Genomic DNA, 57,671 nt, shown 5'->3' on the forward strand with positions numbered 1-57,671 from the left:
AGGAGCTTATCGGTCGAGTAATGAAGGAAGAGGAGGATAGCTTCCTCCGTACATTGGAGAAGGGTATCAACCTCCTCAATGGTGATTTGGACGAATTGAAGGCTCACAAGAAGACACAACTTGATGGTGTCTCTGCATTCCGCCTCTTCGATACTTATGGTTTCCCTCTCGACCTGACAGAGTTGATCTGTGCAGAGAATGGCTATACCGTAGATGAGAACGGATTCAACGAGGAGATGGCAAAGCAGAAAGCTCGCGCCAGAAATGCAGCTGCTGTCGAGAATGGTGACTGGGAAGTTATTCAGGAGGGCGAACAGGAGTTCGTTGGATATGATTATACAGAATACAGCTGTCATATCCTCCGCTATCGCAAGGTAACTCAGAAGAAGAACACTTTCTTTGAGGTTGTTCTCGACCATACACCTTTCTATGGAGAGATGGGTGGTCAGGTTGGTGACACCGGTGTACTCGTTAACGATGATGAGAACATTGAGGTTATCGACACCAAACGCGAAAACAATCAAAGCATCCATATCATCAAACAATTGCCAAAGGATCCTCGTGCCGAGTTCATGGCATGTGTAGATATCGAGAAGCGTAATGGTTCTGCTGCTAACCATACAGCAACTCACCTCCTCGACTATGCTTTAAAACAGGTTCTTGGTGATCATGTTGAGCAGAAGGGTTCATACGTTGATGCAAACACCCTTCGCTTCGACTTCTCCCACTTCCAGAAGGTAACCGATGAGGAGCTCCGTCAGGTTGAGCGCATCGTCAACGATATGATCCGTCAGGATTTACCTCTTGACGAACATCGTGACACACCTCTCGAAGAAGCTAAGGAGCTCGGTGCCATCGCCCTCTTCGGAGAGAAATATGGAGATAAGGTACGTGTCGTTCGCTTTGGACCAAGTTGTGAGTTCTGTGGCGGTATCCACGCTCAGAGCACAGGCCGCATCGGTTTCTTCAAGATTATATCAGAAAGTAGTGTTGCTGCCGGAGTACGTCGTATCGAAGCTCTTACCGGTAAGGCATGCGAAGATGCTATTTATGCAGTACAGGATACTTTGGTATCTATCAAGACTCTGTTCAATAACGCAAAGGATCTAGAGTCTGTTATCAAGAAGTATATCGAGGACAACGATAACATGAAGAAACAAATCGAGATCTTCCGTGCTCAGAAGGTTGAACAGCTGAAGAAAGGCCTTATCGAGAAGGCTCAGAACGTAAATGGTATCAAGGTTGTCAAGGCCGTACTTCCTATCGATGCGGCCTCAGCCAAAGATTTGGTATTCAAGGTTCGCGAAGCAATTCCTGAGAATTTGGTATGCGTCATCGGTTCTGTTGAAAACAACAAACCTTTGTTGAGTGTTATGTTCAGCGACAATATGGTTAAAGAGCATGAACTTAATGCAGGAAAGATTATCCGCGAAGCAGCCAAACTTATCAAAGGTGGTGGCGGTGGTCAACCTCACTATGCGCAAGCTGGTGGTAAAGATGCTGACGGTTTGAATGCCGCTGTTGATAAAGTCATTGAATTAGCAGAATTATAATCAGTTATATATATATTCACTAAATCAACGAACCGGGTTCCAAGTGATTGGGGTCCGGTTTTTTATTTCTTCTTATAAACAGTCATTTCCTTAGTCATACGCTTGTACATTTCTTCAGAAACCTTTCTACCTCTCAAAGTCCTGCAAATAGGCATACCCTTAAAATAACTATCTTGTGTCGTATACCAACCATATTGTAGAATTTCTTTTCTATGCAGATATTCTTTTTCAAGTTTGGCATAAGCCTTAGGACTGATATTGCAAAAATAATATTTACCACTATTCACCTTGAGTGCAAGAACCAAATATTGACGAGGAGATTTCTGTTCCTCCTTTTTTCTATAATATTCTGCTACCTTCCAATCCTTGGCTACTTCAATAGCCTTTATCTCCCAACCATACTTTCTGTTCAAGTCAGAAGCCATCTTTTGAAATTTGACGCCATGCGGTCTCGAATCTCTAATTCTAAAATATGCGATATAATAATGTATCATCTCATGAATTAATATATTCTGAGCCTGACGTTCCGTCATATCATAATAAGTAGACAACTTAATCGTATAATCAAAACACCTTATACGACGCCCCAAAAGCCATTCATTCTTATAAGCAAGAGCACCCAGTTGGGTACGAGCATGCGATAACTTGATAATTGGCATAGGTAACTTCCCGTCGAAATATAGGGAATTAAACTTTATAAATTCTTTTTTTATCCAAGATTCTGTTACTACCATCACTATCCTCTCACAAGAAGTATAAATTCATGCTACAAAATTTCCGAACACAAGATTCATACTTATGATTTAAAACAGGTCTGCGTCTTTGGCCAATTCACCAGATACAATTTTTCAGTAGCTCTGGTAAAAGCTGTATACAACCAGTGAATATAGTCAGGTGTCAGCATATCATCCGTCATATATCCCTGATCTAGATAAACATGGGCCCACTGTCCACCTTGGGCCTTATGGCATGTTATGGCATAAGCATATTTTATCTGCAATCCATTAAAATAGGTATCTTCTCTCATTTTTTTCATGCGGTCACCTTTCAATGGAATATCTTCATAATCCTTCATCACATTGACAAAGAGTTGTTCGGTTTGTTCATTGGTAAGCGATGGCGCCTCGGTCATCAAACTGTCCATGATGACAGTAGACTTTAACTCATAATTATCATAATCAGGAAAGTCTAACCATACATCCGCGAAATGGAAACCGTAAAGTTCACGAACATTTCTAACTCGTCTCACCTCTGCTCTGTCACCATTTGCTAAGAACGAAGGCACATTTTCTCCCTTCTCCTGTGCAGTCCAGTAATAATTATTTTTCACAACCATCACCATATCACCACTCGATAGTTGTTCTTCTCTGCCCAAAACCATTCCCCGGATTCCCTGATTATAAATATTAGCACGCTTATTACTCCTCGTGATACAGATTGTCTCATCTATTCCCACTTCACTGTAACTGGAAGCCAGTGACTCTATCAACTCGTCACCGGGAACCATGACGATATCAGCAAAACCATCAAACTGAATTTTCGGCAATTGCGTAACCTCATCATGAGTGATCATATTTCTGATCATGGTAGCATTATATAATATACCACTATTCGTACTTTGTCGCAAAACTTCATTCAAATCACAACAATAGACTTTAAGTCCATATCCTTCCATTACCATAGGACTTAATGCCGGTGATTCTTCCTCTCCTATCGGAGGCAGCTGTGCCTTGTCACCAATGAGTATCATCTTGTCATTACGCCCCTGATAGACAAAATATACCAAGTCATCCAATAACCTTCCCGAACCAAAACTCGTCTCCGACATTCCATAATTAGAGATCATAGAACTCTCATCCACCAGGAACAAAGTATCCTGATGCATATTGTTATTCAAATTGAATTGGCCACCGACACCAGTATAAACTTTTTCCCGATATATTCGTCGATGAATGGTAAAGGCCGGATGATTACTATGGAGGGCAAACACCTTAGCGGCTCTTCCTGTAGGAGCCAGGAGCATAACTTTCTGTTTCAGCTTCTTCATCGTTCTGACGATGGCACTAGCCAACACCGTTTTTCCGGTTCCGGCACTACCCCGCAAAATCATTACCGAATGAGGATCTCTATCGGTAAGGAATTCTGCGAACTCAGAGATTGCATGCTCTTGCTCAATTGTCGGAGGAAAGCCAAATTCTTTTAATATCTGATATTTTAGTTCGTCGATTATCATTTTTTTATTAACTTTGCAAAGTTACAAAAATGTTTGTACATGAAACCGAAAATAAACATTAATTATATATTGGCCGGATGCGTCGTTGTTTTGTCTCTGTTATGCATCCTCAGCGTGCTCAAGCCTCTCAATTTCCAGAAAGAGCAGGCTCAACGCGAAATCATAGTCAAGAAACGACTGCTGAAGATTCGCACTGCAGAGGAGAGATACCGACAGATATATAAGACGTATACGGGGAGTTTCTCTACTCTCATCCGTCAAGGATTCCTCGCAGACAGTTTGCAATATATACCTTTTGCGGGAAAGAAAAGATTTGATCTGCAAGCTACCGTACAAATAGGGAAAAGTGGCCGACAGATTCCACTTATGGAATGTGGCGCCGGGTATCACGACTATCTCAGTGGTATGGACAGCGACGAAATAGAACAACTTATTGAAAAAGCAAATACAGCAGGACAATATCCTGGACTTAAATTCGGAGACATCGAAACTGATAACAATAACGAAGTAAACTGGTAAACATGGAAACAACCAATACAAACGTTAAGACAGCCCGGCTTACGATAAGAATCAGTCGGCATACTCTATCCTTTTCGGCTATCGATAAAAGTACCGAAAAGCAGGTACGTTACGAACCTTATGTCGTAAAGAGTGGTATTTCTATGGCTGCCAACTTACGCGAAGCTTTCAAAGACAGTGAAATGCTGAATGCCGGATATGTAAAGGCTCAGGTTTTGCTCGACACTCCGATTCTACTGATTCCTATTGACGAATTCAAAGAGGAAGATTTAGAAATACTCTATCATCATGCCTTCATGGGCCATGATAACGATGTCATCCTGAATTCTGTATTGCCGGACCTGAATGCTGTTGCCGTATTCAGCATCAATAAGGACCTGAAACTTGTCATCGACGATCATTTCGGTGACGTACGCTTCCAACCTACGGTTTTTTCTGTATGGAACCATATGCACCATCGCAGTTTTACGGGCATACATCATAAATTATATGGCTATTTCCATGACAAGAAACTGGATATTTTCTGTTTCGACAAGAATAGAATCAAATATGCCAACACTTTCGATGTCACCCATTCCAAGGATGCTGCTTATTTCTTACTCTATGTATGGAAACAACTTCATCTCGATGTGCATCAGGATGAACTATACATTTCAGGCAACCTTATCGAACGCGACGAACTGGTCAGTATGTTAAAGATTTATGTTCAGAAAGTGTTCTTTATCAATGCGACCGCTGAGTTCAATCGTGCGCCGATAACAGAAATCAAGGGTATTCCTTTCGATTTGATCACATTATACATCAAAAAACAGATATGAGAATTATTACTGGAAAATATAAAGGACGGCATTTTGATATACCTCGTTCATTCAAGGCACGTCCTACCACCGATTTTGCCAAAGAGAACATCTTCAATGTCATGATGGGATATATCGATTTCGAGGACGCTTCCGCTCTCGACTTATTTTCAGGAACGGGAAGTATATCCTTGGAGTTAGTAAGTCGTGGCTGCAAGAGTGTCGTCAGCGTAGAGGGCGACCGCGACCACGCACGTTTTATCAAGGAATGTTTCACGAAACTCCATGACGACACCGACATCCTCATTCGAGGTGACGTGTTCAAATTCCTAAAGTCATGCCATCAGAAGTTTGATTTCATCTTTGCAGACCCTCCTTATGCACTTGAACAATTACCACAAATACCAGATTTGGTATTGAACAGTGATATACTCCAGGAGGATGGTGTTTTCGTATTCGAACATGGCAAACAATATGATTTTTCCGACCATCCCCGTTTTGTAGAGCATAGGGCCTATGGCAGTGTTAACTTCTCGATTTTTAAATAAATCGAGATTTTTTCGTTTTATAGGTTATCATCATCACATCAGCGGAGACAACAACCTGATCAGGCTCTCCCACAACCGTTCTCCAAATGGACGATGATTTATATTTTTCAGTTTTTTCAATGGAACACACAGTTTTTCATCTTCCAGATATACGTTTTTCATCCTCAGAGCCATATCCTCATCATAGAAGAAAGCATTCGATTCGAAATTATTCTCAAAGCTACGGAAATCAACATTCGTACTTCCACAAGTACAAATACTGTCGTCACTCACCAACAACTTACTATGATTGAACTCACCTTTATAATAATAGACGCTTACACCAGCCTCAGCAACTTCAAAGACATAACTCCTTGAAGCCCATTCCACCAGTTTCGCATCCCCATGCTCCGGTATCATCAACCTCACGTCCACTCCTGCCAAAGCCGCTGTACGCAAAGCAAACAATATCGGTTCGGTAGGTAAGAAATAAGGGGTTTCCATATATACATATTTTTTTGCCTGAAGCAAAATCCTGACATATCCTTGCATGATATCAGGCCATTGGGTGATCGGACTACTCGTTACCACCTGCATAATACAGTCGTTGCAGATGTCCTTGTTGATTTCCGGATAATATTTCCTACTTGTTATTAATGTGCGGTCTACAAAATACCAGTCTATCAGGAATGCTCGCTGAATGGCATACACACCACTACCTTCCACCCTGAGATGTGTATCTCTCCATCCTTGATGACGCATCCCTTTCACATAACGCAAAGCGATGTTCATGCCACCTATGAAACCGATCTTTCCATCTACCACACACAGTTTGCGATGATTCCGATAGTTTACCTTACTCGTGAAGGCAGGAAACTTCACAGGCATAAAGGAGTGAACATCGATACCGCCATCACGCATTCGCTCAAAGAATTTGCTCTTTACATTCCAGCACCCTACATTATCATATATCAGTCTCACCTCAACACCGGCACGGGCTTTATCTATCAAGGCATCGGCTATCAGTCGTCCAAGTGCATCGTCTTCTATAATATAGGTTTCAAGATGAATATGGTCTTGGGCAGAACCTATTGCGGCTAACAGACCACTAACGAACTGATAACCATCCGTATATATATCAACACGATTATCCTTGAAAGGTAACGACAAACTCTGATTGGCAAACAAGCGCATCAACGGGCGCTGACCTTCCGGTAAACGGAGATTCTCCTGAACGGTATATTCCAACATACTCCGTTTGGTTAGTTGGTCCAATGACCGTTGACTTATCAACCGTTCCTTACGCGTATTCTGTCCGAAAAAGAAATAGAGTATAATACCTAATACAGGTAGAAACCAGAGCACCAATAACCAGGCAATAGTCTTCACGGGCTGACGGTTATCCATCAGTACAGCAACCATCGTTCCGATAACGATTAGGAAGTATAGGGCTAACAGTGTCCAGTGTATGTATATCATTATTTAAATCCTATCAATTTATGAGTTTGTAAACTCAGCATCCATTTTGGATTTTTCTTAATTTCCTCAATGCATTGTCCTATGATTTCCGCATTTTTCCCGGCATCACCTACATCACAAGGTTGAAGATAATAATAATCAGCCTCTATGCCATGATCCTCTACCTTCTCTTTGCCATCGTAGATGCACTTCAGTTCCTGACATTTCCTCACCATCACATTCTTTTTAGGTGAAACCGTAAGCCAATCGAGATTAACAGGAGGATTCTTCGTGCCGTTCGACTCCATCGCTACCAAGCAAAAGCCAGCCTCGTGCAACAGGTCGATCAGTCTTTCATCTACCTGCAGCGTCGGTTCTCCACCCGTAAGCACGATCATCGGATATACCCCGTCCTTATCAGGGACCATCTCCAGAACCTCTTCTACAATCTGCTCATCCGTCATCTCACGATAGCCGGAGAAATCTGTATCACAGAACGGACAAGCCAGATTGCAGCCACTGAAACGAATAAAGATCGCAGCCCTTCCCGTATGCCGCCCCTCTCCTTGAAGAGAGTAGAAGATATCATTAATCCGCTTCATAACTTGCTATATTGTTTTCACTTTCCTGCACATCAGCCTTATAACATGTCGGAATCTGATCGACAATCCATTTGGCCAAGTTCTCTGCAGTAGGATTAAAAGTAAAAATCTTATTCAGATCTTGATGATCCAGACGACCGTGGATTTCCTGCTTGATACGTGTAAAATCTTCGAGCATTCCGTCCCTATTCAACTCCTTCGACTTACAATATACGGTAATCTTCCAGTTATGTCCATGCACATTCGTACATTTACTGCTGTAAGAAAGGGTCAGATGATGACTTGCCGATATTTCAAAGGTTTTCTTTATATAATACATATAACTATACTTTACATGAATACTATTTAATAATATTACTTCCTAAGCTCTGGGCTAACAGATTTCTGATTTTCTGCATCTTCATATATTCTTCCATGAGACTCCTCTGCTGCTCTGCATCAATACCAGGTTGCTTCAACTGAAATTTCAAATCTTTCAGATGATTCTCCACATAATCCAGTCGGAAACCTACAACAAGACGAATGGTCGTATTCTTGAGTTTCATGGCATCTATATTCACCTTCAAGCTCTCCGACAACTGGAATCTTACACACAGTTTTCCTGCCACCCTACTGACTTCCGGATCATAGTGTTGTGTAAAATAGGTCTCTGCCTTGAAATCCTCATCATCAAGATGCGCCACACACTCTTCCAAGATACGATTGTATATCTCATTGGTAAACCTAAGATTGTCTGCGCCCAAATCCATTGCCACATACTGAGCCAACGGAAGTTCGATGTCGTTACCTTCATTATCTTGAACGGTAATCATCCTTTCACCATATAGCACGACCATCCGGATAAGCATCTTCTCGACCTTCTTTTCCAGACCGTTCCCCTTCACCTGCTGCTCTCCCCCTTGCACAGGAGCTTTTTGTTGCACACTTTCAGCACGGGCTGCATCTTTCTCCATTTCATCCTTACCACTCCGGATAAAACGATTCATCTGCGAAATCAAAGTTTCTTCTCTGATACCAAGGCGCTGTGCACAATCATGAATATAGGTGGCACGAATGATCTGATCTGTGATTACCGAAATAGACTGTACGATCGAGTTGATTGCCTCCGAACGTTTGATCGGGTCGGTAACTCCCTTCAACATCAAGTTCATCTTAAACTCGATGAAATCCGTTTGATGCGTTTTGATATATTCCTTAACTTCTTCCGAAGAATGATTACGGGCGAAACTGTCGGGGTCATCACCATCAGGCAACAACAGCATCTTCAGATTCATACCCTCCCGCAAGGCGATATCGGTACCGCGCAAGGCAGCATGGATACCCGCAGCATCACCATCATAGATAAAAGTGATATTACGGGTGAAACGTCGAAGCATCCTTATCTGATAGACACTAAGAGCCGTTCCCGAGTTGGCTACCACATTCTCTATTCCGCATTGATGCATAGAGATCACATCCGTATAGCCCTCCACCATATAGACACAATCCTCACGGGATATAGCCTTCTTGGCTTGGAAGATACCATAGAGTTCCCGTTCCTTGTGATAAATCTCACTATCCGGAGAATTGACATATTTCTGGTTTACGCCCTTTGTCCTACTATCGAGTACACGGCCACCAAAGGCAACGACCTTACCACTCACACCGAACCATGGGAATATGGCACGACCCGAGAAGCGGTCAAAAATCTTACCATCTTCTCTTTGCACACACAATCCCGTCTTCACCAGATATTCCGCCTTGTACCCTTTCTTCGTAGCCGCATCAACCAGAGAAGAGCGCTCATTCAAGGCAAACCCCAATTTGAACTTCCTGATAATATCGTCCCTAAAGCCTCTACTTCTGAAGTAAGGCATACCGACAGCCAATCCATCAACATCCTTATGAAGGATATCTTGGAAATAATCCGCAGCCCATTCGTTGACGATAAACATGGATTCCCGTTCATTCTCCTTCTGCTTTTCCTCATCAGAAAGTTCCCGTTCCTGAATCTCGATATGATATTTGCGGGCCAACCATCTCAAGGCATCAGGATACGACATCTGTTCCAGTTCCATCAAGAAATTTACCGCATTACCACCTTTTCCACAAGTGAAACAATGGCAGATGCCACGACTCGGCGAAACCGAAAAAGAAGGATGACTATCATTATGAAAAGGACAGAGTCCAACATAGTTGACTCCCCTTTTCTTCAAAGACACGAATTCAGAAACCACATCTACGATATTTGTGGCCTCCATGATTTTATCTATAGTCGAACGATCTATCATAAGTAATTGCAAAGATAAAAAAATAATTCCACAATATCAAAAAGTCCACACCTTATTTTAATAAAGATACAAGGAAAAGACCGAACGAAAAAGCATACTTTTGTGCACAGCAAATCAAAGAATGTGCATTTTTAGCCAGAATTATTTGCTTAAAAGGTAAAAAATCCGTATTTTTGCGTCCGGCTTTGTTTCATCATGTAAGCCAATAAGATTTGCAAATTATATATCATAACAACTTTAAATATGAAACTAAGAATCGTTGTACTTGCCAAGCAGGTACCTGACACAAGAAATGTAGGCAAAGACGCCATGACAGCCGAAGGTACTGTCAACCGTGCTGCATTGCCTGCTATCTTCAATCCAGAAGATCTAAACGCTCTGGAGCAGGCCCTTCGTATCAAGGACCAGAATCCAGGTTCTACAGTAGGAATTCTCACCATGGGTCCTCCACGTGCGGGTGAAATCATCCGTCAGGGTCTTTATCGCGGTGCCGACGAAGGTTGGTTGCTTACCGACCGCAAGAGTGCTGGTGCCGATACATTGGCCACTTCTTATTTCTTGGCAAAGGGAATCGAGAAAATCGGTAATGTAGATATCGTTCTCGGTGGTCGTCAGGCTATCGATGGTGATACCGCACAGGTAGGTCCTCAGGTAGCTCAGAAACTTGGTTTGAATCAGGTTACTTATGCCGAGGAAGTACTGAAGGTTGAGGATGGCAAAGCTACTATCCGCCGTCACATCGACGGAGGTGTAGAGACTGTTGTAGCACCTCTTCCTGTATTAATCACAGTAAACGGTAGCGCAGCTCCGGCCCGTCCTTGCAATGTAAAGCGCGTGATGAAGTACAAATACGCTACATGCCCTATGGAGCGCAAGGGTGACGAACCTTGGAGCGACCTCTACGAGACACGTCCTTATCTGACACTCGGTCAGTGGAGCATCGCCGATTGTGGTGCCGACTACGACCAGTGCGGTTTGGCAGGTTCTCCTACCAAAGTAAAGGCCGTACAGAACATTGTATTCCAGGCTAAGGAAAGCAAGACTCTTACAGGTAGCGACGCTGATGTAGAGAGCCTCGTAAAGGAATTGTTGGACGAAAAGATTATTGGCTAATTATGAATAACGTATTTGTATATTGCGAAATAGAAGGAACCACCGTTCAGGAAGTTTCTCAGGAATTGCTTACAAAGGGTCGTAAACTGGCCAATAAACTTGGTGTAGACCTCAATGCAATTGTTGCCGGTAGCGGCATTAAAGGTAAGGTAGAAGATCAGATTTTGCCTTATGGTGTAGATAAATTGTTCGTTTTCGATGCAGAGGGTTTGTTCCCTTACACATCGGCTCCTCATACCGACATTCTCGTCAACTTGTTCAAGGAAGAGAAGCCTCAGGTTTGTCTCTTGGGTGCTACCGTTATCGGTCGCGACCTTGGTCCTCGTGTGTCTTCATCTCTTACTTCCGGTCTTACAGCCGACTGTACCCAACTGGAGATTGGCGACTATGATGACAAGAAGACCGGCAAGCACTACGACAACCTACTTTATCAGATTCGTCCTGCATTTGGTGGCAACATCGTTGCAACCATCGTTAACCCAGAGCATCGTCCACAGATGGCAACAGTTCGTTCCGGCGTTATGCAGAAGGCAATCTACGAAGGTCAAGCTAAAGGTGAGGTCGTATATCCTGAAGTTGCAAAATATGTACCTACCACCGACTATGTCGTTAAAGTTATCGACCGCCATGTAGAGGCAGCCAAGAACAATCTGAAGTCAGCTCCTATCGTTGTAGCCGGTGGCTATGGTGTCGGCAGCAAGGAAGGCTTCGAGCAATTGGCATTGTTGGCTAAAGAACTTCACGGTGAAGTTGGAGCAAGTCGTGCAGCCGTAGATGCAGGTTGGGTAGACCACGACCGTCAGATTGGTCAGACCGGTGTCACCGTTCATCCTAAGGTATATATCGCATGTGGTATCTCTGGTCAGATTCAGCACATTGCAGGTATGCAAGACTCAGGTATCATCATCAGTATCAACAACGATCCGGATGCACCTATCAACAAGATTGCAGACTACGTCATCAACGGCAATGTAGAAGAAGTAGTTCCAAAGCTCATTAAGTATTACAAGCAGAATTCTAAGTAAATTATGGCAAACTATTATACAGATCATCCAGAGATTGAGTTCCACCTGAACCATCCTCTGATGAAGCGTATCGTTGACCTCAAGGAGCGCAACTACGCAGACAAAGATAATTTCGACGATGCACCGGTAAACTACGAGGACGCTATCGAAAACTACAAGCGCCTGCTCGACATCACCGGTGATGTTGCAGCAAATATCATAGAACCAAACTCAGAGAGTGTAGACCAGGAAGGTCCACATCTAGAGAATGGTCGCATGATCTATGCTAGCAAAACTTTCGAGAATCTCGATGCTACACGCAAGGCCGGTCTTTGGGGTATCTCTATGCCTCGTCGCTACAACGGTCTCAACATTCCTAATGTAGTATTCTCCATGGCATCAGAGATTATCTCTGCTGCCGATGCCGGTTTCCAGAACGTATGGTCACTACAGTCATGTATCGATACTCTTTATGAGTTCGGTTCTGAGGAGCAGCGCCAGAAGTACATTCCTCGCATCGCAGCCGGTGAGACCATGTCAATGGACTTGACCGAGCCAGATGCAGGTTCCGACTTGCAGCGTGTCATGCTGAAGGCCACACAGGATGAGGACGGCACATGGCGCCTGAATGGTGTAAAGCGTTTCATCACCAATGGCGACTCTGATATTCACTTGGTATTGGCTCGTTCTGAGGAAGGCACCCACGATGGTCGTGGTCTTTCTATGTTCATCTACGACAAGCAGGACGGTGGCGTAACAGTACGTCATATCGAGAACAAGTTGGGTATTCATGGTTCACCTACCTGTGAGCTTGTATTCAAGAATGCCAAAGCAGAACTTTGTGGCGACCGCAAGCTCGGTCTTATCAAATACGTCATGGCATTGATGAACGGTGCCCGTCTGGGTATCGCAGCACAGAGTGTCGGTGTAGAGCAGGAAGCCTACAACGAGGGTCTTGCCTATGCCAAGGAGCGTGCACAGTTCGGTAAGAAGATCATCACCTTCCCAGCTGTTTACGATATGCTTTCTCGCATGAAGGCTAAGTTGGATGCCGGCCGTTCACTCCTTTACATGACAGCACGCTATGTAGACATCTACAAAGCCCTTGAAGACATCGCTCGTGAGCGCAAGCTTACACCTGAAGAGCGCAAGGAAATGAAGCAGTACAGTCGTTTGGCTGACGCCTTCACTCCACTGTCTAAGGGTATGAACTCAGAATATGCTAATCAGAACGCATACGACGCCATCTCTATCCATGGTGGCTCTGGTTTCATCATGGAGTATAAGAGTCAGCGTTTGTTCCGTGATGCACGTATCTTCTCTATCTATGAGGGTACAACCCAGTTGCAGGTAGTAGCAGCTGTACGTTACATCACTAACGGAACCTATCTGAACATCATGAAGGAGATGCTCGAAGAGGAAGTATGCGACTGCATGAAACCTCTGAAGGAGCGTATTGCCAAACTCGTTGCCACTTACGAAGAGGCTATCGAGAAGGTTAAGGCAGACGCTAACCAGGACGAGCACGACTTCCTTGCACGTCGTCTCTACGATATGACAGCAGACATCATCATGTCACTGCTCATCATCGCCGATGCAAGCAAGGCTCCGGAGCTCTTCAAGAAGAGTGCCAACGTTTATGTTCGCATGGCAGAGGAAGAAGTTATCGGTCACGCAGCCTATGTTAAGGCTTTCAATGCCGATGACCTTTCAAGTTTCGTAGCTGAGGAAGCTGCAGAAACCGAAGTTGCAGAGTAATTCACATCATAGCAATCATAGAGACAGGACGTAACATTTAATTACGCCCTGTCTTTTTTAATTATCGATATTGGAACATGAGACAAGATTTAGAACAACGTGTACAGCGTGCCGTTGACAACTTCATGCAAGGATACGGTTGCTGTCAGAGTGTCGTTGCAGCCTTTGCCGACCTATATGGCTTAGACGACACGATGGCCAAGAAGATTGGTGCCGGCTTCGGTGGAGGTGTAGGCAGAATGAGAATGATGTGTGGTGCCGTATCGGGCATTGTCGTCCTTGTAGGACTTGACTGTGGACAGACTGAAGGTGCCGACAGAGAAGGTAAGTCGGCCTGCTACAAAGTGGTACAGGAGTTGTTAGCAAAATCTAAGCAACAGAATGGCTCTATCATCTGTGCAGAGATTCTGGGCCTTAAGGGGCACGAGAAGGCAACAAGCAACTATATAGCTTCTGAGCGCACCGCAGAATATTACAAGACACGTCCATGTGCCGCAAAGGTAGAGAGCGCAGCCCGTATCTTCGCAGAATATCTGGAACAAAAAAATAGGAAGTAATCTCACCGAGATTCTTCCTATCCAACTGTCAACATACAGTCTGAACTAACATTTTCAATCATTTAATATGGCTAAGTTGGTTTCTATACCAACTAATTGCAAAGATAACACAAACTATAGATACTATAAATCACTATATCATGGTATTTATATGCCATATTTGTGGTATTTCAGTTGTCATCATATCTTTTATTCTTTTCTAACGATGTAGGCACATCCTCATACCTTCTTTCTTATACCAATAGGTAGGAAGGGAGACGTCGTTTTAGTCACTTTGACTAATAGTAACAAGTTTATAACCAATTCCTCTTACATTTACGATTTCAACATTTTTGTCATCAGAAAGCATATGTCTCAACTTAGTAATGAATACGTGCAAACTTCTTAAATTATAATAGCTATCATCCCCCCACAATTCCATTAATAAAGTATTTGTCTTTATTACAGTAAATTGCTTTTTAGATAAGAAATATAAGATTTGACTTTCTCTATAAGATAAGGTTTTGATTTTCCCGTTAAGAACTAGTTGCTGTGTAGAAGGATTAAAAGTATATTTTCCAATATTAATCCAATTGTCATCTATAACATCATTGTCCACCAACTTCTTATGATCATAATAAGTTCTAGAAACTAAGGCTTTTATCCTTACTATTAATTCCTGTATTCCAAAAGGTTTTCTTAAATAGTCATTAGCCCCAAGTTCGAAACCATTAACAACATCGTTTACCCCAGATTTCGCAGTTAGAAATAAGACGGGAGTTATCTTGTCAAATGTTCGCAACTTTCTTATCATCTCGAAGCCATCCATTTGAGGCATCATAATATCAGATACGATGATATTCGGTTTAAAAGTATCATATAATTTTAAACCAGATAAACCATTCCCTGCTACTACTATTTTGAATCCTAATGGTTCAAGTGTATCCTTAATGATAGAAGACAACATTTGTTCATCTTCTACGAGTAAAACTTTAATATTATTATCCATTAGCTTTTGTTCTTAAAAAACAAAGTAAAAGTGGTTCCTTTTCCTAATTCACTTTCAACGACAATATCTCCTTTCATTTTATTCATAATCTGCTTAACATAATATAATCCGAGTCCATATCCTTTTACATCATGTCTGTTATTGTTGGGGACTCTATAAAATTTATCATATATATATGGAATATTGCTTGATGAAATGCCTATTCCATTATCAGAAATAGACATTTCATTATTCTTTGCCTTAATATATATATGCAAGTCATTTCTTGAGTATTTTATAGCATTGTCTATTAAATTACTTATAATATGTTGCAAGTGTTGTTTGTCAGCATATACAACAGCATCTTCCGGTAAAACTTCAATGGTATATTTAAAATGCTTCTTATTTATACAGAAAGGTTGAATTGTAGACTCTATAATAGGCTTTATTTTAATATTATCCATGGAAAGGCTCATATTTTTTCTACGCTCCATGCTCATCGATAATATTTGTTCAGTCAATTCACTTAATTGTGATAGTCCCTGACGTGTTATTTTATAAAGTTGAATTTTCTTTTGTTCGTCGAAAACATCTGAATAATTTATCAATGAATCAATTGCAGCATACGAAATGGCTATAGGAGTTTTTAATTCATGAGTCATGTTATTCGTAAAGTCGGATTTCATCTCATCCAGTTCCTTCATGCTATTTATCGTTCTTATAAGATACCAGAGAATAGCTGATAGCATAATGATAATTAAGACAGAGATGATTACAATACCTACAATTCTATTATATACTATTGTAACAAGTGATGGTATAACAATTCTGTATCTTAATCCATTATTACAACATTCCAGTAAGAATAATGAATTACTATCTGATTTCTTGATTTTATCTCCATTAATTTCGGATAATATATGTCCATCATGAGATAACAATGTTATCCTAATCTCTTGTTGGATTCCCTGTTTAGATAATTCTCTTGTCAATAGATCATAAAAGATTTTAAGATCTGGCAACTTCATGCGATCTAAGGTCTGATGCAAACTAGCCCGTAAACTATGTGATAAATCATTAAATGGATTCTTTATGCTATCTATTTCAAATCTTTTGTTCGTGCTGTTATTACGTGTTAGATCATTACTTACTTCATAGATATATTTTCTTGTTTCTATTTCATATTCTTTCTTATGTTGAATATAATGTTCGCTCTTTATTAACTTTTTATTTTCATAATCATCTCCTAAATAAATGTAAGATGATAAACTATGATCTATTTTCTTTGCTCTAATTACCATTTCTCCATAATCGCTATTTTCTATAGCTCTTTGTACCTTTTGGCGTATTTCGCTATCTTGTTCTTCGTAGAAACGAAATAGCCAGAAAAGCTGATAGCCTATTAGTAATAACAGGCAAATGATAACAGAAACAACAATATATCTAGTTTTCATAAATGCAAAGTTAAAAAAGAAAACTCAAAAAAAGGAATATAAAACAAGGATGTTGAGTGGTTTAATCAAAATTTGTTACTTACTTAACATTAAATAACAGACACTTTAAGTCTAGATAACTCGCAGCTTTCTAGATGATTGGATAATAATAAATACTTTTGCACCAGAACTAAATTAATGAATATCATGAGATTTTCCGTATTATTGTTCATTTGTGCGTCCATGTATAATAAATGCATCGCACAAACAAATGATTCTATAAGAATGGATAGTATAATACATCATTTACCAGAAGTAATGATTCGCGGTGAGCATCCTATCGTAAAGATAAATAAAGGGAAGCTCACATACGACATGAATAAACTCATTGAAAGCAAGGGTGTTGATAATGTGTATGATGCATTGAAAATTATACCTACAGTAGAAGAATTAAATAATGGTCTAACATTAGCCGGAAAGAGCGTCACAATATTAATTGATGGGCGTAAAACTTCTATGTCTTCAGAACAACTCTATTCATATTTAAGAGCTCTTCCTGCTGATAGGTTAAAGTCATCAGAAGTTCTGTATACGGCTCCTGCCAAATATCAGGTTAGAGGTTCTGTGATCAATATCGTATTGGACCAAGAAATAAAGAAAGAAAATACTTTTCAGGGAAACTTAATTTCAAAATATATTCAAGAGCATGATGCAAGTTTTGTAGAGGGTAGCAATATAATATATAAAGATAAAGGATTCTCGCTAGATCTTTTATATAATTACAGTCATAATGATAATTATGGGACAACGTATGAAACATCAATCCATACACTTAACGACAATAGTGTCCATAATATCTCAACACTAGAAACCCTAGAAAAAATAAACAATTCTCATCTTTGGAGATTTGATTTAAATTATCAATGGAAAGATAAAAATAATATAGCATTTACTTATAATGGAAATTATAATAATAACAATTCTCGCGAATACCTAGTGGGTAATATTAATTCAAATAATATACCGACTTCAACGAATTTCCTGCATGATATGAGTTTATCATTTTCTTCACCTATAGGTATTACCGCTAATCTGGAATATACTTATTACAAGACGCCTTCATCGCAGAATCTTACAAGTGTACTCCCAACAGGTGTTCTTAATTTCAAATCAAACGAACAACAACGAATAAGGAGATGGACTGCTGATTTCAGTCATGACTTCAAGGTTTCAGAATCTCTTGATATGAATTATGGATTATCTTATATACATAGTGTTGATAATAGTTGGCAGGAATATCAAGAAACAGGAGAAAATACTGTATCTCATTTCTCTGATATTAATAGTCGACATGAAGAGCATATATTGGATATCTTTGCTGGAACTGAAATGAATCTTAATAAGAATATCGAATTAGAGTTGTCTTTAGCTGCCGGATATTATCATAATTTTTCTTGGCATAAGTGGAGATTATATCCAACCGCAATACTTACGTATTCTCCTAATAGTACCCACTATTTACAGTTCGGCTTTAGCAGTGACAGGACCTTTCCTGAATACTGGAAATGTGGGAATTTCTCAGATTACTCAAATGGTGGATACAATGAAATTGTTGGCAATCCGATGTTAAAGCCGTCTGATGAATATAGCTTACAGATAGAATACCTTTTACATCGTAAATATAATTTTCTACTGTGGTATAATTATAATAATGATTATTTTATTCAGACTCAATATCAGCAGCCAGATAGACTGACAATAACCTATAAGTGCTTGAATCTTGATTATCAAAGACAAATAGGGTCTAGTTTCTCATTTTCGTCGGATATTAAAAGGTTCTGGAATTTTAGAACTTCAATGATGGTTGTATGGCAGAATGAAAAATGCAGTCAATACTATGACATTTCATTTAATAGAAGTATATTATGGAGTATGTTGAATATAAGGAATACATTTAAATTGATCACTGATAGACTATTTCTTAGTTTAGATGGTAAATTCCGCACTAAAGCAATACAAGCTATATATGACCTACCATCTTCTGGTAATGTAGATATTAATATTGTGTATAAATTCCTTAAGAAAAAGGCAAGCATAAAATTGTATTGTAATGATTTGTTTGAAACTTCTTCTATAAATCCTATCATAAATTATTGTGGACAAAACTTGAATATGAAGTTTTCATGTTACCGCCAGATGGGTATTACTTTCTCTTATAACTTTGGGAATTACGAAAAGAAAGAAAGAAAAAAGATAGATACTACTAGATTTAAAAATTAGAATGAATCAACCAAAGAAGGCGAAGCATGATTACTTCGCCTTTATAGTTTGCGGTCCTTAGATTCCGCATTAGCATCTCCATGGCAACCCTACTGTTGTCGAGTCGCCCCTTCTCCAAGTTCCACCCTACAAGGATGCAGCCCCTCGTATCCTTCACCGTGTTGCCCGGATGGATACGGATGCCCTCATAGCCCGGAACATTCATCAGCTGAGGCAATATTCTGTGAAAACGCGACGACATCGTGAGATGTACGGCATAAGTGCCACGGGGAATACAAGGTTTGCCCAAAGCGATATTCTCAGGTAGCTCCAGCGTGTCACAGAGATACACACCATTGATATACATTCTGCCAATGGTATAATCCGAGCGCAGCGCAATACGAAAGATATCTATGTTCATGATTCCCTACCCCATTATATCGCCTTGCATGAAGCTACGCCCCATGAACCGATTATCGCTGATAACACCGTGATGACAAAGCGGATGATCTCCGCCCAAGTTTGTCTCTTCGACTCTAAACTCATAATATTTTTTTTTGTTGAGCACCCTCCGAGAGGGCGGATACCCATGTTCGACATTTCGTTGATAAGGAAAGACCGGCAGTGCCGATAGTTCCTCAAGACCGTGTGTATTGTTTCCGATGACATCATCTTCGTCATCCCCGTGTGGTCCTGTCGCTACCCTGTCCGCTACCGGCCGATAAAGGAGAAAGTTCTCCCGGAGAGGCGATTAGACCTCAGAGCCACCCTTCTCTCCGGACTCCTCGGAACCGCCACCCTGGGTGGTACCGCCTGCTGGCTCACCACCATGTTCAGAGCCACCATTTTCCTTCTTGCCCTTGGCTTTCGCCTTAGCCTTAGCTTCGGCCAAGTCGACGGTATTCTTGCCATCCTTCTCAGCCTTGGCAGCAGCTTTCTGAGCAACACGACTGGCCACCTGCTCAAATTCCATATTCGTGAAGATACCCTTCAGATCATCACCCGGAACAAACTGGATGTTAACTCCCTTGATATTAGAAGCAGCGTTAAACTTATCCGCACTATCCGCACCGACGCTGTTAATCTGCAAACGGAACTTACCCAAGTCGCCAAGGCATATCTGATTGCCTCGTTTCAGTTCTCTTATCAGATTCTCCACCGTAGAGATCAACACCGCAGTGACATCAGCACGACTCAGAGTGGTCTGACTGGAGATACTCTCAGCGAAAGCTTTGATGTCGATGTTGTCTCTCACTTGGGCACGAGCATAAAACTTAGGAACCTTGTTGGTGCTCAAAGTTGGAACAAGTTTAGTAACACTGTAATCTACTGGCATACGCTAAAAATTTAGATAAACTATAGCCACGTGTTAGGGCTTACGCCCACATGGCACATCCGTTTTTCGAATGCGATGGCAAAGATACAACATCCCCAAATCCCAATGCTGCGATTTGTTGCGATTTGCTGCGATTCGCAACGAAATGATGCGAAATGATGCGAAAAAGCATTAAGGTTCGCCCAAATATTCCTCGATGAGCTTCACCTCCTTAGGGGTGAAGTAATTGCCATACTTCTTATATCCATTCTTCAACAGTTCCGAGTTTAGATCAGAACATCTCTTGATGACGCGCATCAGATCCGTACGTGCAATACTTGGAGTTGATGCATTTGGAAAGTAGCACTGAGCTAACTCTGATTTTAAAATCATACCCTTTTTTACTTCCATAAAAAAATGTTTTTACGTCTATCTTAGTGTAATATCTTAATACTATCTACACTAAGTAATATCTTAGGTACCGGCAACATACTAGTACTCAATAAGTTACAACGCTGTAAATGTACACTTTGGTAATAAGCTACCGGCCTTTATGTACAGATTGGTAACTCTGTGTGTACAGATTGGTAACTTTTTTACCCCTTCATGTACAGATTGGTAAGTGGGGGCTAAATCCAATGCCCGAGGATATCACTGAATGCCTTTCTGAGATAAGCATACGCCATGAAAACCTTGTGCTGAGATCTATTCTCGGCCATCCTCCTCTCACCATTCTGGATCGCATGCACTATCGCCTCTTTATCCTGATAGTGGACAGTAGCCAAGAGGCGAGCAGTCTGCTCTCCGGTCAAGTCAAAGATCCTTTGCAACTCATTGAAGAGTTTTTTGCGCAGAATGCCATCGACAAACTTGTTTTCCGCTACCTCCTCTTTAGATTCTTCAAACTTCAACAAGAATTCCAGTCCCTTAATCTTTTGTTTTCCGGTAGTAGGATTTATCTCCATGCACTTTTTGTAATTGAAAGAGAATCTGAGATAGTGCTCCCTGAAGAGTTCATCCATCTCCCCTTTAGCCCGATCGATGTATTTCATTCGGATAGAATTCGAGGCTGCTATCTTCGTGTTTGGACACAACAGTTGAATCAGTTTATTCCAAGTGACCCTACAGTTACCCATAGACACCCAACAAGCGAGATAGAGATACAGTCGGACGGTATGTAGACTTTTCATTTTCTGTATGGCCTCTAGACTGATGTTATGGACACCGAAATCGAGACGGAGCATCAAGAATATCACGTCGCGAGGGAAACGGAAGCTCACCATGTGTTCTTCCGGCAAATCGATGACCTCAGCCAGACGAGGGAACTCCCGATAGCACGTTTTCCTTGTCTGGGGATTGATGTACGGGTAACAGAACGGCGTAGACGAGATCTTCATAGCCTCATTACCAATACGGCAATAGTGAGATTGTACAGGATCGATTTCTCTGTAATGAATTTTCACCTCATAACACTCATCAGGTTTCATGTAATATAATTTTACAAGAGATTTCGGAACAAGCCTTGTCCTGTGATATTCCATTACATTATCAAAGATGGGTTTCATCTTACTCAGTGCGCAACAGCACATATATTCGCCAAGTTTTGTATAGTTGGCTTTAGCACGTCCCATGCCTCCTGGTATAGTCATATACTTCAATATTTTTCTCGCCATTATGTTATTTTATTATAACGCGGCTAAACGTAGTAACTTGGCGATGTGCCAGGCGAGTTTGCAACGCTTTGCGTTTGTCACGTATGATTTATTTTGTACCTACAAAGGTACAAAAATTTGATGAGATATACAAGAAAATCGAGTAAAAAAAATACTTTCGTTTTGTATATTTTTTTAGTCCTATTTTATTCTCATTTTCTACTTCTTCTATCAGATATAAAAAACGCAATTAACTTCGTAAGCTGATGCAGTTAACTTCGTAAGCTGACGCAGTTAACTTCGTAAGCCGATGAAGTTAACTGCGTAAAATGATGCTATTGACGATGCGAAAAGGGAGACACACCTCAAGTCGGGTACCACCCTTAAAATCATAACCTACACCTATGAAAAACTTACAGTTTGTTATTATTGACATACATAAATAACAATACTTATTATTTATACACCTGTTTAGTTACAAATTGAAAAGGTCGAGGTTCATATTTTAATGATACTTCCGAGATTTGTCTCATGATAACACATAAAATAATTTGTACTGAACACAATAACTCGCAAGAAAAACCAGAGCCAAGTCAAAAACAAGTAAGCAAGAGTTGAATATCTTCGCTTTCTTAAGTTTAGCCTTCATTTCGGGAGTACCACTTTGGCTGTGGACTTCGGCAAAAATTTCAATGTATCTCCTATTACGGTAAAATACGATGTATTCAAAAGAAACCGGAGAAATTCATGATTAATTAGCTTAATTGTTGAGCGCAAAGTTATCTCAAATTATCAAGAAAGAGAAATTTTAGTTGAATAATGTTACACCTTTATTCAAAGAAGGTATAAAAGTCTGCATATTAGTCATTTACAAGATATATTAAGAATACGTTTTTGAGAACAAATATCTACAATTATAAAACGGGATGAAACACTTTGAAACAAAATTCTGTCTTTCCCGGATGTAGTTGACTGTCATTTTTCTTAAAAAGTTGACACTTTAACTAGAATCGTTTACACTCTTTCTGATTTGAGAGATACCATAAAAGGACAGCATCAACCGAGGTTGACAACTGTCCATCGAAGAAATAGTTCTTATTTGTAATATTTAGTTATCCTTTGTTGATACAACTATCAATTTCTGCTAGCTAACAAATCATTGCAATACATACCATATATGATAAGTGCAATGATCAAGAGCAAGACCGCAAGGATCGTTGTCCCATTTCGTATAAAGAAAGGCGGTCTTCCACTAATGATCTTACGAACTTTATCACTACGAATCTCTATTTTCTCCAATTCATTACTCTTATCCATATACCGTTTAATTTCCTAATTCTAATTGATTCTTAACAAGATTATAGTATGCTCCACGTTTTTGAGTTAGTTCCTGATGATTTCCTGTTTCTATCACCTTACCATTGTTTAGCACAATGATTTGGTCGGCATTCTTCACCGTACTAAGTCTATGCGCCACAATAATCACAGTTTTTCCCTTGTAGAATTCGCCAAGGTTTTCAACAATCATTCGCTCATTGTTGGCATCCAAAGAGTTCGTCGCCTCGTCCAAGAAGATATATTCGGGATTCTTGTATACTGCTCTCGCTATCAGTATACGCTGCTTCTGTCCTTGGCTCAATCCCACACCATCACGTCCGATCTTGGTGTTGTATTTTAAAGGCAACCCCATCACATAATCGTTGATGCAGGCTATTTCGGCAGCCTTGAGCAGTCGTTCCTGATCTATATCTCCATCATCAACAGCTATATTGCGTGCAATAGATTCAGAAAAGATAACTCCATCCTGCATAACAACTCCACATTGCCTGCGCCACCATTTCTTGTTAAGCGAATTGATATTGGTATCTCCGATTTTTAATTCTCCAGCCAATACAGGATAATACCCCAGCATAAGTTTGATGAGCGTAGTCTTTCCACTGCCCGAAGCTCCCACGATGGCCGTTACCTTACCTTTAGGAATATGGATGCTCACATCGTCGATGATCGTTTTCAGCGCATGGGAATCATATTTAAAGTTCACATGCTCTATATCAATTCCTTTATCATCGTCTTTTATCGCTTTCTGTAATCCGGTCTTTCCGTTCTCATCATCCACATTGTGTATCTCATTGATACGTTCCAAACTGATTTTCACATCCTGTACGGAATAGAAAAAGTTCATGAGTTGTTCCACAGGAGAGTTGAGCTGCCCTATGATATACTGCACGGCAAGCATCATACCAAGCGTCAGCTGTCCATGAATGACGGAAGTTGCAGCGACCACAGTGATGATGATATTCTTCAGCTCATTGATAAAGATACTTCCGGCCTCCTGTGTCTGCTGGAGTTTCAGCGATTTCATCTGTACCCCGAAGAGGTCAGCCTGCGTATCTTCCCATTCCCATCGACGACGTTGTTCGCAGTCTTGTAGTTTTATCTCCTGCATGGAAGTAATAAACTCATAGGTCTTGTTGTTGTTGATGGCTTGCTGTTCAAAAAGTTCATAATCCAGAACTTTCCTCCTTCTGAGGAATATCGTCAGCCATCCACCATAGAGGAGACTTCCCAGGATAAAGATAGAGAATATCAGCCAATTATACGACAACAACACGATACTGAAAACGATGAATGTAAATATCGAGAACGTAACATTCAGAGTCTGTTGGGTAAGAAAGTTGTTCACACGACTATGGTCATTCATGCGCTGCATGAGATCACCCATCAGTTTTGTGTCAAAGAACGCCATAGGGAGTTTGAGCAACTTGATGAAGAAGTCGCTCACCAGTGAGATATTTATCCGCATGGAGATGTGCAGCAACAGCCATCGCCGTATAAAGTCGAAGGCCGTACGGCTAACGGTAAGCATGAGTTGTCCGAGGAGTATCAGCCATATCAAGCCGATATCTTGATTTTTGATGCCCACATCGACGATAGACTGTGTGAGAAAAGGCAAGATAAGTTGCAACAAACTTCCTACAAGCAATCCCAAGATAATCTGTCCGAAATAGCGGCGATATTTCTTGATATATTTAAAGAGAAATTTGAAAGAGCGTTGTTCCTTCATATTCTCATCTTCCAGCTGTATCTTATAGAATTCGGGTGTAGGCTCCAGAAACATGGAAATCCCTTTTTCCTCACCATCTGATTTCGTACTTATCCAATGTGCCTTGAACTCGTCAAGGCTATACTTCACAAGTCCCTTGCCAGGATCGGCGATATAGAACTTCTTTCCTTTCTTTACTTTGTATAACACAACAAAGTGGTTTTGGTTCCAGTGGAGGATACAAGGAGAATTGATTTCTGATATCTGTGATATACTTATTCTTCCACAAAGAGTTTCCAACCCAAGTTCCTCTCCTAATTTCTTTAGACTTAATAATGACACCCCTTCTGTTGTTGCAGTACATAGATGGGAAAGAGTTTCAAAGGAATACCCTTTCCCATAGTACTTGCAAATCATCGCCATACATGCTATGCCGCATTGCATGGAATCATACTGTTTATAGAGTGTAATTCTTGTCATTATAATCTTTCTTTCTCCGCATTACCGGCACCTTTTCCAATATATTTCGACTTTGTCGTATTGAAATTATAGCGCACAGTACATTCGATACATCTGGATGTTATACGCTTCATGATTTTCACGTCACTGACACCACTATATATCGTGAAATCATTTTTCATCGAAGTATTGAACAAATCGTTTACAGACAGTTTCACATTCCAGCATTTGCCAAACTGTTTGGTAACACCGGTATTCAAAGACCATACTTTCTTCATTCTAATATTCTCGGAATCTCCGGAACTGCGCCAGTTCATATCTATATTTGCAAGATATCCTTGCTTGAAATGAAACAGATTATTCCATCTGACCATGAACATCGGCTTGTTGAAGGCTTTCTCTGTGCCGAGATAGTTCATGTGAAAATCTTGGCCGATAACTCCCATCATCAAATTAGGATAATAGATTCCAAAATGTGGCGCAAATACTGCTATAACTTGATATTTGTGCAGAGCTGAAGTTGAGTTTCCTTTACGCAGCAATGTGATGGTTCCGTCATTGCCATATTGCTGACACTCATCAATGATCTTCCCGTCTGTATATGTGTAGTTGCCCATCAATATCAACCATCGATAACGGAATGTCAGAGACAGGTTGTCATCATATTGTGACTTCAAGAATGGGTTTCCACTCTGATACAGATAGCGATTGACATACGAAACGGTTCCACTTAATTGGGAATATAAAGGACGCTCATATTTCTTAGCATAACTCAACATCAAGATGGATTTCTTGATGGGAAACATTAACGATGCCGTAGGAAAAAGATTATCATAGATATGAGACTGTTCGCCCATCTTTACTCCTCCATCATAATAGCGACTGTCAATATGTTCATAGCGCATTCCCAACTGGAGATTTAAACGGCCTAAGCGTTGAGAGGTTTCTACATACGCAGCCATATTGTCTTCACGTACTTCATCATCGGTGTTCCCTATGACATGCTCCGCATTTATAGATTCCTCACTTCTTTGACTGCGAGAATATCCTATACCCATATTGATGTTACCTTTCCAAAGGGGACGAGAAGCATTCAGCTCGCCCGTTACAAGGCGACCTTTGGAATTGTCATCGATGGTGACGGTACGGTTGGTGGAATTACTGAAATTCTCCGATGAACGTTCTCTGTTTTCATTGTTCTTCCAGAGTAAGTCGAAGGCTGCATCGAGTGACCACTCTCCGAACATACCAGAATAATATCCGTCAATGAGGTGTTCCGTAGTCTTGTTTTCAGTCTCCTTAGTAACGTCACTTGTCTCGTTCAACACCTTATCAATCCACGATTCCGAATGAAATCGGGATTTCACCTTTATCGGTTTATGGGATGCTTGATAGTAAGTTCCGAAGGTGTGGTTGGGCGTGATACTGTAATTGAACCCTACCTTACCCTCGTAAAGTTGCTGACGTGCGGATGAACTCATACCAATATCTTGCATATAATGTTGCGTGAGCCAAGTATTCTGTATGTTGGCAGAAGTTCCTTTTGTTTTACTGCGATCATACTCCAGCATGGCAAATACATCCAGATTGTTGTAACGATAATTTAAGTCAACCTGCTCTGAGAAAGATGGATAGTTGCGATAGCCAACGGAGGTTTTGCTGTCGAAAGAGAAGCCTTCACCGGGATTGCGCTCGGCTGAGATGCGGATAACGGAGGATACGGTTGCATCATATCGGGCTCCCGGATTCGTAATGAGTTCTACCTTCTTGATTTTGATAGATTGCAACTGTTCCAACATATGATTGTCTCTCACCAATTGACCATTGATATAGATTGCCGGTGCTCCTTTCCCCAACACGGAAACAGTTCCCTCTTCGACAATAATGCCTGGCAAGCGACCAAGAACATCCTTTGCTGTACCAATTCTTTCCAAGATGGAACCCTTGATGTTGGTAACCAATGCATTTCCTTCTATTCGTGTAACGGGCAAAGAAGACTTTACCACCACTTCGTTGAGTAACTGACTGCTTGTGGCTAATGTGATGAGAACGGAATCCTTCTTAAAATGGTTAATGAAGGTATCCTTGTATCCTACACAACTTACCTTAATGATACGATTTGGCTCTGTCAGAATGGAGAATCTACCTTTTTCATCGGCTATAGTACCAGAGATATATGCAGAGTCTGATTGATTTAAGAGGATAACATTAGCATAAGGGATTGGAGTGCCATTCTCTGAAACAATCTTTCCACATAATATTGATTGGGCAGACATACTTAGTGCCCCAAGGATTAATGCTATTACTGTAGTTAATGTATTACGCATAATATAAGGTTTAGTATATTATCATATTCATTTCCACATTACTGAACATTAGTCATATATGGGCATTTTACATCTGGGTAGTACCATTTTGCTGATCCATATTTCTTTATAATCTCACGATAACATACTTGTCTTAATTCTCGACATCTTCTGAAATCGCTACATCTACTGCACCTCGAATCTGATGGAATGTCCTTCTGTTTTATATAAAATAGAGATTTTGCTTTGGTAGAATTCCATACTTCTAGTATGCTGTTTCTTATTATGTTTCCCACAATAAAATTTTTGTTCCAATATAGCTGTTCACACATTGTAACTTGACCATCTGGAAGTATATATAAAGACGAAAATAGACCACTACAAAATGAACGATTAAAGAAGTCTTTTTTCACCTCAATATTAGTATTTTCTTTCGTTCGTTTAGATTCAATAATACCTTGAGGATATATAATTTTAATTTTACTCCCTTCTTTTATTTTTTTAAGATAATTAATAATATTGGCAAGAGCTATTCCTTCAATCTCAATTTTTTTGTACTCTATTCTTGGATATAAAGTTTCATCTCCTTTAACTATATGCCAACTTGCTAAATGTTTAATTCCTTTTAATACATCATAGAGAGATTTCATATCATCAATGCTACTATTGTATTTAGTTAAAACAGAATGAACCATAATTGAGATACCATAGTGGTCAAGCATTTGTAAAGTGTTGATAATTCTCTTTGTATAGCCTTTTTTTACACCTATAGAACTTATTAAATGTTCTTCTATTAAGGAGTCTAAGGAAACCTGAATATCGCAAACTTTCAGTTCTGCAAGATATTGAATATCGGACTCTCCCAATGGCATTTTTGTTGAAAGATATGGGTTATAGCCATATTTCCTTAATTCCGTAAGAACTTCCCTCCAATGTTTGTACAAGAAGAATTCACCTCCGATTACATCAAATGTGTTCACATGCAATTTATATGCTTCCTGTATTATATCTTTTATTCGTTGAAGTGGAATTTTGCAATTCACTGTACGAGATTTGTCTTGATAACAATATATACAATTAGTTACGCAAACATTATTAAACATCAATGTGATAGTTGATGGCGTAAGATGCCTTTTCATTCGCAAATCAATTTTTTCGTAATCGAACAATTCAGGCGTATACCTTCTAAAAAAAACTGGTTCTTTTTGAGTCACAATTGTATATGGTGGAAATGTAGATATTCCGTCATCCCCTTTTGCAATAACTTGACTAGGATTATCCATTAATTTTTCTACGAACCCTTCTACTAAGTCTTGAGAAATATCAAGAGATTTTGCAGCATCCTCAATACATTCCTGAGCATCTCGTCCATCGACAAAACTTAATATCATGGCATAAATTGGATGTATAATATTGGTAAAGGAATCTTCAATACCTTCTAGTTGATTTCTACCAACCAATGATGCTAAAATAAGAGTACTACCAGAATCAGGCTTTAAGACATACCTAGGATTAAGAGAAATATAATGCATTTTTTATTTTATTTTAATTTATAGGATATAGGGTAATGGATTTTTTTTAATCACATTACCCCTCTTTGCTCTAAATTAAAGCACAATCACATCCATAGCCGTTGAAGTGCAAGCCGTGCATGATGTAGTACATCCTACACAAGTTGTACAAATAGAACATGATCCACCTGTCATGTTTTTTGTACCATTACCACCAGCTTTAATTTCATACATTTCTGCTTTGCTAAGCAAATTCTTTGCTTCTAAAGAATGTTTCTTCATTTTTAGTTAATTAATTTTTTTATTAATACTGTTAATTTATAAATTATATGCAAGTTATACTCTTTATTAACTATCTTAAGATCACAATATACAACTATCAAGGATTAGTGATAAAAGCCATTATTGAGAGTCTATACTTTATAAGTCCATCCTATCATCAGAGAGTGAACTTAAAATCTTTAACTAGACTATAATGATTCCGCATACAACAAAACCTTGTACTTGTTCAAGTACTGCTTCTAATATTAATTTTTGTTTGCATAATCATGAATTTAAATAAATAACGTTTACTCTTTTAAAGATTTTCTACAGACATTAGCTTATTTATTGAGCACAAATGTATCTCAAATTATCAAGAAAGAGAAATTTTAGTTGTTTCAATGTGTTTCACCATATGTTAAATAATGTTACATCTTTATTCAAAGACGGTATAAAAGTCTGCATATTAGTCATTTACAAAATATGTTAAAAATACGTTTTTTGAGAACAAATATCTACAATTATAAAACGGGATGAAACACTTTGAAACAAAATTCTGTCTTTATTTGGTAATTTGAAATATTATTATTACCTTTACACCTACAATTAAAATGCCACATGAAAATAAAAAAACACATCATATTTCTACTGTGCATGCTTTGTGTATGCTTGTCGTTTTCCTGTTCCAGGAATCCTATGTTGGATGAATTGGAGAGAATAAAAGGTGTAGGTGATAAGAACCCTGACATGGCTTTGTCTATGCTCGACTCGCTTGAACTAGAAATCAGAGGGGAAAATGAATATGTTAAGAATAAGTATGACTTGCTACGCATCAGACTGAATGATAAGGCTGAACACATGCCTAACTCTGATATCATGATAAAAAACCTTATAGCATATTTCAAGAATAATGGCTCTAATGAGGATAAACAGGAGGTTTTCTATTATGCCGGTAGCGTTTATCGTGACTTACATGATACACCACGGGCTTTGACAAACTTCTTGAAGTCGATAGATTACGCCAATAGGGGAAAATGTGATTCTATTATGCTGCGTAACACATACTCGGATATTAACTATCTTCAATATCTTGTGCAGAATTACAAGGAGGCTGTTAAGATGGCAAAGAAAGAATATGAGATGTGCAAAAGTTTAGGGACTGATGAGGTGTTGCCTAATTTGCACATCGGCTCTTCTTATCTCGCCTTACATCGTACGAAGCAGGCTAAAGCTGCATTCGATGCTGCGTTAGCTCTTATCGTTAGGGCTAAGAATATCTCTAAATACCAGAGTCTACTGATCGATATGTTGGAAGATTATTCGGATATGAAAGATATAGCGAAGGCTAAGAAATGTATGTCTCTGATTGACAAAAGTGCATTAGCAGACTCTTCGGCTGCCTCTTGTATGGCCTTTGCACAGTATTATGATGCCATGGGGAATCATGATTCCGCGATTATATATTGTAAACGGATTGTTGATAACGTAAAGGATATCACGTATATATATGATGCTTCCAGACTTTTGTTTCGTATATATGAGAAGAACGGAAATGCAGGTGATGCTTGTAAATATGCGGATATCACTATGAGAATGAGCGATTCTATTGATTTCGGAAAGCGACAGGAAATGGCTGCAACGGTAAACAATGAGTTTCAATATCATTTAGATGAAAAAAAAGAACATGCTCTAAATTGTAAGATAAACAGATATAGGAATTTGCTTGTCGGTGGTTCTTTCTTCATGATTCTGATGGTATGTATCGCCTATGTCTTATATGTGAAGAAAAAAAATAAGGACCTGCAGAACATACTTGCTCTTTCTTCTGAACTGCAACGTGTCTCTGAGGACGATCGGAAACTACATGAGGAGATAGAGCAAAAGGAGATAGAACTGAGGAATTCAAAGGAAGGGCTTGACAAAAACTCCATAGAACTGGATAAGGCAAAAGAGGAACTGCAATGTGTAAATGAGGAGTTGGTTATTTATAGTAAAAGGCTCAACGAGAAAGAGCAGGAACTGTCGGATAAGAAAAAACAGAATAAGGAAATCACAAGACTGCTACACTTGTCTAAATTGGAAGATAATGCTGAGGAGATAGTACGCGCAATAAAGAAATCGGCCGAGGACAAGAGAAGTTTGGAGACTGCTGATTGGAAACTTCTCTATAAGGCTGTAGATAAGTTATATCCTTCGTTCAAGGATAGTCTTTTCAAGGAATTGGGCTCTTGCAATGAGCAACAGATGCAAGTGTGCTATCTTATTCATATCGGTGTATCCAGAAATTTAATTCCTCTGTTGACGGGATTGTCACGCGCTACCGTATGGCGATGGAGCAAGAAATATGACCGAGTGATGAATTACGAATAATGGATACAAAAAACTTCATTTATATAGTATTCGTTTTTTTAACAGTATTTTGACGACCTGTAACTTGATTATTTCATATATTTGCAACGAATCATCTTGATAATATATCGCGATTCGAAAGTTATTATTAATCATTAAAAACGTTTTAATATATGAAAGACAATAGAATAATATCTGCAGCTCTGATAGCACTGGGAATTATTATATTAGGTGTCTGCATGAAATGGGGAATAGATGATTTCGCCAACAAAGACAGAAAGGTTGAGGTAAAAGGACTTGCTGAGCAAGAGGTTGAAGCGGATAAGGTGACATGGCCTGTCGCTTTCACTGAACTGGGCAATGACCTTCCTGAATTATACTCTCGTATCGCTGCCAAGCAAAAGAAAATCAAGGCGTTCTTGAAGGCTCATGGTATCAAGGATAGTGAGATGAGTATCAACGCGCCTAAGGTGGTTGATATGAATGCTGACACTTACTCCAATAATCATCATGATGAGCGATACAACATCACGTCTATTATCACTGTTACGTCTAATAACGTGAAACTCGTGAGAAAAATCATTTCACGACAAGGAGAATTGCTCAATCAGGGTATCGCTATCGTTTCCGGTGGCTATGAGAATCCTACTACGTATGAGTTTGTGGCTTTCAAAAAGATGAAACCTAAGATGATGCAGGAGGCTATAGAGAATGCGGAAAAGACGGCTCAACAGTTTGCTGCTAACAGTCATTCTAAACTTAGCAAGATCATCAATGCTGATCAAGGACAGTTCTCTATCGATGACAGAGATTCTAATACGCCTTGGATTAAGAAGATTAGAGTAGTGACAACGGTTACTTACTCTCTGAAGGATTAAGATGGATATGCAGAAACTTGAATTAAAGTTTCTGCATATGGTATCCCATAGCATTCAACTGTATGGCCATTCCCATAAGATACAGTTGATGCAGACAGGCGACATAACCTCGGAATGCTTCCGGGGTTCCTGGTTCGAACCTCTGATGCTGCAGGATATTATATACTCTCGAGGCGCATTCTCCAACAAGATTCTCTGTAGATTTATATTCTTCGCCTTCGAGCAACAATACTTCCTGACGGATAAATTCATCCATGTTGTCGTATCCTCGCTTATCACGAAGGTAATGATACGGGGCTTCTATCTTGTCATAGATTTCCCACTCGGTATCCCAGTATTTGGCCATTGCCATTCCTATATACATCATCCAACCTAACGAGGCTGTGGGATAATGGGCAAACTCGCGGGCACCGTCAGGGATGTAGCTGCGGGCAATCTGTTCCCACTTTGCTTCTACATCAGGACACTCGGGCATGTGTGCATCGCACTTGCCTAACTGTTGTAGATACTGGTGCAAATCGTTATGTAGTCGTTCTTCAAAATTTTCCATTATTGTTCTGGATATTGTTCGTAAATCTTTAATCCGTATGTTGGGGCTAGGGCATAGATGTGTTCCATGATTTCTGCCAAATGCATCTCATATTGTTTCCATTCTTTCTGCTTCAGGAAGAAATAGAACTCCATAGGGATGCCGCACTGGGTGGCTTCGATCTGGCGAACCATGATCAACATATCTGCATTGACGTCTTTACGTTGGCGTAGGTATTCTTCTACGTCTTTGCGGAAACGCCCTATATTGGTTTCGGTATGTTTGCTATCGGTGAAAGCTATGCTCCTCACGTCGAAATATACTTTTCGTTGTACTCGGCGTCCTAATGACTGTTGCATGCCTATCCAATTCTGAAAAGATCCGTTGACAAGCATCTTTGGGGACACGGTAATTATGGTATTATCAAAATTCTGTACCTTAACGGTGGTAAGGGATATATTTTTCACGATGCCGTTCACATCGGTTCCGGGTACGGTAATCCAATCTCCACGATGAAGCATATCGTTACTGGTAAGACGAATTCCTGCCGCAAATCCTTCGATGGTGTCCTTGAACACTAACATCAACACTGCTGATGTAGCACCCAAACCTGCAAAAAGGGTCATCGGATTCTTGCCCAAAGCTAGGGCTATGATGATGACGATAGAAACGCAGATGATAAGGATGCGCAACACGCCACAGAAGCTCTTGAGGTATTGATGTGCCGCGGAGCGTTGCTTGTCGGTGTCGATCTGGTCAAAACCTGCGATAAAGGTGACTGCCGTGCGGGTAGACATCACGGTGATATAGATGGCGGTGATACGGGCTAGTATTTCTTGAACGACACTGTGCTGATAGAATATCATCGGCATCAACTTCCAAATCACTATCGCCGGAATGATATGACATGCTGACCGAAGGACTTTCTCATTGAATAGGATGTCGTCCCATTGGGCTTCGGTGTATTTGGTAAGTCGACGTGCTATGGGAATGAATAGTCGGCGACTGGCCCAATCACAAAACCATGCGACAAGAAAAGATATGATGATCAGAAGGACATGGTACATCAAAGGGACCATATTCCCTGAAAGACCAATAAACCGGAGCAGATGCTCTACATTGATTCTTACTATTTCCATATCACGTGAGATCATAAATTATTGTGGCTGACAAAGTGCATTGCATACACGATCTTGGAATGCGCGGGCATTACTTCCGTGCATGATGCCTTGATTGATAATCGCAAAACATAGCATATGATTGTTGCTGGCCTTGCAATAGCCTGCCAAAGAGATGATGCCGGTCACTGTGCCTGTCTTCGCATGTACGTTGTCTTGGGCAAAAGTTCCTCTCATACGTTTCTTCAGGGTTCCATCTACACCTGCTATTGGTAGAGCCGAGCGCAGATGGTTATAGATGTTCTCATTCTGATAGGCATAACGCAGTAAACGAACTAGGAGCTCGGGACTTACATAGTTATATAGGGATAGTCCGGAACCGTCCGCTAGTTTATATCGTCCGTCGTCGAGACCGATCTTACTGATCAACTGACGTTCCACGGAACGGGCACTTCGGGCTGATGCCGGTCGGTTACCCGTGGATGCGGCTATCTGATAGTACATCGACTCGGCATAAAGGTTATCGCTTTCCTTCATCATCCTTGTCAATATCTGATCAATGGAATGGGTACGGGTGGTTATCAGGAAGGCGTCGCTCGGACATCTCTTTTCGCTGGAACCGTATCCTGCATAATAGATTCCTACCTCACGCAGTTTACTGATAAAGCGGCTCATAAACTGATCTTTTCGTCCTAACAGCAACGGGGTGAGTGTGTAGTTCTTGTCGTCCCAGCACCATCCTTCACCATAAGGGTTGGCATCTTTCATGCTGTTGTCGGCATAGATGTTCCCACGAATCGTATCTACACCCAATTCTTTCAAACTTGATACGAAGGCTGACAAGTCGTCATTATTGAATCGGGGATCCATGCCACCGACGCAATACACATCGCCATCAATGACATTCTCATGAATTGCACCTGTATATTTCAACTGGGTCTTAAACTGATAGCTACCACCAAGTTTATCGAGGGCTGTTATCGCCGTAACGAGTTTCATACAAGAGGCGGGACGCATCAACCATCTGGCATTATGTGCATAGATACAGGAGTCGGAACTCAAATCCCATACCATCATACCAACTTGTGATGTTTCAAACATCTTGCTCTCCAGCAATCGGTCGATACGATACTTTACTGATTCTGGCCAAGGAAGATTCGGTATCGAGTCGGCTTGTAGACTATCTACCATCGCAGAATCAGAAACTTCAGTCTGCAGGGAGTCGTCATCAAGAATCTCTTCTTTGGTGTTTTGAGCATTCATAGGCGCCAACAAGCCTAGGAATGCACCTAAAAGGATATATTTAAAATTAATCATTTTGTTCGTCTTCTTTTCAATTCTTCGATAAAAGCCTGCTCATTCTCAGGCATTACCGTAGTCAGATTTCCTGCGCCATACTCTAGCAGCAGATAATGACTCAAACCGAAATTGGATTTCATCGGGGTAACCTTGATAATCTCTTCAACGGGAATGTTCTTATTGAAAGAGAATCGCCCTTTGTCTATAATCAAGAATTCATGCTCTTCATCACGGTCAATGGGTTTCACGCGACGAAAAATATAGGATGTATGAATAACACGCTCTACCATTCCCACAACAATAATTATGAGAAACAACCCTACGATGGCCTTCTTTGCCCAAAAGAAATAAAAGGCCAAAAGCACAAAAAGGGCAATTCCGCTCTTTGCTGCAACAGTAAAGCGCTGATGAAATCTTCGATCCATAATGTTACTAAATTCGTTTGCAAAATTACAAAAAAAATATCTTTTCTGCCGTATTATGCTAATAAATTATTACTTTTGCACACGTTATAACAATAATTGTATGACTTACAAATACGACTTTTTGATTATCGGCGCAGGTATCGCCGGTATGAGCTATGCCTTGAAAGTAGCTAAATCGCACAAAGGTAAAGTCTGCCTCATCTGCAAGACTAGCCTTGACGAGGCTAACACATCTTTCGCTCAGGGCGGAGTGGCTTCGGTCACTAATCTCGAGGTCGATAATTTCGACAAACACATTCAAGACACTATGATCGCCGGCGATTATATCAGCGATTATAATGCAGTAAAGCAAGTAGTTACTAAAGCTCCTTCTCAGATTAAGGAACTCGTGGAATGGGGAACCAACTTCGATAAATTACAGAATGGTAACTTTGACCTTCATCGTGAGGGTGGCCACTCTGAATTTCGAATCCTTCACCATGCTGATGATACCGGTGCGGAAATTCAACGCGCCTTGATGGTTGCGGTACGCTCGAACCCTAACATCGACATCAAGGAGAATCATTTTGCTGTGGAATTGATTACTCAGCATCATCTGGGAGCTCGCGTTACTCGACGCACACCTTATATATATTGTTATGGTGCTTATGTGTTGAATCCTGATACTGAAAAGGTGGATACTTATCTCAGCAAGGTTACCGTAATGTGTACGGGCGGTTGTGGGGCTGTGTACAACAATACAACCAATCCTGCCATTGCTACGGGTGACGGCGAGGCTATGGTATATCGTGCAAAGGGTACTGTGAAAGATATGGAATTCGTACAGTTCCACCCTACTTCTCTTTATCATCAGGGGGAAACGCACCCTGCCTTCTTGATCACTGAGGCTATGCGTGGCTATGGCGGTATACTGAAGTTGCCAAACGGTGAAACCTTCATGGAGAAATATGATAAACGTGGTTCTTTGGCTCCGCGTGATATCGTGGCCCGCGCTATCGACCATGAAATGAAGATTCATGGATTGGATCATGTTTACCTTGATGTGACTGACAAGGATGCCGAAGAAACGAAACGTCATTTCCCTAATATTTATGCTAAGTGTTTGACCATTGGTATTGATATTACAAAACAGATGATACCTGTTCGCCCTGCAGCTCATTATATGTGTGGTGGCATCAAGGTTGACCTGAATGGTTGTTCTAGTATTGAACGACTATATGCTCTTGGAGAGTGTTCTTGCACCGGTCTGCACGGTGGTAACCGTCTGGCCAGCAACTCACTTATCGAGGCTGTCGTTTATGCTGACGCTGCTGCCAAGCACAGTATCGAACACGTGGATGACTATGACTTCAATGATCAGGTTCCTGCATGGAATGATGAGGGTACTCTCACCAACGAGGAGAAGGTTCTTATCACCCAAAGTGTAAAAGAGGTGGGAGAAATTATGAGCAACTATGTAGGTATTGTGCGTAGTGACTTACGACTGAAACGTGCATGGGATCGTCTTGATTTGCTTTACGAGGAGACTGAGAATCTCTTTAAGCGCGTTAAGGTAAGCAAGGAACTTTGCGAACTCCGAAACATGATCAATACCGGATATCTCATCACTCGTATGGCTATTGAGAGAAAGGAAAGTCGCGGTCTGCATTATACTGTGGATTATCCTGTTCATGCCTACGATAAGAAGAAAGACTGATCATTCGTTTTCTTGGTAATCCAAGATTATATAACAGGCATCTGTAACGCCCGTCTGAGTCGCTTACAACGACATGGATGATGCGTTACAGATGTCTTTTTTTTATCGGGTAAGACTAAACTTGATGCTCAACCCGAAATCTTGCGTCGTCGTAGGATAACTGCTACTTGACAGTAATGGGTTGTTGGTCTGACGGTCGTAATAGAAACTCATTGTGAGCAAACGGTTCAATGTGTAATCTGCCAAGAAACTCAATTTGATAGCTGTATTACCACTACTTGCCATACTGGTAATCGTGGCGATATCTCGTGTAAGAGAGGCTTGTCGACGGAAACTGAAGTCAAGACGGAGATTCAAATCTCTGTTCACTCCGGAGCGTCGGTTGTTGAAAGTTGAACGATTGTCTGATGAGGTGTCGGCTTGGTTTGACTGATTTCGCTTAACCTTTACAGGACGACGACGTGGTTCTAAGAATCCGAACAGATTGAAGTCATTCACTTTATATCCCAATCCGACAACCCAGTCTTTACTCTGCATTTCATTCAACTGAACACTTGTCATGCTCAACGACAGATTACGAGTCTGACGGTATTCTACCCTCGCGGTCATGTTGTTATTAAAGGTGGCATCAACGCCCAGCAGTGGGGAGAATGACTCCTGGATACTTACCTGTGAAATATCGAACATACTGTGCGGAACGGGGGTATTGGCTGAGTCGAAGATATAACCTAACCCATTCATATATGCCATGAAGTTGCTATAACTGTTATAGGTACCCACAGAGTAGATGCTACGATAGGCATGATTGATATTAAAACTCTTGAACTTCTCACGGAACCAAGGTAGTTTGCTCAGGCCACTATATCGAACGGTCCAGTTGGGTAGCAGACGGGTGACAGCAGGCAATAGTTCCAATGAGTGACCAGGCATACTGGTATAAGCAGACAAGAAAGCCGGTATCATCACATCACTACTATATTTGTCGACTCCTCCCAATTTCTTATCGTAAGGTTTTCCGGCATATCCTTCTACCGAGGATGGATAACGTGTTCCTATATATTGTGATTCTACTCGATCACAGAAGGAAGGAAGAAGACTGACAAACTTATCAAAGGTCTTACTATGATAGCCTTCTGTTGCATTGCCGATGCTCTCGAATGCTGAACCAATAGATATTGTGGTCATAGCGAAAGCTCCGGTCTGCGTCCTCGGCATACCAGGATACATAAACTGAATGCTGCGCCCCGTGGTGATATTACGACTGGCCATGAGGTCGATCTTCAAATCATGAACGGGCTCTAAGGTGGCACGAATCTGCAAATCTTCTATAAGATTCGTCGATGCAGGACAACTCAGCATCGTATCATTGAGCAACCATCCTTGTTCGTTGGCTTTCTTGATATAGTCGTCATCGATAAAACCGAATGCGAAGTCAAGTCCTGGCGACAGCACTCCTCGGTGGGACTGTCCGAAGGCTTTTCCGATACTTGGTTCAAAACCTGAAAGTGACATCGAATACTGGTTGCGATACGAGATACTCACATTACGCACCATCATCAGTGTACGAGCTACCATCTGGGAGGTCTTATACCATCGCTGATCGTCAAGAGGTTCCTTCGGGGTAACGATGATCTTGATCTTCAAAGCAGAATCTACTCTATTGGTAATCTTTATATGGTTATCATCTATCTTGCGATAATGTAAGCGGATAACCTTACCATCTGATGTCTTGCCCATTACATTCAGTCGCTTGGAGTGCTTGCCATGCTGAATTGTAATCATTGTATCAGGGAGAAGCGTAATTTCCTTTTCAAAGCTCTTCTGGTTCTTAGGAAGAATCTTCTGCAAATGATCCTGTTGTTTCTGTTGCCGACGCCGTTTATCCTGAGCCACAAGTTGACTACGGCTCTTACTCCTATTGAATCGCTCATTGGCAGCCTTAAGGAACGGAATATGATTATAGAGTTTTTCCAGATTAAACGTACCATTCACATTCAGACTGCGGTTGCTAACGATGGTATTACCAAAGTTCTTTCCTTCCTCTATCTCAACGCCACGAACCCAGTTGTAAGTAGCATTATAATTGGCATCTGCATGAAGCCAATCAAAAACAGGAATGAGATGAAGAGGTAACTGATAAGACAATGTGAAATTCTGATTATAATTCAATGGCTTGCCAAGCTTCCTGATGCTTGTCCATACGGAGTCTTTCCATGCCTGATATTGGTCAGCATAGAGAACTTTGTTTACAGGACTATTAGGTTCCTCTATCTCTGCATGGGTAGCGCTCTGGAAATTCATGTGGAGATTCTTGGTAAGATCCCAACGTAAACTAAACTCACGATTCCATAAGAACTGAGAATCAAAGTTAACAGGAAGACTCGTATTCTCGATAGCTTCCAGATCTCGTTCCTGCAATTCATAATAATGACGGGTCATCGTAGAATTAAAGGCTACATTCTGTGGCAACCAATTTAATCCGAACCGTCTAAAGATTTCCATCCATTTATTCTTGAAATTCCTGAATGGTTCCCACGACTTATATATAGGAGTCCAACTGTAGTCTATCATTCCCTTCCAATTGTCCTCCTTTTCATAAATCGTTGTTTCGCCACTCGTATAAGAATGATCGTGAGAATAGGTGAATGAGAAATTGGCAGGATCATAAGGCATCGGATGATGCTTGTTGGCAATACCTATCTTGACACCGGAAAGTGAGAAATTAGTCTCTGTATGCTTAGTGATGACAATGCTCTCAAGAGAGTCGCGCTCCACCTTATTGGATGTGGCATCGAGAGCATCATCCAATTTCATATCCGTATCCATCGGATTGTATTTCGGCTTCACCTTATTTTTCGTTACACTATAATAAAGTGGTGCTGTAACCTTTGCCTTATCCGGAAAGAATTTACCTAATTCCAGATTTGTGGTAAACTGCAAGGTTCCTTCATTGTCTTGTGAACGCTCATTCACACCTTGCTCCAATCCACCAAATCCTTCACTCACATACTTGCCATGAACATTAACCGTACCGAAATCTGATAACTGTACATTGAGTACGCCATTGGCAGCCCATCCTCCATCATTATTATATTCCATCAGTCGAAGTTCATTCACCCAAACCTCTGCTGACTTCTGTTCACCGGAGTTGTTGCGCACACCAATAATCATGGTTTTGATATCACCAAGTGAAGGATTACCTACGATTGTCACTTTATTGTTGGGTTTGTCATCGGTATAGGTAGAATATGTACGTAGGTCATTGCCCAAACCACAGAGTCGGTTACGTTCTTTCTTTACTTGGGTGAAAACACAGAGCGGAACATCCAGCATATTCTCCTCCGGCCATACCTTTTTACAGTCTGCCAAAGATTGTTTATTATATTTTCCCCATGCTGTGAGTGACAAAGGTATATCGTATTCGTAATAGTTGCTCTTATAGTCACTCCCCAATCTGATAAAGACGCTCATATCTTTATCTTCAAGACCCGTGATATTCGGATCAAGTGCATTGGCATGAACAAACATCTGAATACGTTTGTACTGGCGAAGGTCAAGATTTGTCTTCTTATATACAGCTTTAGCCTCACCTTTACTGAGATTCTTCGCCACCAGACTCAACGATTGTTCATTAGACTCTACCAATTGAGGTTGTGTAGGGTCCTGCTCTCGACGGATACCAGGAGGAAGTATGTAATTAACTGGCATCTTGTCACTATTTTCCTCTATACTTACAGCACTTGCCTCTAAGGTTCCGCCGGAAGTATTGGATAGATTCTGATTATAGACACGCCATTCACCACGGACAAGATCCAGGTTAGCCAAACGCAAGACGATAGGTTTCTGAAATCTTGTGAGATAAAGGCGCATAAAACGGATACTTGTAAAATCATTGATACGACCTTCTTTACTAGAATATTGGTCGAGCGGAATTCGAAACTGATACCATGTGACATTTCCCTGCTGACCGTTGCGAAGTGTAGGATGTGTCTCACGCTTATCCACAATAAACCCTTTGCCCACTTGCATCTGATCAGGAGTCAGACGGATATGATACTGGTAATATTGTTCGTATTCATTCAACGTATAATCTTGGTTGATGTCTTCTACATCCGGCGTCGTCTTATAGGACGTATCATATCTCTCCGGATTGTTTTCAGAATCAGGAGAGTTTCCTTGTGGATTGTTGATATATTTGTATCTGTCAAGAATTGATGTGTGATGCTCATCCCAGTCTGTTCCACGGAAATAATGATAATCATCACCGGCCGGGTCGTGATAGATGCTATCAAAGACGGCCTGGTTTACCTTACCCTGAATCTGGTCGAGATAGACGGCTTTATAGAATTCTCGTTCCTGTGCATCCGTAAGACCATTGAAACCTACATCCTGTAAAGCGCGACTTCCGCTACTTGTGGCAAAGGCATAGGTAACGGCAGGCTGTGTCGGGATACGTCCCCACTGGGTCGTTGTCCAGCTATTGCTACCATCCACAGGCATTCCACTCTCATAGAATTTCTTTCCATCACGAAGGATATCTTCGCTCACCTCTCCAAGGTTGATATAGAAATCACCACCATATTGGTTAGCATCGCTCTGAGCATTGGTATATACGAAAGGATCCATCATCCAGAACTCGATATACTCGATATTCGCTGCTTCGAAATCTGTAGTTTCCAGTTTTCTCATCATTCCTCCCCAATGTCTGGTAGGATTGGCTAGTGAACCATCTGTTTTCAAATCTTGGACATTAAAATTATATGGGCCACGCTCGTTCGGATAATATGCTATGTTGAGTATCGGCAGGGTGCTGGTAGTACCCATATAATTGCTTCGATCACGGTCTGGATAAAGTTCGCTCATATAGACTTCGCGCACCATATAGTTGCTCAACTGATCTAAGTCGCTCTTGATATGCGGGGGTGTCAGACTGCTACTACGGCGAGTAAAGAGTGGATCAATATTATACCACGACATACGACTGCGGTTAAAACCACTCGTCAGTCCACTTTTATCCTTTGACTCAGCAAAGACACTTGGACAACTGGAAAGGACCCACGATGTTGGGGTGGACACATCTATGACATTCTTCGTATTTTCAAAATCGTCGATATACGAAGCATTATCTTGCGTGTTATGGGCTGAATGTGCGATAAGTTGCGCGAATTCTCCGGTAAAGGAAATCTGAGAAGGCTTTGTGACATGGAGGAAAGGTATCTTATTGAGCATATTGGTAAGCCATTGACTTTCTTTCTTCCAGTTTATATTGACACCCCAAAGGGTATTGTTCAGAGGTTCTTCTCCCATGCTCACCTTTGTTGTCAGAGCTTGTTCCCGAAGATGCTGAAGTGTACCACTCAACTGAAGGTTCTTCGAGAAATCATATTCCCAGTTCACGCCGAACATCGTCTTTCGGGTCTGCCCATAATCATTATTGCTCTCACAGGTAGCACTTATCGCTGTACCGGCATCTATCAAACTTTGGTTGAGAATCGTCACCTCACCCGCAGAATAGTCTACACTATAATCCACTCCCTCCGTTAGGGTGATACCACCGGCTGTCACCCTAACGGATCCCGAAGGGATATTATAGGTTCCTAAAGAGATTACATTAGCCGTAGTACCACGAAACTGTCCTACCAATTCATACTTATCTTTCTCAGCAAGTTGCTTGGCAACGATTTTGGTACTATCATAAAGTTCTGTATATGAATATTTACGGGCCTCATCTGCAGAAAGTCCGGCATTTACCAATGCCTGATAGAGATATTTACCAAATGGTTCTGCTGCTGGAAAGAAGACACGACCGTCACTCACCGTATAGCCATCCACATAATCGAAATATCCATTACTCCTTGCCTTATTGTTATTGTCAAGTCTATCTGCTCCCAAGAGTTTTATGAGTGGATATTCCTTCACTTTGACATTCGGGATGTAATTGAGATAAACTCCTGCAGAATCACTTTGGAATTTGACATCGAGTTTGAATTTATCTTTCTCAACCGTTGAACCTAAATAATAGACATTCTTCATCATCAACGGCCAGTTATGTTGCTGCGGGTTGCTACTCGTATTCTTCAGAGACTTTACAAGAAGCGTCTGACTGGCATCGGTATTCTCACTTGCAAATTCTCCAACCTTGTAGGTTTGTCCACCATAAGTGTATTCATAAGCAATACCCAAAACTTGGTCGGTTTGCAAAGATGCTTTCAAAGAAATGTAGCCTAAAGAACTATTTACGGTATATTCCGAAGGGGTAAGTTGTCGCGCATTGGCCACCTTCTCATAGTCTACGCCACCTGTCATCCCTTTCCCTTCAAGATAGTCAGCAACCTGATCGATATTTCTTACTTCAGGTACTCCTTGCAACTGGGAATAGATACCATCCGCATTTCTATTAGGGTTGCCATTTCCATTCGACACCTCTCCTAACGCTGGAATAGCTATAATATTTCGTGTATTAGATGTAGAACCTGATTTATTGGTCACCCATACCTCTACTCGATTGATGGTTATTCCCGAGGTAACCGTCGGGATGGTCTTCATATACCGATCGTAGTTATTACGGAAATAAGGATCCAAGAAGAAGTGTCGATTTTCCTCATAATTGGCTACATCGATATTGAAAGGTGTCATCTGGGTGCCACCTTTCGAGCTCACGCTCTTTGTGGAACTCTTCTTCTGAGAGGCTACCATCTGTAGTTTCAACTTACCGAATTGCATATCTGTACGTAAGCCGAACAAACTGGTTGCGCCATTGACAAGAGACGAGTTGCTAGGAAAGGATATATTACCCGCCTCTATGAGTTTGATGATTTCATCTTCCTTACCGTCATATTTCAATTTCAGTTTCTGTGCATCAAAGTCAAAGGTTGCATCGGTGTTGTAATTCAGATTCATATTCACCTTGTCGCCCACCTTTCCGTTGACGTTCAGATTAATCTTCTCATCAAAATCAAGAGTGGTCGTTTTACGGTTGCGAATCGGAATTGACGGGTTATCGATATTCTTCGTCGTAGCGCCAAACTTGAGTTCTGCATTTCCTTGAGTTCTGATTCTCACACCTCCGGGACCGAATATCTTTTCTGCCGGTCCTAAATCGAAATGCATATCCGTGAAATCAAACTTATCCTTACCTTTATTTTCCATAAAGGTTTGATTTTGTTTCTTAAACCAATCGTTACGTTGTTTACGTTCTGTCCATTTCAGATAATCCGCTGTCGTCATCATGATAGGAGTATTAATCCATGTTCCCCCCATCTTGCTGCCAATGATATATCGGTCAATAGAATCATTATAGACAACTTTCTGCATTAGGTTATCCGGTCGTCTCAGGTCTGCAGGATTCTGGTCCAGATCTTCTACGGTGATAGGTTGCGTTGGCTGGATTTTCCATCGCGGATGCAATAGTGAGTCCGGTATAGAATCTTCTTGATCCAAGATTGGCTGTTCTATGATATCCAAATCTTTAGAAACAGTCGTCTCTTTCTGACTTTCGCGCGTTTTCTTCTGAATACGACTTCGACGACGTACCCTGTCATCCTGAAGATAAGGCATAGCAATAGCATAGGTACCGGTCAAGACCAGTATCAGCACGAATATGAAATTATGAAATCGCTTTACCTTCATGGAAGGACATTCTGACTATAGATACGGACTCTACATTACTTGATCATCTTCAATGCCATCTTCACCACCTGTTCTACAGGTAGATCTGGTTGTTCTTTCAAGATGCTGACAACGACCTTACTACTTGGAGCCGGTGAGAATCCCAACATCGTAAGTGCGGCAACAGCCTCATCCTTGATGCCAGTATTTACCATCTCCACACTTCCGCCATTAGCAGGAAGTTCATCAGCGATACCCAGACTTACAATCTTATCTCTAAGGTCCACGATGATACGTTGTGCCGTTTTCAGTCCTATTCCTTTGACCGCTTTCAGCATCCTCTCATCTCCCGAGGAGATAACGCCACAGAGTTCGGCAGGAGAAATCGAGGATAATATCATGCGAGCCGTGTTTGCTCCTACTCCACTTACCGTTATCAGCAACCGATACAGCTCGCGTTCTTGCTTTGAATAAAAGCCATAAAGGGTAAAGTTATCATCACGACCACCTGCAACAAGAGATTCATGAACATAGAGTTTTACTTCTTTCTGCTTCTGAATAGCTGTGTAAGTATTCAATGATATGTTGAGTGCGTATCCTACACCCGCTGCCTCGACAACTGCCAAAGCAGGGGTAACTTCTGTAAGTTCTCCTTTAATATATTCTATCATAACCGATTATTTTTTATCGTCATATATACCTTATTATAACGCATGAGGGGCAAATGTTATTGTATTTCGGGTCAAATAGACAGGATATTTAATATAGCAGAACCAGAATGCTTACAGTTTGTTACTTTTTGCAAGTTTTTAGATAAAAAAGATGGTAATATGATAATTATTTCGACAGAAAAATGTATTTTTGCATCGGACGAATAAAATTTATGTCAGCATAGACTGAACCTATAAAAGGATTTTAAGACTTAAACACATAAAAAATTATGAAGAAAATTAGAGCTGCCGTAGTAGGTTACGGTAACATTGGACACTATAGTGTCGAGGCACTAGAAGCTGCACCTGATTTCGAAATCGCAGGTATCGTACGTCGTCAGGGCGATAGCAACAAACCAGCAGAACTTGCTCAGTATGATGTTGTTGACGATATCGCAAAACTAAAAGATGTTGACGTTGCTATCCTTGCAACTCCAACTCGTAGCTGCCCTGAATATGCAGAGAAGATTACCAAGTTGGGCATCAATACTGTTGATAGTTTCGATATCCACACTTCAATCCTTGACTATCGTACCAAGCAGATGGCAAACAACAAGGCTACAAATACTGTAAGTGTCATCTCTGCAGGATGGGATCCAGGTTCTGACTCTATCGTACGTGTACTCATGCAGAGTCTTGCTCCTAAGGGTCTTACCTATACCAACTTCGGTCCTGGTATGTCTATGGGGCACTCTGTATGTGTTCGTAGTAAGAAGGGTGTAAAGAATGCTCTTTCTGTTACCATTCCATTGGGTGAGAGCATTCACCGTCGTATGGTCTATGTTGAGCTCGAGGATGGCGCAAAACTAGAGGATGTAACTGCTGAAATCAAGGCTGATCCTTATTTCGCTAGCGATGAGACTCATGTATTCGCTGTTTCTTCTGTAGATGACGTTCGCGATATGGGTCACGGTGTAAACTTAGTACGTAAGGGTGTTTCTGGTAAGACTCCTAACCAGCGTATGGAATTCAACATGAGCATCAACAACCCTGCTCTTACAGCTCAGGTTCTTGTTAATGTGGCTCGTGCTTCTATGCGTCTGCAACCTGGATGCTACACAATGCCTGAAATCCCTGTTATCGATATGCTTCCAGGTAGCCGTGAGGAAATCGTTGCTACTTTAGTATAAGATTTACGAATCGAAGAATTATTTAGCATCTCTGCTAAATAAAAAAGGCTTGCAATTCGTTGCAAGCCTTTTCTATTCATATATCATTTGTGGGTCTTATAATATTCCAATCCCAACTGAACATTTTTCTTTAGTGCGTTACTAGAATATGTGGCTCCGGTGACGCCATCAACATTCATCTTGGCAGCCTTAGCAACTGACTTACCTTCATATTTGCCAAGAAGTGTCTTAGCCTTTGCAAAGAATTTAGGAGTCTCACGATTCTGCAAAGCCTCAACCTTTACCACCTTGTTCTTGCGGATATAGATTTTCAAAGGGGTATTTCCTTTAAAACCTCTTACACCTTTACCAATAGTTCTGGTATTTACGATAGTTGTGTCACCTTCATGGGTGATCGTTTCATCACCAGGCATCATACTCAACAACATTGCAGAACCTGCCACAACAACTGCGGCAGAAAAAAACTTTATACCTTTCATACCTTTATACATTATTCGACTGCAAAGATAAATAAAATGCCATATACCTTGCATGTTTCTATACTCTATTTTACCATGTTTTAACCTATTTTGGTACTTTACACAAAGTATTAGATACAAATATGTAGTATCGTCTAATCCTATTTTTCTTATCTTTGCAGGGTAAAATCTAAAATCATGAAAAAGAATTTTGTACTCGTATGTTTTTCTCTGCTTATGGCGGCAAACTGTTTTGCACAATATCGGCCTTTAGCAGACTTACACGTCGATGGAAGACATCTAAAAGATGACAAAGGGCACATCGTTGTGCTCCATGGGGTTATGGATACTCCTAGTCAGTACTTCAACAATCGTAGATGGACTAGTTATTGGGCACCCTACGACGATAACATCGTAGAACCTTGCCTTAATTATTTCAATAAGATATATTCTGCCATCACAGATAACAAACAGGGGGCTTACTGTGATGTGTTCAGATTGCACCTCGACCCTTGTTGGACAAATACACCCGGAGCTCACGTAAATGGAGAAGCTGATATTTCGGGATTTAGCGAGGAGCGTTTTCTGCATTTCCTAGATAAACTCTATGTGCCTTTGATCAAGAGTGGAAACGAACACGGACTCTATGTTGTCGTTCGCCCTCCTGGGGTTTGTCCTCAAAATATACAGATAGATGGAGAATACCAAAAATATCTGTTGAATGTATGGGATAAGTTCACAAAGAATGAATATGTACTTGCCAACTCCGGAAAGGTTGGTATCGAGTTGGCCAACGAACCTGTTTCCATCGTCGACAAAGATGGTTTGCAATCGGGTAAGAACCTTCATGATTTCTTCCAACCTATCGTTGATAAGATCCGCGAAAACGGCTTCAAAGGTATCATCTGGGTTCCGGGAACCGGATGGCAAGCAAACTACGAAGGTTATGCCGTACATCCTATTACCGACAAACTGAAGAATATCGGTTATGCCGTACACGATTACGTGGGGTGGTACGGAAGTGACGAGAAGAATCCAAACCCTGAAGGAGTCATCAAACAGTTCAAGAAACAGGTGCCTATAGTGGAAACCAATCCTATCATGATAACAGAGGTAGATTGGAGTCCGCAAGTTTCTAACTTTGACGAGAATGATCCTTCCACCTATCATGTCAATGAGCATAATGAGAAGGTGCCTAACAACCTTGGCACATGGGCCACAGGAACAACAAGCAAATGGGGTAATGCTTATAAGGAGTTGATCGACCATTATGGTAACATCTCGATGACCCTCTCCGGCTCAGGGTGTTATTTCGATATTGACAAATATCTACAAGATGGTACCGTGGAACCTGCCTTCAGTCATGTGGCAGGTGGCAACGAGGCTTGTGGCGTAACTTGTATGAAATGGTATAAGGAATATGCTGAAGATAACTTAAAACGACAGAACGACACGAATACCAATGCTGATGATCGTATCATGACAGCCGTCAAAGCTGATGTCAACAATTGTGATCTGATAAGAAGCAACTGTCGACGTGTGTATATCACAGCAACATCGAAATCTGGTAAGCAGATCGATATTACCAATGAATGTGAGATTTCAAGTAGTAACCCTAACATCATCGATTATAATGGTTATGGTCTTCTGGCCTTGTATGATGGTGAATGTAACGTTACTTACAAATATACAGATGCATCCAACAAGGAATTCAAGGTCGATATTCCATGCTCTGTGACAACTTTCCCGTTAAAGAACGGAATGTTGGATCCTAGCATTTTTGGTAATGGTTCTTTCAACGAGAGTACCGGAGAATTGATTACGGCACAGTATGGACTCGGAGGATGGAAATATACCACAGGACTTGATATCTCTGATTATAACTATCTCACAGTAGAACTAAAGGAACCTAATAACAGTTGGGGATTTTCTTTCCACCTTTTCGACTCTGACAATTGCTGGGCACCTTCTTACACTCAGGAATTTAACGGAGCGACAAGTATAAAGATTGACCTGCATAAGATGTATACGACTCAGAAAGTCAATCAGGACGGAAAGGAGATTGAAAAGACTATCAAGATCAATCCTGCCAATATTGGTATCGCCGCATTCTGGACAGTCGGAAATTCTCCCGTATACATCCAAGGGGTATATCTTAGCAAGGATGGTACGACTGCTATCGCTAAACTCGACGACAAGGGCATACACGAAATCGCGAACATCAAATATTACTCTTTAGACGGCAAACTGATTGACGCAAACTATCAGGGAATAAAGATAAAGAGAATAACCTATAAGGATGGAAAGACAGAAAGCTATAAATGCAGATAGTTCACCCAAACGCTTCGATAGATGAATTATATGAAAGACGGGAACCGCATTAGTTGTGGTTCCCGTTGATTTTGGTCTTTTATTTTTTACACGCTATAAGAGCTCTTATAACTTCTATATTATTTATCCTCAGCAAACAAAGGATCCTCCGGTGTGACCATGATTGGTTTCTGATCGAATTGCTTCAGGATGTCACGATCAGCAAACTTCTTATCAACGACCAATCGAAACATGTATTCATTAAACCAACGGTTGCTCATGATCAGATAACCTTTATGACCGTAATCCGGACCCCAACTGTTCTCTACCTTCCACTTCAGTGGTTTGCCTGCAGCATCCAAATCTACAGCGGTAAGTGTCATCGCATGAGTAGAACCACTATCGAAGGTTGAGATGCGCTCTGCCTTGTTCATTGGGAATGATGTACCGAACATACTTCCATAATCATAGTTTTCGGTATCACAATAGCCACGCTTACGGTCCAACTGCTTACCAACATCATAACTGCTATACATCTTTCTACCGGCCTTCAACGAATTAATTGCCAATTTAGCAATCTCTTCCATAGGAAGGTTCAGATACTTCCAGTTATGTCCATCATAGGTATGACGATCGTATTCCACCTCATAGGTTTTATGATAAGGATGACGAGGATCATTCATGACCATGATGAAACTGCCATTCAACTTATCACCTATGGTTTCCTTATAGAATTCCTTCGGGGTATATGTCTTAGCTTCGCCTACAGCCTTACCATCTTTATCACGGAACTGATAGGTAAAGGTTTTGACCGGTTCACCAAGTGTTAGGGTCAGCATACGATAGATGACAGCCAAGTATTCTGTTTTCTTGGCATTAATAGCATCCTTACTCTTTCCTTCGTTCTTCATCTTGCGAAGAGCCAATCCGAACTCACGAAGTTTACTGGATATCAGAGCACTCATCTTACTGGTGTTGTCACTACTGTAAGTTTCAGGCATCACACTCTTTGGAACAAGTCCATATTTGTCTGCAAGGTCTGCCACACCACAGAAAGTACCACCATCATTAAGTGGATGATGGAAAAAGAACTGTACACGCGTATCATCCAATGGTTTGTCGGCACAGTCAATGACTCCCTGAAGCATCAAGTTTGCCTTCTCCAACTGATCCCAGAAGAAAAGATAATCCTGAGAATACTCTACGACACGTTTCTGCTTATCCTTCAAAGCGAAATCACTACGTAACACATTCAAGCCACTAAACAACCAGCAACGACCGCTACTTTGCTGATCCATGATACTCTGTGAAGGAGTCTCAATACTGAAATGCGTATCAAAAGCAATCTGATTGGAATGATTCTTTGTCAAGTCATCAATCTTATTACCCGCAATAGCATTGAACAAAGCCTTATTCGCGATAGAAGAAGGCTGTCCTGTCTCTATCTTCTCTATCATCTTCTGAGAGATGCCTCCCTCTTTAGTCTGTGCATCCATGGCGCCTGTCACAGCGATCAACGCACTCATCACTAAAACTTTCTTATTCATAAAGGTTATATCAAGTAGATTTTTTAATTATTGTTGCAAAGATACAAAAAAAGTCGTATCTTTGCAAAGTTATCATGATGAATATTAAAAGTGAATCAGAGTAAGTTAAAACTTTTAAACCAAATAAAATATCCTGCAGACCTTCGTAAGTTGAGCGTTGACCAACTCCCCGAAGTATGCAAAGAACTCAGAGAAGATATCATCGACGAGGTTAGCGTCAACCCCGGTCATTTTGCTTCTTCACTAGGTGTTGTAGAAATCACGGTCGCACTGCATTATGTCTTCAACACTCCAGAGGATAGAATCGTCTGGGATGTTGGACATCAGGCTTATGGTCATAAGATCCTGACCGGTCGTCGCGAAGAGTTCTACACCAACCGTAAGCTAAATGGCATACGTCCATTCCCTACTCCGTTGGAAAGCGAATACGACACGTTCACATGTGGCCATGCTTCCAACTCGATATCCGCTGCCTTGGGAATGGCTGTCGCCGCACGGCAGACGGGGAAGGAGAATAGACACGTCGTGGCTGTCATCGGTGATGGCGCCATGAGTGGAGGACTGGCTTTTGAGGGACTCAACAATGTCAGCAGTACTCCTAATGATATGCTCATCATATTAAATGATAATGATATGAGCATCGACAGGGCTGTCGGTGGCATGGAGCAATATCTGTTGAATCTGGATACCAACGAGACTTACAACAGATTACGCTTCAAAGCCAGTCAATGGCTTTTCTCTAAAGGATATCTCAACGAATCACGCCGAAAGGGAATCATCCGCCTCAACAATGCACTGAAGTCTGCCTTAAGTCATCAGCAGAACATCTTTGAGGGTATGAACATCCGATACTTCGGACCTTTCGATGGTCATAACATCAAGGAAATCGTGCGTGTTCTCAATCAACTTAAGGACATGAAAGGTCCTAAACTGTTACATCTGCACACCACCAAAGGTAAAGGATATGAACCCGCAGAGAAGCAGGCCACCATTTGGCATGCTCCGGGCAAGTTCGATGCAGAAACAGGAAATCGAATTATTGCAGACTGCACCAACCAACCACCGAAATTCCAAGAGGTATTTGGTAAGACGCTATTGGAACTTGCCAAAAAGAATCCACGCATTGTCGGTGTAACGCCTGCGATGCCTACGGGATGCAGCATGAATATTATGATGAAGGAAATGCCGGATCGTGTCTTCGATGTGGGTATTGCCGAAGGACATGCCGTAACTTTCTCTGGTGGAATGGCAAAGGATGGTCTGCAGCCATTCTGTAACATATATAGTTCTTTCGCACAACGTGCTTTCGACAACATCATTCACGACCTTGCCATACTGAACCTCCCGGTCGTATTGTGTCTCGACCGTGCCGGTCTTGTCGGTCCTGATGGTCCTACCCATCATGGAGCCTTCGATATGGCAGCACTTCGTCCGATACCGAACCTTACCATAGCGTCTCCTATGAACGAGCATGAGTTGCGACGACTGATGTACACCGCCCAATTACCAGATAAGGGTACCTTCGTGATCAGATATCCACGAGGCAGAGGTACATTACAAGACTGGGAATGTCCACTTGAGGAAATCCAGGTGGGAACAGGAAGGAAACTGCGTGATGGAGATGATATTGCCATCTTGTCAATCGGTCCTTGTGGTAACGATGTGAGCAAGGCTATCGATGAAATCACCAAGGAAGCTCAGTACAACAATTGCAAGCCTCGCTCCATAGCTCACTATGACATGCGTTTCCTCAAACCTCTTGATGAAAACTTACTTCATGAAATAGGTAAGAAGTTCAAACGTATCGTGACCATAGAGGACGGCGTAAGGAGCGGAGGCTTCGGAAGTGCCGTACTTGAATGGATGGAAGACCATGAATACTATCCTGAAATCATCAGATTAGGATTACCAGATAAGTTTGTCGAACAAGGTACTGTCGATGAACTGAAAAAGATTTGTGGTATCGACGTATCAGGTATTAAAAAAGCATTATTATGAAAATAATCATTTCCGGCGCTTTTGCCATCGGAACATATCTCGCAAAATTACTTTCACGTAATAACGAGGATATCACCTTGATTGACGAGAATACAGAACGACTCTCTAAGATCAGTTCCGACTACGACCTACTCACCTATGAAGGTTATCCTGGAAGTGTAGCAACATTAAAGGGTGCCGGCATAGAACATGCCGACTTGTATATTTCCGTTACACCCGATGAGGCGCTAAACCTAAATACGTGTATGATCGCTAAGGCCTTAGGTGCCAAGAAAACCGTTGCCAAGGTTGACAATCCGGAATATATCACAGAAGAGTCACAGGAGTTCTTCGAAGGCCTTGGGGTAAGTTCTCTGATCTATCCGGAAATGCTTGCTGCCAAAGACATCAACAATGGTCTAAAGATGTCATGGGTGCGCCAGAGATGGGATGTACACGAAGGTGCACTCGTCATGCTTGGTATCAAGGTTCGAGAAACCTGTGAGATTCTCAACCGACCACTAAAGGAGATCAGTGGTCCTGAAGATCCTTATCATATCGTGGCTATCAAGAGAGGTGACGAAACCATTATCCCTGGTGGTAACGATGAGGTAAAACTCTACGACCTTGTCTATTTCATGACCACAAAGAATTATATCCCATACATCCGAAAAATCGTAGGCAAGGAACACTACGTGGATGTAAAGAATGTCATGATCATGGGTGGAGGTGCTACAGCCGTACGTGCCATTAAGACCATGCCGGAGTATATGAACACGAAGGTCATCGAGATCAACGAAAACCGGTGTGAGTTCCTCAATGAGAGACTCGATGATAATGTCCTTATCATTCATGGAGACGGACGCGACATCTCTCTACTCAAAGAAGAGGGTATTAGGAATACGCAGGCTTTCGTTGCACTAACAGGAAACGCAGAGACCAACATTTTGGCTTGTCTTACTGCCAAACGACTGGGAGTACGCAAGACCGTTGCAATGGTAGAGAATACTGACTATGTGAGTATGGCAGAAAGTCTCGACATTGGAACGATCATCAACAAGAAAGCCATTGCTGCCAGCCACATCTATCAGATGATGCTTGATGCCGACGTGATGAACGTAAGATTCCTGATGACCGCCAATGCTGATGTGGCAGAGTTTTGTCCTAAAGCTGGTTCTAAGGTCACTACCCGACCGGTAAAAGACCTCAAACTTCCACAAGGTGTAACGATCGGAGGACTTGTAAGAAACAATATAGGTATGCTGGTATCCGGAAATACCCAGATACAGGAAGGTGATTATGTCATGGTATTCTGCCATAACACAAATATGAAGACTATCGGTAAGTTCTTTAATTAAATGATAAACTTCAAACTGATATATAAGATTATAGCTCACTTGCTATTTGTAGAAACTGCAATGATGCTATGGTGTCTGCTCATATCCTTTTTCTATAGAGAGGATGACACCTTTGCATTTATGATTTCTATCATCATCACAACATTATCAGCTTCTATTCTGAAGATTTTCAGTAGAGATGCCGAGAACAATTTGTATAGACGTGATGCTTATCTGGCAGTAACACTGGCATGGATTATCTTTTGTATCTTCGGTTCCCTTCCCTTCCTTATCAGTGGCTATCTCACCCACTTCACCGATGCCTTCTTTGAGGCGATGTCGGGATTCACGACAACGGGAGCCACTGTCATCGATGATGTAGAAAGTCTCCCTCATGGCATACTCCTCTGGCGTTCATTGACCCAATGGGTCGGAGGTTTGGGTATTGTCTTCTTCACGATAGCCCTTCTCCCTTCATTAGTAGGTGGTAGTGTCAAGGTGTTCGCTGCCGAGGCTACGGGCCCGATAAAGACCAAACTACACCCGAAACTCTCTACGAGTGCCAAATGGATTTGGGTGATCTATATCGTCCTCACCCTAACCTGCATCGGCTCCTATTATTTGGGAGGAATGAGCATTTTCGATAGCATCAACTATGCCATGGCGACGACAGCCACGGGAGGTTTCACAACTCACAACAGTAGTACGGAATTCTTTAATTCTCCTCAACTGGAGTATACGTGTACGTTCTTCACTTTTCTCTCCGGAATCAACTTCACTTTATTATATTTGGCACTACTTAAAGGAAAGGTAAAATCTCTATTCAAGAATTCAGAATTCAAATTCTACCTTTTCATGATATTAGGATGTAGTGCCTTCATCATGTTCGAACTGATATGGCGAAACCATTATGACTTGGAGCATGCCTTCCGCAGCAGTATCTTCCAAGTTGTTACCTTCATCACCACAACAGGTATGTTCAGTGATAATGCAGCCCTATGGCCACATGTCACATGGGTAGTACTGGCTGTATGTATGTTCTTTGGCGCCTGCTCAGGAAGTACGAGTGGAGGTATCAAATGTATTCGTGGTGTCATGATTCTCCGCATCATCCGCAATGAATTCCGACAGATTCTGCACCCGAATGCTGTTCTGCCCTTAAAGGTTGACGGAACCAACGTACCTAATCAGAAAAGAGTAACCCTACTGGCTTTCATCGCCGTATACCTCATTCTCGCCCTCGTCATCTCGTTCACGATGATTGCCATAGGAATAGACAACACCAATGCCATTACGATTACACTGAGTTGTCTGGGAAATGTTGGTCCTACCTTAGGTATTGAAATCGGTCCTACCATGTCATGGTCATCACTTCCGATGCTCTGTAAATGGTTGTGCGCCATGATGATGCTGATCGGACGTCTTGAGATCTTCACAGTATTGGTAATCTTTACACCGGCTTTCTGGAAAGAGAACTAAACACTTATTCGGCATCCATAGCATTGAGATAATTCCCGATATCGGATAATATATGTTGATATTGGGAAGAATTCTGATAGTAGGTATTCTTCTTCAGCATCGACCTCACCGGTTCTATACTATTCTCGTAACAAGTGTATTCCGTCTGGCACTGTGCCGCATGAATACTCATACGCCTGATCTCACTGGTTCGCTCCTGTTGCAGGATATCACAGACCTTGCGAACCATCGGAGCCACGAGCTTATTAAACAGATGATGCCCCTGTATATATAAATAGGTATTCTCCGGAACGACACCCAAAGAAGCAAGTTGTTTACTCAACTTATCCTTTTCTTCATCCGTAAACTCCTTATATTTATGTGACAACCGTTTGCAGGCACTTTGCACCTTATCATTCAAACGGCCCAGACTTTCATTCTTTCTGTGCATACTGAAACTACTGGTATGGATGATATTGTTGAAGTCAGACTGGGTAAACTGATTAAAATAAGAAGACCCCGCCATCCAGATACTCCAAAGGAATAAAGGATAGATGATACGCGAAAAACTCTTCAGATAGTCTTCAAAGTCGAATATATGATGATCATTCAGCGTTATCATCACACAAGCATCATGCAATCCCGGAGCATAACATTGATAATTCTCAATGGCATACACATAGGTATGAAAAATATACGGTGAATTAAGCATCATCTGCGAGTTTGCTGTCTTCCCCTGAAGCAGATAGTCATAGTCAGCATCCACACAGGCTATCATATGGTCTCCCAATCCTCTCAACATATTCGATATGGCAGCCTTCTTACCACGATCCAGGAAACGGTCTTTCGTAGGAAGCATGATCTCAAAATACCGTGTATCATTCTCGAAACGGGAAAGAATCTGACGCCAAAAATACACATCATCATAACTTTCCACATAAGCGATGATCTTCGTACGAGCCTTCTCGGAGGTGAGACTGTTGGCCGCCCTGATATATTGACTTGTTATGTTTTCCGTTAAGCGTTTTGGCATAGACTATGAATTATAAGGTATCTTAATCCAAGGTGATATCTGTTACTTCGGTCACGTGATCGGCCCAACCATTCATCACAATAGCAGGACTATGAGTCGTCATGATCAACTGCAACTGAGGGTTCAACTGCATCACTAGATCAATCAGTTGCTTTTGCCATTCAAAATGCAAGCTCACCTCCGGTTCATCCATAAAGAGAACATAAGGTTGA

The 57,671-nt window shown here is 41.2% G+C and carries 45 protein-coding genes (2 of these 45 only partly in view); 17 read left to right on the forward strand and 28 right to left on the reverse strand.

Going from position 1 to position 57,671, the window contains the following annotated elements; genetic code table 11:
• A protein-coding gene (gene alaS, locus K333_RS0102530; RefSeq protein ID WP_024989047.1) for an alanine--tRNA ligase crosses the window boundary here: on the forward strand, positions 1-1,553 show its 3' portion. It extends 1,114 nt beyond the left edge of the window; the window shows 1,553 of its 2,667 coding nt (coding positions 1,115-2,667); its start codon lies off the left edge, out of view; it ends in the stop codon at positions 1,551-1,553.
• 62 nt (positions 1,554-1,615) lie between these two features.
• Here alaS and K333_RS0102535 read toward each other — a convergent pair whose 3' ends face one another.
• Together K333_RS0102535 and K333_RS0102540 are read right to left on the reverse strand one after the other, a co-directional pair.
• Positions 1,616-2,287, reverse strand: a complete 672-nt coding sequence (locus K333_RS0102535) for a SprT-like domain-containing protein (protein ID WP_027452292.1) — start codon at positions 2,285-2,287, stop codon at positions 1,616-1,618.
• A 62-nt stretch (positions 2,288-2,349) separates the two neighbouring features.
• Positions 2,350-3,786, reverse strand: a complete 1,437-nt coding sequence (locus K333_RS0102540; RefSeq protein ID WP_027452293.1) for an ATP-dependent DNA helicase — start codon at positions 3,784-3,786, stop codon at positions 2,350-2,352.
• A gap of 39 nt (positions 3,787-3,825) precedes the next feature.
• On the opposite strand from K333_RS0102540, the gene K333_RS0102545 reads away from it, so the two are divergent.
• The 3 genes from K333_RS0102545 to K333_RS0102555 are packed head-to-tail and all read left to right on the forward strand — an operon-like array spanning position 3,826 to position 5,650.
• Positions 3,826-4,305, forward strand: coding sequence for a hypothetical protein (locus K333_RS0102545; protein ID WP_024989046.1), 480 nt, complete (start codon positions 3,826-3,828; stop codon positions 4,303-4,305).
• A gap of 2 nt (positions 4,306-4,307) precedes the next feature.
• Positions 4,308-5,123 carry a DUF3822 family protein gene (locus tag K333_RS0102550; RefSeq protein WP_024989045.1) on the forward strand — a complete coding sequence of 272 codons (816 nt, stop codon included), beginning with the start codon at positions 4,308-4,310 and terminating at the stop codon, positions 5,121-5,123.
• Positions 5,120-5,650, forward strand: coding sequence for an RsmD family RNA methyltransferase (locus K333_RS0102555; protein WP_027452294.1), 531 nt, complete (start codon positions 5,120-5,122; stop codon positions 5,648-5,650). The genes K333_RS0102550 and K333_RS0102555 overlap by 4 nt, the downstream gene beginning before the upstream one ends.
• Before the next feature lie 33 nt (positions 5,651-5,683).
• Here the strand turns inward: K333_RS0102555 and cls are convergent, their stop codons facing one another.
• Genes cls through dnaG form a run of 4 tightly spaced genes read right to left on the reverse strand, consistent with a single transcriptional unit; the run spans position 5,684 to position 9,959 of the window.
• On the reverse strand, positions 5,684-7,108 hold the full coding sequence (gene cls / locus K333_RS0102560) for a cardiolipin synthase (RefSeq protein WP_027452295.1): 1,425 nt from the start codon (positions 7,106-7,108) through the stop codon (positions 5,684-5,686).
• Complete coding sequence (locus tag K333_RS0102565) at positions 7,108-7,689, reverse strand: 7-carboxy-7-deazaguanine synthase QueE (RefSeq protein WP_027452296.1); 582 nt, start codon at positions 7,687-7,689, stop codon at positions 7,108-7,110. Before K333_RS0102565 ends, cls begins: the two co-directional genes overlap by 1 nt.
• Complete coding sequence (gene queD / locus K333_RS0102570; protein ID WP_024989044.1) at positions 7,676-8,008, reverse strand: 6-carboxytetrahydropterin synthase QueD; 333 nt, start codon at positions 8,006-8,008, stop codon at positions 7,676-7,678. Before queD ends, K333_RS0102565 begins: the two co-directional genes overlap by 14 nt.
• 22 nt (positions 8,009-8,030) lie before the next feature.
• Entirely contained in the window at positions 8,031-9,959 is a 1,929-nt protein-coding gene (dnaG, locus tag K333_RS0102575) for a DNA primase (protein WP_024989043.1), read from the reverse strand.
• A gap of 243 nt (positions 9,960-10,202) precedes the next feature.
• Here dnaG and K333_RS0102580 point away from each other — a divergent pair, with 243 nt between their 5' ends.
• From K333_RS0102580 to K333_RS0102595, 4 genes are all read left to right on the forward strand, one after another.
• Entirely contained in the window at positions 10,203-11,072 is an 870-nt protein-coding gene (locus tag K333_RS0102580) for an electron transfer flavoprotein subunit beta/FixA family protein (protein ID WP_024989042.1), read from the forward strand.
• 2 nt (positions 11,073-11,074) lie between these two features.
• A complete protein-coding gene (locus K333_RS0102585) occupies positions 11,075-12,097 on the forward strand; it encodes an electron transfer flavoprotein subunit alpha/FixB family protein (protein WP_024989041.1) in 1,023 nt (340 codons plus the stop codon).
• A 3-nt stretch (positions 12,098-12,100) separates the two neighbouring features.
• A complete protein-coding gene (locus K333_RS0102590) occupies positions 12,101-13,834 on the forward strand; it encodes an acyl-CoA dehydrogenase family protein (protein WP_024989040.1) in 1,734 nt (577 codons plus the stop codon).
• A gap of 77 nt (positions 13,835-13,911) precedes the next feature.
• A complete protein-coding gene (locus tag K333_RS0102595; protein ID WP_024989039.1) occupies positions 13,912-14,391 on the forward strand; it encodes a C-GCAxxG-C-C family protein in 480 nt (159 codons plus the stop codon).
• A gap of 265 nt (positions 14,392-14,656) precedes the next feature.
• Here K333_RS0102595 and K333_RS0102600 read toward each other — a convergent pair whose 3' ends face one another.
• Both K333_RS0102600 and K333_RS11745 read right to left on the reverse strand, forming a co-directional pair.
• Positions 14,657-15,379, reverse strand: a complete 723-nt coding sequence (locus K333_RS0102600; RefSeq protein WP_024989038.1) for a response regulator transcription factor — start codon at positions 15,377-15,379, stop codon at positions 14,657-14,659.
• A complete protein-coding gene (locus tag K333_RS11745; RefSeq protein WP_051230841.1) occupies positions 15,379-16,812 on the reverse strand; it encodes a sensor histidine kinase in 1,434 nt (477 codons plus the stop codon). Before K333_RS11745 ends, K333_RS0102600 begins: the two co-directional genes overlap by 1 nt.
• Before the next feature lie 264 nt (positions 16,813-17,076).
• Here K333_RS11745 and K333_RS0102610 point away from each other — a divergent pair, with 264 nt between their 5' ends.
• The gene (locus K333_RS0102610; protein WP_161624547.1) at positions 17,077-19,071 is read left to right on the forward strand and encodes an outer membrane beta-barrel family protein; all 1,995 of its coding nucleotides are present in this window, start codon (positions 17,077-17,079) and stop codon (positions 19,069-19,071) included.
• Here K333_RS0102610 and K333_RS0102615 read toward each other — a convergent pair.
• The 10 genes from K333_RS0102615 to K333_RS0102655 all read right to left on the reverse strand — a co-directional run bounded on the left by K333_RS0102615 (position 19,061) and on the right by K333_RS0102655 (position 29,570).
• Positions 19,061-19,471, reverse strand: a complete 411-nt coding sequence (locus K333_RS0102615) for a DUF5675 family protein (RefSeq protein WP_024989035.1) — start codon at positions 19,469-19,471, stop codon at positions 19,061-19,063. The genes K333_RS0102610 and K333_RS0102615 overlap by 11 nt on opposite strands.
• A gap of 14 nt (positions 19,472-19,485) precedes the next feature.
• Entirely contained in the window at positions 19,486-19,596 is a 111-nt protein-coding gene (locus K333_RS13275; RefSeq protein WP_161624548.1) for a smalltalk protein, read from the reverse strand.
• A gap of 205 nt (positions 19,597-19,801) precedes the next feature.
• Positions 19,802-20,386: an HU family DNA-binding protein gene (locus tag K333_RS0102620; protein WP_024989034.1), complete on the reverse strand. Its 585-nt coding sequence runs from the start codon at positions 20,384-20,386 to the stop codon at positions 19,802-19,804.
• Positions 20,387-20,557: 171 nt separating this feature from the next.
• Positions 20,558-20,776 carry a DUF4248 domain-containing protein gene (locus tag K333_RS0102625; RefSeq protein ID WP_051230842.1) on the reverse strand — a complete coding sequence of 73 codons (219 nt, stop codon included), beginning with the start codon at positions 20,774-20,776 and terminating at the stop codon, positions 20,558-20,560.
• Positions 20,777-20,994: 218 nt separating this feature from the next.
• Complete coding sequence (locus K333_RS0102630) at positions 20,995-22,038, reverse strand: replication initiation protein (protein ID WP_024989032.1); 1,044 nt, start codon at positions 22,036-22,038, stop codon at positions 20,995-20,997.
• A 1,113-nt stretch (positions 22,039-23,151) separates the two neighbouring features.
• Positions 23,152-23,334, reverse strand: a complete 183-nt coding sequence (locus tag K333_RS0102635; RefSeq protein WP_024989031.1) for a hypothetical protein — start codon at positions 23,332-23,334, stop codon at positions 23,152-23,154.
• A gap of 7 nt (positions 23,335-23,341) precedes the next feature.
• Entirely contained in the window at positions 23,342-25,540 is a 2,199-nt protein-coding gene (locus tag K333_RS0102640; RefSeq protein WP_024989030.1) for a peptidase domain-containing ABC transporter, read from the reverse strand.
• Entirely contained in the window at positions 25,540-27,846 is a 2,307-nt protein-coding gene (locus K333_RS0102645; RefSeq protein ID WP_027452298.1) for an outer membrane beta-barrel family protein, read from the reverse strand. The genes K333_RS0102640 and K333_RS0102645 overlap by 1 nt, the downstream gene beginning before the upstream one ends.
• A 38-nt stretch (positions 27,847-27,884) precedes the next feature.
• Positions 27,885-29,357, reverse strand: a complete 1,473-nt coding sequence (locus K333_RS0102650) for a radical SAM/SPASM domain-containing protein (RefSeq protein ID WP_027452299.1) — start codon at positions 29,355-29,357, stop codon at positions 27,885-27,887.
• Between the two features lie 75 nt (positions 29,358-29,432).
• Positions 29,433-29,570, reverse strand: a complete 138-nt coding sequence (locus K333_RS0102655; protein ID WP_154652967.1) for a hypothetical protein — start codon at positions 29,568-29,570, stop codon at positions 29,433-29,435.
• Positions 29,571-30,293: 723 nt separating this feature from the next.
• Between K333_RS0102655 and K333_RS0102660 the strand changes: the two genes are divergently transcribed.
• Entirely contained in the window at positions 30,294-31,967 is a 1,674-nt protein-coding gene (locus K333_RS0102660) for a hypothetical protein (protein WP_024989025.1), read from the forward strand.
• 152 nt (positions 31,968-32,119) lie between these two features.
• Complete coding sequence (locus K333_RS0102665; RefSeq protein ID WP_024989024.1) at positions 32,120-32,824, forward strand: SIMPL domain-containing protein; 705 nt, start codon at positions 32,120-32,122, stop codon at positions 32,822-32,824.
• Between the two features lie 22 nt (positions 32,825-32,846).
• Here K333_RS0102665 and K333_RS0102670 read toward each other — a convergent pair whose 3' ends face one another.
• Genes K333_RS0102670 through K333_RS0102685 form a run of 4 tightly spaced genes read right to left on the reverse strand, consistent with a single transcriptional unit; the run spans position 32,847 to position 36,195 of the window.
• The gene (locus K333_RS0102670) at positions 32,847-33,374 is read right to left on the reverse strand and encodes a hypothetical protein (RefSeq protein WP_024989023.1); all 528 of its coding nucleotides are present in this window, start codon (positions 33,372-33,374) and stop codon (positions 32,847-32,849) included.
• On the reverse strand, positions 33,374-34,492 hold the full coding sequence (locus K333_RS0102675) for a mechanosensitive ion channel family protein (protein ID WP_024989022.1): 1,119 nt from the start codon (positions 34,490-34,492) through the stop codon (positions 33,374-33,376). The genes K333_RS0102670 and K333_RS0102675 overlap by 1 nt, the downstream gene beginning before the upstream one ends.
• Positions 34,493-34,510: 18 nt before the next feature.
• Entirely contained in the window at positions 34,511-35,788 is a 1,278-nt protein-coding gene (gene dacB, locus K333_RS0102680) for a D-alanyl-D-alanine carboxypeptidase/D-alanyl-D-alanine endopeptidase (RefSeq protein WP_027452300.1), read from the reverse strand.
• Complete coding sequence (locus K333_RS0102685) at positions 35,785-36,195, reverse strand: PH domain-containing protein (RefSeq protein WP_024989021.1); 411 nt, start codon at positions 36,193-36,195, stop codon at positions 35,785-35,787. The genes dacB and K333_RS0102685 overlap by 4 nt, the downstream gene beginning before the upstream one ends.
• Positions 36,196-36,295: 100 nt before the next feature.
• Between K333_RS0102685 and nadB the strand changes: the two genes are divergently transcribed.
• The gene (nadB, locus tag K333_RS0102690; RefSeq protein ID WP_027452301.1) at positions 36,296-37,891 is read left to right on the forward strand and encodes an L-aspartate oxidase; all 1,596 of its coding nucleotides are present in this window, start codon (positions 36,296-36,298) and stop codon (positions 37,889-37,891) included.
• 102 nt (positions 37,892-37,993) lie between these two features.
• Here nadB and sov read toward each other — a convergent pair whose 3' ends face one another.
• Together sov and ruvA are read right to left on the reverse strand one after the other, a co-directional pair.
• Entirely contained in the window at positions 37,994-45,520 is a 7,527-nt protein-coding gene (sov, locus tag K333_RS0102695) for a T9SS outer membrane translocon Sov/SprA (protein ID WP_027452302.1), read from the reverse strand.
• 35 nt (positions 45,521-45,555) lie between these two features.
• Positions 45,556-46,170: a Holliday junction branch migration protein RuvA gene (gene ruvA / locus K333_RS0102700; RefSeq protein WP_024989020.1), complete on the reverse strand. Its 615-nt coding sequence runs from the start codon at positions 46,168-46,170 to the stop codon at positions 45,556-45,558.
• 269 nt (positions 46,171-46,439) lie between these two features.
• On the opposite strand from ruvA, the gene K333_RS0102705 reads away from it, so the two are divergent.
• Entirely contained in the window at positions 46,440-47,339 is a 900-nt protein-coding gene (locus K333_RS0102705; RefSeq protein WP_024989019.1) for a diaminopimelate dehydrogenase, read from the forward strand.
• Positions 47,340-47,422: 83 nt separating this feature from the next.
• Here K333_RS0102705 and K333_RS0102710 read toward each other — a convergent pair whose 3' ends face one another.
• Positions 47,423-47,818, reverse strand: coding sequence for an FMN-binding protein (locus K333_RS0102710; RefSeq protein WP_154652968.1), 396 nt, complete (start codon positions 47,816-47,818; stop codon positions 47,423-47,425).
• A gap of 177 nt (positions 47,819-47,995) precedes the next feature.
• Between K333_RS0102710 and K333_RS12620 the strand changes: the two genes are divergently transcribed.
• Positions 47,996-50,128, forward strand: a complete 2,133-nt coding sequence (locus K333_RS12620; protein WP_051230844.1) for a cellulase family glycosylhydrolase — start codon at positions 47,996-47,998, stop codon at positions 50,126-50,128.
• A gap of 119 nt (positions 50,129-50,247) precedes the next feature.
• Here the strand turns inward: K333_RS12620 and K333_RS0102720 are convergent, their stop codons facing one another.
• Positions 50,248-51,654: a C1 family peptidase gene (locus K333_RS0102720; protein ID WP_024989016.1), complete on the reverse strand. Its 1,407-nt coding sequence runs from the start codon at positions 51,652-51,654 to the stop codon at positions 50,248-50,250.
• Between the two features lie 90 nt (positions 51,655-51,744).
• On the opposite strand from K333_RS0102720, the gene dxs reads away from it, so the two are divergent.
• The 3 genes from dxs to K333_RS0102735 are packed head-to-tail and all read left to right on the forward strand — an operon-like array spanning position 51,745 to position 56,447.
• Positions 51,745-53,652: a 1-deoxy-D-xylulose-5-phosphate synthase gene (gene dxs / locus K333_RS0102725; protein WP_027452303.1), complete on the forward strand. Its 1,908-nt coding sequence runs from the start codon at positions 51,745-51,747 to the stop codon at positions 53,650-53,652.
• Complete coding sequence (trkA, locus tag K333_RS0102730) at positions 53,649-54,989, forward strand: Trk system potassium transporter TrkA (RefSeq protein WP_024989015.1); 1,341 nt, start codon at positions 53,649-53,651, stop codon at positions 54,987-54,989. The genes dxs and trkA overlap by 4 nt, the downstream gene beginning before the upstream one ends.
• Positions 54,990-56,447, forward strand: a complete 1,458-nt coding sequence (locus tag K333_RS0102735) for a TrkH family potassium uptake protein (RefSeq protein WP_024989014.1) — start codon at positions 54,990-54,992, stop codon at positions 56,445-56,447.
• 4 nt (positions 56,448-56,451) lie between these two features.
• Here K333_RS0102735 and K333_RS0102740 read toward each other — a convergent pair whose 3' ends face one another.
• Both K333_RS0102740 and K333_RS0102745 read right to left on the reverse strand, forming a co-directional pair.
• A complete protein-coding gene (locus K333_RS0102740) occupies positions 56,452-57,459 on the reverse strand; it encodes a DUF4435 domain-containing protein (RefSeq protein ID WP_024989013.1) in 1,008 nt (335 codons plus the stop codon).
• A 22-nt stretch (positions 57,460-57,481) separates the two neighbouring features.
• Positions 57,482-57,671: the 3' end of an AAA family ATPase gene (locus K333_RS0102745; protein WP_024989012.1), read on the reverse strand. The gene runs 626 nt beyond the window's last position; only the last 190 of its 816 coding nucleotides appear in the window; the start codon falls outside the window, past its right edge; its stop codon occupies positions 57,482-57,484.

This window comes from Segatella albensis DSM 11370 = JCM 12258 (genome assembly GCF_000426565.1).
Classification (GTDB): Bacteria; Bacteroidota; Bacteroidia; order Bacteroidales; family Bacteroidaceae; genus Prevotella; species Prevotella albensis.

Coding starts and splice junctions, on each gene's coding strand:
- K333_RS0102535 (WP_027452292.1), bottom strand. CDS start 2,287: ATGGTAGTAACAGAATCTTGGATAAAAAAAGAATTTATAAAGTTTAAT.
- K333_RS0102540 (WP_027452293.1), bottom strand. CDS start 3,786: ATGATAATCGACGAACTAAAATATCAGATATTAAAAGAATTTGGCTTT.
- K333_RS0102545 (WP_024989046.1), top strand. CDS start 3,826: ATGAAACCGAAAATAAACATTAATTATATATTGGCCGGATGCGTCGTT.
- K333_RS0102550 (WP_024989045.1), top strand. CDS start 4,308: ATGGAAACAACCAATACAAACGTTAAGACAGCCCGGCTTACGATAAGA.
- K333_RS0102555 (WP_027452294.1), top strand. CDS start 5,120: ATGAGAATTATTACTGGAAAATATAAAGGACGGCATTTTGATATACCT.
- cls (WP_027452295.1), bottom strand. CDS start 7,108: ATGATATACATACACTGGACACTGTTAGCCCTATACTTCCTAATCGTT.
- K333_RS0102565 (WP_027452296.1), bottom strand. CDS start 7,689: ATGAAGCGGATTAATGATATCTTCTACTCTCTTCAAGGAGAGGGGCGG.
- queD (WP_024989044.1), bottom strand. CDS start 8,008: ATGTATTATATAAAGAAAACCTTTGAAATATCGGCAAGTCATCATCTG.
- dnaG (WP_024989043.1), bottom strand. CDS start 9,959: ATGATAGATCGTTCGACTATAGATAAAATCATGGAGGCCACAAATATC.
- K333_RS0102580 (WP_024989042.1), top strand. CDS start 10,203: ATGAAACTAAGAATCGTTGTACTTGCCAAGCAGGTACCTGACACAAGA.
- K333_RS0102585 (WP_024989041.1), top strand. CDS start 11,075: ATGAATAACGTATTTGTATATTGCGAAATAGAAGGAACCACCGTTCAG.
- K333_RS0102590 (WP_024989040.1), top strand. CDS start 12,101: ATGGCAAACTATTATACAGATCATCCAGAGATTGAGTTCCACCTGAAC.
- K333_RS0102595 (WP_024989039.1), top strand. CDS start 13,912: ATGAGACAAGATTTAGAACAACGTGTACAGCGTGCCGTTGACAACTTC.
- K333_RS0102600 (WP_024989038.1), bottom strand. CDS start 15,379: ATGGATAATAATATTAAAGTTTTACTCGTAGAAGATGAACAAATGTTG.
- K333_RS11745 (WP_051230841.1), bottom strand. CDS start 16,812: ATGAAAACTAGATATATTGTTGTTTCTGTTATCATTTGCCTGTTATTA.
- K333_RS0102610 (WP_161624547.1), top strand. CDS start 17,077: ATGGATAGTATAATACATCATTTACCAGAAGTAATGATTCGCGGTGAG.
- K333_RS0102615 (WP_024989035.1), bottom strand. CDS start 19,471: ATGAACATAGATATCTTTCGTATTGCGCTGCGCTCGGATTATACCATT.
- K333_RS13275 (WP_161624548.1), bottom strand. CDS start 19,596: ATGAGTTTAGAGTCGAAGAGACAAACTTGGGCGGAGATCATCCGCTTT.
- K333_RS0102620 (WP_024989034.1), bottom strand. CDS start 20,386: ATGCCAGTAGATTACAGTGTTACTAAACTTGTTCCAACTTTGAGCACC.
- K333_RS0102625 (WP_051230842.1), bottom strand. CDS start 20,776: ATGGAAGTAAAAAAGGGTATGATTTTAAAATCAGAGTTAGCTCAGTGC.
- K333_RS0102630 (WP_024989032.1), bottom strand. CDS start 22,038: ATGGCGAGAAAAATATTGAAGTATATGACTATACCAGGAGGCATGGGA.
- K333_RS0102635 (WP_024989031.1), bottom strand. CDS start 23,334: ATGGATAAGAGTAATGAATTGGAGAAAATAGAGATTCGTAGTGATAAA.
- K333_RS0102640 (WP_024989030.1), bottom strand. CDS start 25,540: ATGACAAGAATTACACTCTATAAACAGTATGATTCCATGCAATGCGGC.
- K333_RS0102645 (WP_027452298.1), bottom strand. CDS start 27,846: ATGCGTAATACATTAACTACAGTAATAGCATTAATCCTTGGGGCACTA.
- K333_RS0102650 (WP_027452299.1), bottom strand. CDS start 29,357: ATGCATTATATTTCTCTTAATCCTAGGTATGTCTTAAAGCCTGATTCT.
- K333_RS0102655 (WP_154652967.1), bottom strand. CDS start 29,570: ATGTATGAAATTAAAGCTGGTGGTAATGGTACAAAAAACATGACAGGT.
- K333_RS0102660 (WP_024989025.1), top strand. CDS start 30,294: ATGTTGGATGAATTGGAGAGAATAAAAGGTGTAGGTGATAAGAACCCT.
- K333_RS0102665 (WP_024989024.1), top strand. CDS start 32,120: ATGAAAGACAATAGAATAATATCTGCAGCTCTGATAGCACTGGGAATT.
- K333_RS0102670 (WP_024989023.1), bottom strand. CDS start 33,374: ATGGAAAATTTTGAAGAACGACTACATAACGATTTGCACCAGTATCTA.
- K333_RS0102675 (WP_024989022.1), bottom strand. CDS start 34,492: ATGGAAATAGTAAGAATCAATGTAGAGCATCTGCTCCGGTTTATTGGT.
- dacB (WP_027452300.1), bottom strand. CDS start 35,788: ATGATTAATTTTAAATATATCCTTTTAGGTGCATTCCTAGGCTTGTTG.
- K333_RS0102685 (WP_024989021.1), bottom strand. CDS start 36,195: ATGGATCGAAGATTTCATCAGCGCTTTACTGTTGCAGCAAAGAGCGGA.
- nadB (WP_027452301.1), top strand. CDS start 36,296: ATGACTTACAAATACGACTTTTTGATTATCGGCGCAGGTATCGCCGGT.
- sov (WP_027452302.1), bottom strand. CDS start 45,520: ATGAAGGTAAAGCGATTTCATAATTTCATATTCGTGCTGATACTGGTC.
- ruvA (WP_024989020.1), bottom strand. CDS start 46,170: ATGATAGAATATATTAAAGGAGAACTTACAGAAGTTACCCCTGCTTTG.
- K333_RS0102705 (WP_024989019.1), top strand. CDS start 46,440: ATGAAGAAAATTAGAGCTGCCGTAGTAGGTTACGGTAACATTGGACAC.
- K333_RS0102710 (WP_154652968.1), bottom strand. CDS start 47,818: ATGAAAGGTATAAAGTTTTTTTCTGCCGCAGTTGTTGTGGCAGGTTCT.
- K333_RS12620 (WP_051230844.1), top strand. CDS start 47,996: ATGAAAAAGAATTTTGTACTCGTATGTTTTTCTCTGCTTATGGCGGCA.
- K333_RS0102720 (WP_024989016.1), bottom strand. CDS start 51,654: ATGAATAAGAAAGTTTTAGTGATGAGTGCGTTGATCGCTGTGACAGGC.
- trkA (WP_024989015.1), top strand. CDS start 53,649: ATGAAAATAATCATTTCCGGCGCTTTTGCCATCGGAACATATCTCGCA.
- K333_RS0102735 (WP_024989014.1), top strand. CDS start 54,990: ATGATAAACTTCAAACTGATATATAAGATTATAGCTCACTTGCTATTT.
- K333_RS0102740 (WP_024989013.1), bottom strand. CDS start 57,459: ATGCCAAAACGCTTAACGGAAAACATAACAAGTCAATATATCAGGGCG.